Raw genomic sequence first — 57,671 nt, 5'->3', positions numbered from 1 at the left:
GCTACAATAATGAGCATCTCGCGGATACAATCGTAGTCGCTACCGGCTACTAGCATTCGTGCAAGTCTTGGATCTATAGGCATCCGCGCCATTTTTTCACCGATACGCGTTAGGCGCAGATGATCTAGGGTTTGTTTGCGTTTAGGGATATTAGCTTTGTCGTTTTTTGGAACGATAGCTCCTAATTCATCAAGCAGCTTATGACCATCAGTGACTAGGCGGCTATCAGGCGGCTCAATAAAATCAAAATCATCGACGCTACCTAGACGCAGATTTGCCATCTGCAAAATAACGGAGGCCAGGTTAGTCCGTAGAATCTCAGGTTCTGTAAATTCCGGACGGCCGCTAAAATCCTCTTCACTATAAAGACGAATACAAACGCCCGGCGCGACACGCCCACAACGACCTTTACGCTGATTGGCTGCCGCTTGAGAGATGGCCTCAATAGGCAGGCGCTGGACACGCGAACGATAAGAGTAGCGAGATATCCGTGCAAAACCTAAATCAATAACATAACGAATACCAGGAACGGTCAAAGCAGTTTCGGCAACGTTAGTAGCAATGACGATACGGCGACCGCGACCTGATGGCTGAAAGATACGCTGCTGCTCTTCATAAGTTTGCCGTGCAAAGAGGGGTAACACTTCAGTGTGCTTAGGCCCATGCTGGATAAGCACTTCTTGAAGATCTCGAATCTCAGCCTCAGTAGCGGCAAAGATTAAGATATCCGCCTGGTCAGCATGACCTTTACTTTGCGCGTCATTGAAGCACTCCTCTACCGCAGCGACAACCGCGCGCGGCAAGTTCTCTTCAAAATCATCATAACTATCATCATCTGAGCTACTTACCGGCTCATCAGTGAGCGGACGATAACGAACCTCGACCGGAAAGCTGCGCCCTTCTACATTGAAGATAGGCGCTGGTACTTGACGTTTTAGCTTGGCATCATAATGACTAAAATACTCACTAAAGCGCTTAGTATCTAATGTAGCCGAGGTGATAATTACCTTTAAATCAGGACGTTTAGGCAGCAGCTTTTTGAGATAACCCATAATAAAGTCAATATTTAAGCTACGCTCATGCGCTTCATCGATGATGATGGTGTCATACTTACTTAAAAACCTATCGTGACCTAATTCTGCGAGCAAAATACCATCGGTCATCAATTTCACTACCGACTGCGCCGTGCCCTCTTCATTAAACCGAATCTTAAAGCTGACGGTATTACCTAGTTTTTCGCCCAACTCTTCAGCGATACGATTAGAGACACTGCGCGCAGCTAGCCTACGCGGCTGGGTATGCCCTATTTGTCCGGTGATACCGCGTCCTGCTAGCATTGCTAATTTGGGTAATTGCGTGGTTTTACCTGAACCGGTCTCGCCTGCAACGATAATCACTTGATTATCAATAATGGCTTGGACGATATCCTCAGCTCGTTGACTCACTGGCAAATCAAGATTTAGTTTAGCGGGCAAATCCTCTGGAATACTGTCAATACGCGCTTGCACCACTTGCTGGGAACGTGCTTTTATTTTGTCGTATTGGGCGCGTTTTTTTGCTAATTCTTTCTCTGCTTTTTGCTGTTTGTCATTGTCAGTATTATCATGTTGCTTATTATTTTGCTTATGTTTGGACACAGCAGCACGCGCCAGCTCACGCTCTAAGCGGCTTAGATAATGGCTGTCTTTGGCAAGTACAGGTAATTCTGCAAAATGATTTAGATCTTTATTGTTTAAAGGATTATTTAAATTCTCAGAACTATTTTGGTTCGATATGTTTTGGTCGTTACTCAAGGTATTAGGCATATTTGCTTAGGCTATTTATTATTAGGAAGTGCTTAGATTATGGGGATATTTTGGACGTGATTCAAGGTGGTTATGGTGCTTGGTAGCTGAGAGTTACTTTAGCTATTCTCAAAACGCTCTAGCATGATAACAATAGCCTAAAAATGAAATCACTCGCTACGAGTATAAATAGTTTGCTGATTTGTGAGTGCTCCTACAAAGAAGTTTTGTAGCTTTTGCAGTGGCACTCTAGGAAAAGGCAGGTGCAGGGAGAGTATTAAAGTCTCAAATGCTACCATCTCCTCGGCTAACGCTTTGGCAATATCAGGCTCAATGTTTGGCTGATCATACAGATTGTCAATCAGCCAAGTTAACTGCGGAAAACTGGCGTTATTATGAACTTGATAAAGGGTTGGAATAAGATCATCGGAGATTTGGCAGCGCGTTTTGCGAATCATGCCGTTTTTATAGTACATATTTAAAGCCATGCTAGAGTCCCTTTTTAAACTACTGGTATTTAGATAACCGATATAATGACTACTAAGCGTTGATAATTCTACATAAAGTCTTGATTACCTTAAGATATAGCTTTTTTGAGGTTTAAGCCACCTTTTTATACCGACTCACCCCCGCAATAACCGTCTCAGCAATGACTCTATCATCACCTAGCATCATTAGCACAAATAACTTTTCATCAAAAGTTTTTGTTTGACTCATACGGCGCTCAAGTAAAGGGGTTGCCGCTAAGTCAATCACTACAAAATCCGCTTCTTTACTGGGCATAAAGTTGCCGATTTGCTTATCTAGCAATAACGATTGCGCGTTGCCAAGAGTGATCTGATAAAGACATTGATGCGCAGATAATTTATTATTCTGCAATTGCTGGACTTTATAAGCTTCATTTAAGGTGGTCAACATCGACAAACTAGTGCCCGCGCCAACGTCGGTGGCGATACTGACGCCGGTATAGCTTAGAGTCTTTGGCAAATCAAACAGACCACTACCCAAAAACAAGTTGGATGTTGGACAATGAGCGATTTGTGTACCGGTCTCGCTCAGCACTTCGTACTCGCAGGTTTTAAGATAGATACCATGCGCCAATGTGCTATAGCGACCAAGCAGCCCCATATCGGTGTAGACATCCAAGTAGCCTTTATGATTGGGATAAAGCTTACGAACAAAAGCTACTTCCTCGCGGTTTTCGGCTAAATGGGTTTGCAAATAGACATCATCATAACTTTGATAGAGCTCGCTTGCCATTTGTAGCTGCTTAGGCGTTGAGGTAATAGCAAATCTAGGCGTAATGGCAAAATGCTGACGACCACGCTTATGCCACTTATCAATGAGATTTTGACTGTCACGAATGCTTTGTTCGGCAGGCACACACAAGTGCTCGGGCGCATTGGTGTCCATCAGCACATTACCAGTAATCATCCGTGTATTAAGGCGCTCGCTCTCAGTAAAAAACGCTTCAACAGACTCAGGGTGACTAGTGGCAAACACCAGCGCTGTTGTGGTGCCATTAGCAAATAGCTGATGTAAAAAGAACCTTGAAGTATCATGCGCTACTTTGGGATTAGCAAAATTGGCTTCCGTGACAAAGGTGTAATTATTGAGCCAATCGAGTAACTGCTCACCATAAGAGGCAATCATATCAACCTGCGGATAATGCACGTGGGTATCAATAAAACCCGGCATAATGAGCTTATCTTTAAGATCGTAAATCTCTACAGGCGGTTGCCCTTCTTGAGTATGACCATACCTTGCCATAATAGAGTCGCTATCGCCATAAGCGACTATCAGGCCACTCTTATTATCGACAACTAAGGCGCCATCAGCGATATACTCAGGATAGACCGCTACGCCTTTTATTACTGGAGTCAAAACGATATTTTTATCAACGTCTGCTGTTTTTTGTGATTCATTTGCAGCATTGCTACGTTTGGCTAACTCATCTTCGCTAAGATAATGTAAAAGCTGAGCCTGATAAATGTGAAGGGTCATAAAAATATCTCGCGTAAATAAGTAATGGATGTTGCCATCTAAAAGCTAGAAGATTTATCAAATAACTATAAATATCATAATGTGGACACAAAGCGACTCAACGCAGCTCGTATGAAACTGCGGCTAATCAAACTAACATTCTGCCAAAAGCGTTGTTTATAATGATCTAAAAACACAATTTAATTTGTAGATTAACAATTATGATAATGCTGTAAAATTTGTGCGGCGATAGAAACGGCAACTGCCATCGGCTCTTTACCGCCAATCTGAAAACCGATTGGCATAGTAATCTGATCAACCAATTGCTGATCATAGCCGCGCTGTAATAAACGATCTTTGAAACGCTTAGCCTTGGTCGCTGAGCTGATACAGCCGATATAGGGCATGGTAGTATTTACTTGCTCTGCATCATTACTATCAGAATCAGAATCCACATTTAGCGCTACATAGCTATCTAGCGCGGCCCTTACTAGATCAAAATCAAGACTATGATCATGAGTCATCACTAAGATAAAGCGCTGGCCTCGTTGTCTAATAAATGGCTGAATAAAATCAACAGGGTCATAATCAACATGAGGTCGAATATGCGCAGGCAAGCAATAAGACGGCTGATCATCCTGATATTTATCATTCTCTAGCAAATAGCGCTCAAACCTCTCAGACCGACTATCTACCCAGTCTACTTGGCAAGGTAGTTCTGCCAAAATAGTCATCAAGGCAGACGCTACATGACCTGCACCGAACACTAATAACGATAAAGGCGGCGTCAGATTAAAGCACTCAAACATCACCGTTACACTGCCACCGCAGCACTGAGCTAGCTTTGCGCCTAACGGATAATGTTTGGTATAGACGGCTTCTCGGCGTATTGCTTTGGCTTTTTCAGAGTTAGCTTTTTTTAATTTATCAGTAGTAGCTACTACCTCTGCGGCAAGCTCACCACTTAGCAGCTGGCGCGCCGTTGTGGTAACGTCATGCTCCAGACCACCGCCGCCAAGTGTGTCGCAAATACTATCTTGGGTCACAATCATTTTTGCTTGTAGCGCACGCGGAGCCGAGCCATTAACCGCTACCACCGTCGCTAAGACATGCGGGACTCCCTGCTGCTGATACTGTGCTAGAGATTCATACCAGCGTGTCGGCGGCAGCGATTGATTTAAAGACATTGGAGCTGACGTTGAAGCTGATGAATCAATCACTGTGCGCAGGCCCTCGAGAGACAGAGACATTAGGGTTTTTTATCTGCTCAGGTTGCTCGTCCACCAGCTTACCTACCACTTCTGGCGGCTCAATCTCTTCCCCATGCGAGACTTGCTGCGGCTCCACTTTATCATCATCGAGACCATCAACTTTAGTAGTGTCATCTTTATTATGCTTTAAGCTATCGATCGCATCAGTGTTAATAGCAGTGTCAATCTCCCAAGTCTCACCCTGCATATGCATGACTGCTTTGAGTACCGCCTCTGGCGTAGCTGGCATCGTCAGCTCTGGATTTTTTTGATAATCAGCCAAGCTTGCTACCGCATTATTAATCGCGCACCAGACTCTAGCGGCGAGCATAAAGGGCGGCTCGCCAACAGCTTTGGAATTATAAATAGTCTGCTCTTTATTTTTGCGATCGAATAATTTGACATTCCACTGTTTAGGCAAATCATGAGCGGTTGGAATCTTATAATTAGCCGGGCCATTAGAAGCCAGCTTACCTTTATCATCCCAAGTTAGCTCCTCGCTAGTCAGCCAGCCCATCCCTTGCACAAAACCGCCTTCGATTTGCCCGATATCGATAGCCGGATTAATCGATTGGCCAACATCGTGAAGAATATCGCAGCGCAGCACCTTATACTCGCCGGTTAAAGTATCAATCTCGACCTCAGCACAAGCCGCGCCTAAGGCGAAATAAAAGAACGGACGACCCCAAGCCTTTGCACGATCATAAAATATCTTTGGGGTTTTATAGTAGCCAGTAGCAGAAAGACTAATACGGTGCTGATAAGCAAGTAGCACCATCTCAGCAAAAGTCAGAACTGCTTTATCGGCAATGTGCACATGATTGCGCTCAAATTTAATATCCTTCGCTGCTACCTCAAAATGCTCAGCGGCAAATTCAACTAGGCGCTCACGTATAGTAATACAAGCATTTTGCGCCGCTTTACCATTGATATCAGTCCCTGATGACGCGGCTGTCGGCGAGGTATTAGGAACTTTATCGGTGCGCGTAGCCGTGACTTTTACGCTGTCTAAATCGACATCGAACTCATTAGCGACGATTTGAGCGATCTTAATATACAGCCCCTGCCCCATCTCGGTGCCACCATGATTAATCTGAATAGTGCCATCGGTATAGATATGTACCAGCGCGCCCCCTTGATTCAAATGCTGAACCGTAAACGAGATACCGAATTTGACTGGCGTAAGTGCTAAACCTAAACGCTTATCGCCACCTTCGGCCTCCGCTTTTTTATTAAACTCAATGGTTTGCTGACGCCGACTTTGATAATCGCAGTCCTCAGCTAATGTCTCGATAATAGTCGCTAAATCAAAATGCTCGATTGGCTGACCATAATGAGTACTTTGACCGTTCTGATAGAGATTAGCCAAGCGCACTTGTAGCGGATCGCGACCTAAAGTGTAGGCAATATCATCCATCATATACTCAGCGGTCAATAGACCTTGCGGGCCACCAAAGCCGCGATAAGCGGTGTTAGAGACCGTATGAGTTTTGCAGCGATGTCCAGCGACTTTCGCAGCAGGATAGTAGTAGGCATTATCACAATGAAACATCGCTCGATCAACGATAGCATCGGATAGATCAGGCGAGTAACCACATAGGGCAGACAGCTGCATATCAACGCCTAATATCTGACCGTCGTCATTGACACCGACCTCATAGCGATTGGCAAACTCATGACGCTTGCCTGTCACCACCATGTCATCTTGGCGATCAAGGCGCATACTAACGGGCACGTTGTGACGTTTGGCTGCGATGCCGCACAGACAGGCCCAAGCGGCAGCCTGCGTCTCTTTACCGCCAAAGCCGCCGCCCATTCTACGTACCACAGTGGTCACGGCATGAAAAGGCAGATCCACCACTTCCGCAACTAATTGCTGCACTTCGCTTGGGTGCTGCGAGGAGGTATAAACCTCTAGCCCGCCATCATCGCAGGGCACAACATAAGACACTTGGCTTTCTAAATAAAAATGCTCTTGGCCAAGCATATGAATATGGCCTGAGATACGTTTAGGCGCATTGTTAAGCTCAGTCTGCGCATCGCCGCGCGTCATAAAGTGGCTAGGACGCACAAACTGCTGTTGTGCTAACGCTTGCTCAATGGTCAAAACCGCTGCTAATGCCTCGTATTCAATTATAGCTTTGAGGGTGGCTTTTTTGGCGGCACGATGACTAGTGGCTACTACTGCAAATAGCGTTTGCCCTATGTATTCTGTAATGGTATCGACCATCAACGGATCACCGTCAAATACCGGGCCGATATCAGTTTTACCCGTTAAATCTTTAAAGGTAATAACATCAATGACTCCATCACTAGCGCGAACGGCTGCTAAATCCATACTCAATACACGGGCATGAGCATGAGCGCTTTTACCAATAGCTAGATGCAAAGTATCCTGCGGTTTTAGCATATCATCAACGTAAGTGGCGCTGCCCATAACGTGGCTAATAGCGCTGTCATGCTTGGCACCCGTGCCAATTTTGTGCTTAGGAGGACGCACGCGGCGAATACTATAATTATCAAAAAGGGAGGAATGATGGCTCATAACAAATCTCTTTTTATTCGTTTTTGAATGCAGGGCTATTCAAATATTTGGGTCAGTACGGTAAAGCTTACTTTAGAGGCTTACAAAACTTCTTTAGATAAATATAAGCTTTTACGCACTCTCAGTTTGCGTACGTTTTATCAGTTGCTTGCCGCACTTGATTAATAAGCGCTGAACCACATGCATACGATATTCGCGGCTGGCTCGCACATGAGTCATTGGTGAGACATCTCTTGGTAACGCCTTTGCTGCCTGCTCAAAGCTTGCTACCTCAAAAGGCTGACCGATAAGCGCTTGCTGAGTGTTTTTGATGAGTAAAGGCACCGCTGCCATACCCCCTAGGCCAATTTTTACATTATCGATAGTGCTGCCATCCGCTGATAAATCTAAACGTACTGCCACTAAGCAGGCTGAGATATCATCCTCATAACGCTTACTGATTTTATGAATAAACAACTGCTGATGCTCTTGCATAAGCGGAATATGAATCGCCACAACGTAACTACCTGCGCAAAGCTTAGTCTTTTTATAATCTAAAAAGAATTCAGCTAGAGGCAGGATCTCATCAATGGGCTTATCGCTATCAGTGTCACAATGACGAATATGAATACGCGCTTCTAACGCTAATAAAATTGGCGGCAAATCACCAATAGGTGAGGCATTAGCTATGTTGCCGCCGATGGTACCCATGTTGCGAATTTGCGGCGAGGCAATGCGCTCAAATAGCTGCGCGAATGCTGGAAAATACTCCTCAAGCGCTGGCAGCATGGCTTTATAGCTCATGCCCGCACCGAATACTAGCTCTTGATGAGCTGTATCTGTAGCTGAATTATTAGCAGATATGTCAGCCGTACTAGCTATTACTGACCACGACTTTAGTGATTCGATAGCAGATAGTTGAATAACGGTGTCATGATCGATTAAATTCTGCGTAACACTCAAACCTAAGTCGGTGCCCCCTGCCCAAATGGTAGCTTTGGGATAGACCGCTAATAGCTGATCAAGCTCAGCGGTAGAGGTCGGAATATACAGCTGACGCGAGCCTTCAATTAGCGCCGGAGCTATCATCTTGCTAGTGGTATTATTAACGTCCGTATCTTGAGCATCATTACTGTTAGTCTTGACCATAGCATCGATAGCTAAGTCAATAGTCAAATCTTTGCCGGCAAGCTGATCAGCCGCGCGCTGTTGACCAATTTTTTGCATAGCTAGGCCCGCTTCAATAATGGGTCGATAGCCAGTACAGCGGCACAAATTACCTGAGATGGCGGCGACAATCTCATCGTAGCTTAGCTCATTTGTATTGGCATCTTGCGCGCTTTGCAAACGATTATTTTCATAAACGCTCGCCAGCGACATGATAAATCCAGGTGTACAAAATCCGCACTGCGAGCCATGGCAATCCACCATTGCTTGCTGAGCAGGATGCAAAAGGGCGCGTTCGGGATGGTTTTCAGGGTTATCGGCCAAAAAGCCAGACGTCATAATATGATGATTATCCATCAAGGATAATAAAGTGATACAAGCATTGAGGGTATAAAAAGGAGCGCTATTAACGTTTGTAGTATTAGCAGCGTTATTTGAGTCTTTTGTAGAATGGCTAGGCAAGCGCTGCGCCATGACCGTACAAGCGCCGCAGTCGCCACTACCGCAGCCCTCTTTGGTATCCATTTGCCGCGCGTGCAGGCGCAAATACTCAAGCACAGTCGTATTAGGGTTAAGCTGACTGACTTGGTGGTATTTTCCGTTTAAATAAAAATTAATCATAGCAATACTCGGCTGTCTGAATAAAGGTGAGATAAAAAGTAAATTTTTATCTTTAATCGAATAATAATAGGTTAACAATCAATATATCAAAGCTCAGGCGCATACTGCGACACTGCCATAAGGTAGTATTCAATTATTAGAGTCATAACATTTATACGACGACGATCATCATACCTACATCAATACTGATAGTTATACAGGTATTGAATAAGCTGACTGCCTATGAGACTGCTGACTGGTTCAGACTTAATCTTTATTGAGGATGGAGCTTCGGTAGCGATAAGCGCGGCTTAAACATCTACGAAGATTGAAAAAAACGTCCCTTTAATTTGGCTGCTCGCCAATCCTTATTCTCTATTTTAACTAACGCCTCAAGCTTGTTTTTAAAGTTGACGGTTTAGTTAACATTATTATACTAGCACTATATTTAATTATTTTACAACTTAAAAAAAGTATTTATATTCTATTATTTTTAGCTATAAAAAAAGCCTGTGTCTATTTATCAAAAGAATAGATAAATAAACACAGGCTAGAGTATCAAAACTTATAAATTTTATCTTGCAAACGCTTAGCTAGTACCTAGCTCCAGTAAGCTGGCATTACCACCGATAGCAGTAGTATTTATAGTGATTACCCGCTCAGTGACAAAGCGATAAAGATAATCAATGCTTAGCATCTCAGTAAAATCCACCATATCAGTCACTGCAATCACTTGCGTCAAGATACCATCAGTATTGGCAAGCTCTTGACTTATAGACTGCACCTCACTAGGACTACCAGCGACAGCCACCTGTGCTAAGCGCTCCATATATAATAAGGTGATGGTTTGCGAATCATTAGCGACACTAAGCACGTCATCACTGATGCCCGCATTATAAAGTATCTTAGCCGCTTCCTCACACATATCCACCTGACTTGGGCAATGCAGTATCACCTCATTACCGGTCAATAAAGCGGCGATAAGCTGTCCTAATACTGCCATAGCACGAGCTGATTCAGCGCCGATGACCATGGTTTTACCGCGAGCTGTCACGTACAAATCATTAGATTCGCCAGTGGCACCCGTCATCCGCTGCACCTCATCAAGCTTTGGAGCAGCGCTTAATAAATGCTGGAACAAACGCCTTGCTTTATTGGCATCGCCTGTCAATAAAGCAAGCTTAGGGATAGCTGCTTGCAAATATGCCGAGCGCTTAACAGCGCCTAGTAATCGCCAAGCTTCACAAACCTCAGCATGATTTTTTTTGAATTCATTGGCCATGTTGCTGCTCCTTATGCCAGTTGTGTTTGTGTAGTGGATTGAGCTTGGGGCGCGCTAGTGATTTGTCCCTTAGCTAACTTGTTTATAGTTTGGTTACTAGTATCAGTGCTAAGCTTCATCAAACGAGCCACGTAATGTGGTCCCCCAGCTTTTGGACCGGTGCCAGATAGACCAGTACCACCAAAAGGCTGGACGTTAACAACCGCACCAATTTGATTACGGTTCACATAAGTATTACCGACCACTACGCGGCGCTCGATATGCTCAGCAACATTTTCGATACGGCTATGAATACCTAAAGTCAGACCAAACCCTGTGCCGTTGATAGCATCAATCAACTTGTCAAGATCGCGGGCTTTATAACGCAGCACATGTAATATCGGGCCAAAATGCTCACCGCCAATGACATCGATACTACTCACTTCAATCGCTGTCGGTAGTACAAAAGTCGCTTGCTCAGCACTGACCGCTGAGCTAGCACTCATGGGTGTTTGAACCAAAATAGTCGCGGTTGCCTCCGACTGCATGCGTTCAATATGCGCCTCTAGTCCTTTTTTGGCATCGCTGTCGATAACCGGACCGACATCAGTTGAGACCAAGGTAGGATTGCCTACATTGAGCTCTGCCATATGACCTTGGAGTAATTCGATAATACCGTCCGCCACTTCTTCTTGTACACAAAGAATACGGCACGCTGAACAGCGCTGACCGGCTGAGCCAAAAGCGGATAATACCGCATCGGTAACCACTTGCTCAGGCAATGCGGTTGAGTCAACGATCATCGCGTTTTGACCACCTGTTTCGGCAATCAAGACAGGCAGCTCGCCGCTCGCTAGTGCATGGCTATTTAAGCTTTGATTGATGCGCTGAGCGGTTTGCGTTGAGCCGGTAAAGATTACCCCAGCAATATGTTCTGATGCCGTTAACGCCGCTCCTACTTCACCAGCTCCAACGACAAATTGCAGTGCTTTAGCTGGCACGCCGGCTTGATACATAAGCTGTATAGCAAAATGCGCAATTAAGCTGGTCTGCTCAGCAGGCTTAGCCACTACGGTATTGCCAGCCGCTAGCGCTGCCACAATTTGTCCGGTATAAATAGCTAGTGGAAAGTTCCATGGGCTAATACAAACAAAAGTACCGCGTGGCTGATAAGTTTGGCGAATGCTCTTACCGGATAAGTCACTAAACTCTTGTACCTCGGCCGCTAAGCGCTCTGCTTCGTCAGCATAAAAACGACAAAAATCAACCGCTTCTTTGATCTCATCAATACCATCTTGCATGGTTTTACCCGCCTCGATCTGGCATAAAGCCATCAACTCTGCGTAGTTCTCTTCATACAAGTCTGCTATTTTGCGCAGCATTTGAGCGCGATCAGCCGCCGGAACCGCTTGCCAAGCCTCTTGAGCTGCCACAGCGCCAAGAATGGCTTGGCTGGCAATATCAGCATTGGCGTATTTGACTTCGCCTGCGATGATGTCATGATTCCATGGCGCACGAATGCTTTGGCTCTCAAGCTGCTCGCTGTTGCCATCCTTAGGGTACTCATGGATAGCTTGACCATTAATAATGGAAGTTGCTGACCAAGTTCGTTTACGCTGCGCTGCAATCGCCTTATTAAAAGGCTGCCACTGCGACTCGACAAAGATGTTAGGGCCGTAGCTTGCTTTGCGATCGCCATAAATCTCTAATGGCAACGGTATCTCCGGATTATACAGCTGCTCATTAGCCACCAGCTTGTCATACGGATGCACGGTCAGCTTATCGATAGGATAAGACTTGTCTAATAATTGATGCACAAACGAGCTATTAGCGCCATTTTCTAACAAACGGCGCACTAGATACGGTAGCAAGTCTTTGTGCGCGCCGACGGGTGCGTAGATACGCACTGGAATCTGGTAAGTTTGCAGGATATGATCATAAAGCGCATCACCCATGCCATGCAAACGCTGAAATTCAAAGTCGCGATGCTCGCTCATGGTCATAACCGTCGCTAAAGTATGGGCGTTATGAGTCGCAAACTGTGGCCAAATAAGGCCGCGCAGATGATCGGATAACAAGAAGCGCGCACAAGCGAGATAGGCGGTGTCAGTGCCTTCTTTGCGCGTCCATACCGGATAACCCGACAGCCCTGTTTGCTGGGCCATTTTGATCTCAGTATCCCAATAAGCGCCTTTTACCAAACGCAGTGGAATACGGTCTCCCACCTCTGTTGCTAGGCGAGCCAGCCAGGCAAAAATAGCGATAGCGCGTTTTGAATAACCTTGCACGACTAGGCCTAACCCATCCCAGCCAGCAGTGGTCGCATCTCGGTATAAAGACTCAAATAGTTTTAATGAGATCTCTAAGCGATCGGCTTCTTCGGCATCAATACTAAGATCAACATTGACTTCGCGCGCCGCCTCAATAAGCAGTAAGCAGCGCTGACGCAGTAGACCTAGCACCTGTGCTTCTTGCGTGGCTTCATAACGCGGGTGTAGCGCTGATAATTTGATAGAGACCGATGGTTTTGGCATGCCCTCTTTGACTTTGATACTAGCGGTCGCCTTAATTGCATGCAGATAATCATTAAAGTATTTTTCGGCATCTTTATTAGTAATGGCCGCCTCACCGAGCATATCAAATGAGTAAGTGTAGCCTTTATTACGATAAGACTGGCTATTGCGGCTAGCCTCTTCAATTGTCTCGCCAAGTACAAATTGATGACCCATAATGCGCATGGCTTTTTGCATGGCGGCGCGAATCATCGGCTCGCCCATCTTTTTGGTCATCCGATCCAAAAATCCTGACGCCGTCGTACTACTATCAATACTAACGACGCGGCCGGTCATCATCAGACCCCAAGTCGAGGCGTTAACCATCATACCATTATCATCTTTTAGATGCTTTTTCCAATCAGCGACACTCATCTTGTCACGGATAAGCGCGTCGGCGGTATAGTTATCAGGCACGCGAATTAAAGCTTCTGCCAAGCTCATTAGCAAAATACCTTCTTGGGTATCTAAGCTATACTCTAGCAGCAAAGAATCTACCATTTTTACCGCTTTGCCATCACTGCGTACATACTCAACAAGCTTTCGCGTCTGCTCACTAGCCGCCTCACGTTCTGCATCGGTAGGCTTAGCTAGCGGCAATAACTCTGATAACCAACGACTCTCATCGACACTATATAACGGCGATATGCGCGCAAATAGCTCATCGCTTGATTGAGTAAGATAGTCAGGATTAAGCAGGTCTGTAGGCTTAAATAATATTGGCTCTTGAGGGGTGAACTGATCTATTGGGTGCATACCAACTCCATAATTATTGATTATAATTATCGTCTAAAAACCATGATAAATAGAGTGTCTAAATCTTTATAAAACTGTGCTTTTTATCGCTATGGGTGTTGTCACCTAATACTTAATCGCTAGGACTCATATATCAATAATTATCTATGATTGCCGCGACTTTTGGGCACTATTTATAAACCCATAAACTAGACAATCCACATAGCTATTGGATACAGATAAAGGCTAAGTTATAAAAGATCAGACAGCGCTATTACAAAACGAGCCTATCCAGCAAAAGCTAGATAAGGTTAAGTAGATCGTCGCATATTAAACGGACTACGTTAACAATACAAAGGCAAAATAACGTTAAGCGGCATTAGTGCCTTCTTCTTGTCGGTAGTGAAAGGAGTGTTATTAGGATACTGCAAATTCACTGTAAGAAAAACCTCTACGGCGTTGCTTGAGGTGATGCGCTTAACCTGCTCATATTATCATGAAAGAAAAGCGCAAACTATCCATATCTGATATTTATTTTGACAGGTAACTGTTTTAAAAACAAATACATAGCTTATATAAAAAAACCCTCACTATACCCCACTCTCAACTTCGAAAGTGATTGAAAAAAGAAGAGCACCTCACTAATCTATTGTTTTCGACCAAGAATACAATGGAGTTGTGAGATGTCCATAGACGAATTTATCATCAATATCTATTTAATGGTAGAGCAATATTACAAAATAGTCGTCACCAAACCCTTGCGAAGTGCAGGTTACGCGCCAAAGCTAAGTGATCCTGAGGTTATTTGCATGGAGATGGTCGGTGAATTTTTACACCTAGATCAAGACAAACAAATTTGGCAATACTTTACCCAGCATTGGCAAGACTGGTTTCCAGCCATCGGCTCATACCCTAACTTCGCAAAGCACTGCGCCAATCTGTGGCAAGTCAAACAGCAGATACAAGATAACGTCAGTCAAATTGAAGGCCGTGACAACATTCATTTTATGGATGGCTTTCCGATACCCGTCTGTCATTATGGACGCGCTTATCGGCATAAGAATTATCAAGACTTAGCAGCTTTTAGCTACTGTGCCGCTAAGCAAGAGAGGTACTATGGCTTTGAAGGCCATTTGCTTGTTAACTTATCGGGCATGATTAAAGGCTTTACCTTTGCTCCTGCCAATGTTGATGAAAGAGCGGTTGCCCCAGAAATCACCACTCATATTCATGGGCTACTTGGCGCTGATAAAGGGTATATCAGCCCGAGTCTGACATCGTACTACGACGCTCAAGGAGTAGATTTACAAACGCCACTCAGAGCTAATATGAAAGAAGATAGACCCAAACCTGTGGTAAGGCGGCTAATGAAAGCCCGCCGTATCGTTGAAACAGTCATTGGTCAGTTATCAGAACGATTTAATATACAAAAGGTACGAGCAAGAGATTTATGGCATTTGTCTCATCGATTGATTCGTAAAATCCTGTCACACAATCTGTGCTTTGTACTCAACAAAAAACTTGGTAATCCGCCTCTTCAGTTTGATTTGCTTATTTCAAGTTGAGAGTGGGGTTCACTATCTATACTCAATAAAAAGTAGCGGTAGCAAGGGTTAAGATTTAATAAAGCTGATAATGAGATTTTAGACAAATATAATTTTCGCTAATAATACAATAGTCAATATCCAAACAGCGATACTAATATCAGCAAATTTACCCGTTAGCGCTTTAGCAGCGGTATAAGTGATAAATCCAAGCGCGATACCATCGGCAATAGAATAAGTCAGCGGAGTGAACAGTAACACTACTACTACTGGCGCCGCTTCTGTCAAGTCAAACCACTCTACCTCTTTTAGGGTGCCAAGCATCAATACAGCGACATAAAAGATAGCGCCAGCGGTTGCATAAGCTGGAATCATACTAGCAAGGGGCGCAAAAAAAGTACTTAATAAAAACAGCACCCCTACGGTCACCGCTACCAGTCCGGTACGGCCACCGGCGGCGATACCTGAGACGCTCTCAATATAACTAGTCGTCGATGAGGTTCCCAAAAAAGTACCCGCTACAGTCGCTGTTGAGTCCGCTAATAGCGCTTTGCCCATATTTGGAATCTTGCCATCTTTACCCACTAAACCTGCCTGACTAGTAGTCGCAATCAAAGTCCCTGCGGTATCAAATAAATCCACAAACAAAAAAGCAAAGATGACACTGATCATACTGACATTTAGTGCGCCTGCGATATCCAATTGCATAAAGGTCGGTGCTATAGGCGGCGGCGCTGACATGATGCCTGTAAATTGAGTATTACCAGTTAGCAAACTAATCAAAGCAACTAACAAGATCCCTATAGTCACCGCTCCTGGTACTTTTTTGTAGGCTAATGCAATAATGACAATAAACCCTAACGCCGCCATCGCCGGTGAGAAGGTAGTCATATCACCTAAGCCTACCAAGGTGGCGTCATTATTGACGATAACGCCAGAGCTTTGCAGCGCAATAAAAGCCAAAAACGCGCCGATACCTGCTACCACGCCTTGCTTGAGCGAGACGGGAATAGAGTTGATAATGACTTCACGTATTTTAAATAGACTTAGCAGGACAAAGATACAGCCTGATAAAAACACCGCGCCAAGAGCGATTTGCCAAGTGTAGCCCATACCTAATACAACGCCGTAGGTAAAAAAGGCATTAAGACCCATACCAGGAGCCTGAGCGACCGGCAAGCGGGCGTACAGTCCCATAATAAAACAGCCTAGGGCGGCGGCTAGACAAGTGGCGACAAAGACCGCGCCTTTATCCATACCCGCATCTGCTAAGACGTTCGGGTTGACAAAGATAATATAAGCCATGGTCAAAAAGGTGGTCAGACCGGCCAGTAGTTCTGTCTTTATGGTGGTATTTTCACCATTAATCCCAAAATATCGTTCAATTGCATTCATAAGTATTGCGCTCAATATGCTGGTGAAAGGATAGATATTTAGACTTCTCTACGCTGATATCTAAATGAGAAGACTAAAAATAAAGGACGCCAGCAAGAGTATTGCGACGCTGAACAAAATGGATAAAATATTTTTAACAAAGCGTTACATTCTAGATAAACTAGCACATAAATTCAATCCTTAGCTAGCGTTTAAAGTAGAACCTAGCGTCCTATTCTCCTTTATAACTACCAGCTAGCTATCTTTATAGAGACCAATAGGTCTAAATTTTACCCAAATAGTAACAAGTTCTCCACGGGAAACTTTTATTTATAGGTAGTTTTTAGCTCATTTATAATTATTTGACATATTAATAAATGACCTTTTTGGTATTTAACAGTACACTAACGAGTTAATATGACTTTCTTGCGCTCATACCGTAGCCCCATAAATAATTGGTAGCTTAATTTGCAAGAAGGTCGCTTAATGATTATTAAACCAATGATTTTAATACCTCGTGGCCTAGCACCCTGCTACTAGCCATTATTGTTATCGTGAGTCCATTAGATGCCTGAATCTCTAAACATTATTGACCTTATTACCCAAGCTAGTTTGCTCGTTCAGATAGTCATGGCGTTATTATTATTAGCCTCTTTACTAAGCTGGATGGTTATCTTTCGTCTCAGCTCGCGTTTGGGTAGCGCCAAAAGCTATGATCGGCAGTTTGAGACTTGGTTTTGGTCAGGAGAAGATCTTGCTAAGCTCTATCAAGGGGTACAAGGCTCTCCTGATCGCCAAGGCTTGGAGCAGATATTTTATGTAGGTTTTTCTGAATATCTAAGAATGCATAAAAAGCGCCAACCCAAAGAAGATATTATCGATGGCGTTGAGCGCAAGCTACGGGTAGGTTTGGGACGACAGCAGCAGTTGTTAGAGTCCGGACTGACTACGCTTGCCAGCATAGGCTCAGTGGCGCCTTATGTCGGTCTATTTGGTACGGTTTGGGGTATTATGAATGCCTTTTTGGGCTTATCACAAACCGAGCAGGCGACTCTTGCCTCAGTCGCGCCTGGTATCGCTGAAGCGTTGATAGCGACAGCTATGGGCTTGTTTGCTGCGATACCAGCGGTACTTGCTTATAACCATTTTACCGCCAAATCAGCGCAGTTATATGAGTCGCGAGCGTTATTTTGTGATGAGATGACCGGCATGCTTCAGCGAGAAACTAGCACGGAGAGCCAAACCAATGCCTCTCGCGGCACGCAGATAAGTCAGAGCAATCCGCTATGAAGCCAAGTCCTTTTAGCCGCAAAAAAACCACGCTCAACAGCGAGATGAACGTCGTACCTTATATCGATGTCATGCTAGTACTGCTCGTCATCTTTATGGTAACCGCGCCTATGCTCACCACTGGTGTGGAGGTCGATTTACCAAAAGAGCAAGCGGCTAGCATGAGCCAAAACCAGTTGCCCGTCATCGTCTCACTCACTGATAATGGCGAGATTTTCATTAGTTATGAGAATAATATGGACGTGCCTGTTAGCGAGCCTGAGCTGATTGATACCTTGTCTAATCTACAAATACAAAGCAATGCTGAAACGGGGCAGCCTTTACAGATTATGATCAATGCCGATCAAAACAATCAGTACGGCGCTATTGTGGCGCTAATGGCCAACTTGCAGCAAGCTGGTATTCAAAAGGTAGGGTTGCTTACAGGTCCGCCTTTACCGGTGACACCATAAGCTTATACTTTATATCGACAAGTCTAGTACTTTATAATTATCCTAGGGTTATAATTACTTTAGTCATTACTTATAGTCCACTACTCAAAAACTTGCTAATCAGATTTTATACTCTGCTAAGCTGATGAATAATACTAATGAATAATCTGCCTACCGTCTATATTCCGACTGAACCTGAGAGCAACGGGCGAAGCCTGCCTTTGTTTTTGAGCTTGCTGGCGCACGGTATAGTGATTGGACTACTGATCTATACTTATCAGCAGCCTACTATCGAAACGGTTGGTGCGCTTGAGACTACCATGGTGTCACCAGAGCAATTAGCTGAACTACAAGGGCAGATCATGGCTAATCGCGCCGCAGCGGCCGCAACAGCTAGCGCCTCTTCCGCCGAAACGTTTGCTAGTGCTACTAGTAATGACAGCCCTGCTCCCGCTGAATCAAATTCGCAAAGCGTGCCAGTATTTATGCGCTCTGATGATGCCGCTGATGACTCTATTCTTATGAGCCAAGATCAGCAGCAGCGATTGGCTGAGCAAGCGGCCGCCTATGAGCGTAATATGGCAGAATTAGCAGCGCAGCTGGACAGCTCAGCCAATGAGCGCCTCGAACAGGTCGAACAAAATAAGCGTGAAGAGATCAACGAAGAGCGCGAGCGGCTGCGAGAGTTTCGCCATAAACAAAACAGTACAACTACTCCCAAAGTTAAGCGTCCAAGCAGTACGGATCGAAGTATCGAGATAGAGACAGGCAGCTCAGGGAGCGCTAAAACCTTTGATTTGTCAGATGGGCAATCGGTAGTAACGGGCGGTAGCTCAGCTAGCAGTAGTGGCTCATCCCGCTCCACTGGCGACTATAAAAAGGGGATCGCTGACAAAATTCAACGCAATCTAAGAGCGCCCATTGAAACGCAAGGTATGAGCGCTAGAATAGCTCTCAGATTAGACAGTCGAGGCAATGTATTATCCGCTAGAGCCAGTGGCAGTAACGAGGCGGTCAATAAAGCGGCAGAAGATGCCGCGCTCGCTGCTAGTCCCTTACCTATTGATCTAAACAATCCGGCAAAATATAGTGAATTAACTATTAATGTGGTGGTTCAATAGCTCATGATATCTTAAGCGCTGTACGAATGAATACAGATAAAGCTAAAGGCGATACCTCCTTGATTATAAGAATTAAATCTTTATAGAATATAGCCATTTGCTTTAACAGCAGTGCCTTCTTGTGAATGTTGAACATACCCTAAGCTAAGGTATTTACTTATGAAATTATTATCCTCTTCTGTTTTAAGCCTAACATCAGCGTCGTTATTACTGACGCCGTTACTGCTCACTCCTATTTACTCTGCAACAGCAGCACCGATGGAGATCGACGTCACGGTAGTCGCGCCGCGACAACAAAACCAGGTCGCTTTAGTGCCTTTTGCTGGCGACAGTGTATTGTCCTCTGTTATTGCTAACGATTTGAACCGAACCGAACTTAAGGTCACAACTCAAGGTCTGCCGCAGCAGCCTCGTAGCAGTAGCGAGTTGGCAGGCACTCTACCTGTCTGGCAAAATCTAGCTATTCCCTACTTAGTGGTCGGTAGTACCCGTAGCGATCGCGGCAAAGTGGTGACAGAGTATGAAGTTATCGAGGTTAAAACCGGCCGTGTGATACAAGGTAAGCAGAGCCTAAGCGCTGATAATAATGCACAAAGTCTGCGTTATGCCGGTCACGTTATTGCTGATAAAATCTATGAGCTGATTACCGGTACTCCAGGTGATTTTTCTGGGCGCATTGCCTATATTGAAGAGACTGGTGTGGGTAAGAATAAAACCTCACGCTTAAGAGTAATGGATGCCGATGGTGAAAACGCCAAAACCATCACTGAAGTGCAAGGCTCTATCTTTTCTCCTGCTTGGTCACCAGATGGCAATCGCATCGCTTACTCAGTACAACGCGAGAAATCCTATCCAGTGATTTATATTCAAAACGTTAGCGGCGGCGGTGCTAGCGTCATCGCCAACTATAAAGGGAGCAATCTAAGTCCCGCGTTCTCGCCAGATGGTAGTAAGATACTATTCTCTAGTAGCTTTGAGGGCAGCTCTGACATCTACGAGATGAGTACAAATGGTGGTAATTTGCGTAAACTTACTAATTGGCCTAGTAGTGAGGTGCAGCCAAGCTACGCACCTGATGGTCAGTCTTTTGTCTTTGTCTCTGATAAAGCTGGGTTTAATAAGCCGCAGATTTATCGCTATGAGTTTGGTTCAGGACGCATTACTAAAGTGTCCAATAGCAGCTATGCTACTAGTCCGCAGTTCAGTAGTGATGGCAGCCAAATTGCCTTTTTAAATGGGCGCTCGGCTGCCATTATGAATAGCGGCGGCGCGGTCACTGCCAATTTAGGCAACACCGGAATTGATGAAGCACCAAGCTTCTCGCCTAATGGCAAGCGCGTGGTCTATGCTTCTACTCAAGGCGGCAAAGGGGTGTTGACGATTAAGTCATTAAGTGGCGGCGAGGCTTTTGGTAAATCCGCTCAAGGCGTGATACGCTCACCGGTTTGGTCAGCTAGTCCTAAATAAGCGGAAGTATACTAAAACTAAAAAATCGCTTGATAGTATCAGGCGATTTTTGTCATAACATAGAGGCTATTCATTAGGATCGTAGCCAGGAGGATTGTCATGTCTTATCTGTGCCACATCTTCGGCGGTAACCGTTGCCTCTAGACCATTTAAATCTCTCATAATATATTGAGTCACCGCCGCCATTTGCTCATCATTCATCATCATATGAAACGATGGCATACCGCGTAGGCCATTTATCAAAATGCCTATCGTATAAAACTTAGAAGCCATTTTACTGTTATCCGCGAGTGGCGGATAATAGCCTGCTCCGTAGGCACCTTTACCATCATGCATATGACAAGCCGCGCAAGAACGATGATAGAGCTCGCGGCCATCGGTGCTATGATAGCCATTACTCTCTCCAAACACCTGATTCCATTTTTGTACTTCAGGATCCTCAGCCATAGCAGGAATACCAGCGTAGCTGACGATATCAACCTGAGGTTTCGCTAGCTCCTCTGGGCTCATATATACAGCGCCCCATGCGCCATTATTACGCCCAGCCTCAAAATCAAAATCATCTGCCGACTCTACTGCTGTTGGCTCTGCTAGCGTTTCAGCCTGATGATTGGTAGAGCAGCCAGACAGCAAAGCAATGGTGATAGCCGCTGTCAATAGTGAACCATTAAAATATTTCATAGTTGCCTCTTAATCTATTTATCTATGACAGCTGGCTAAACAGCCTTCGCTCTTTTATGTAATCGATTGGCGGTGTCTAAGCCAGATAGTATAGCCCCTTCTTGCCAAGCTGGAATATTTGAGCAGTGCTCGCCGGCTAGTACAATTCTATTATCGATCTGACATAAAGTATCGTAGTATTTCTCACGGCTCGATTCACTCCAAATACCATAGCAGCCTAGTGTCCATGGGATACGGTGCCAAACAACAGAGGTACCTGTCCTAAACTCTTTTGGATACTGCGGATGAATATGTTTGCCGTAAGCTAGAGCAGCATCAATACGCTGCTGCGGGGTTAAAGCATTGAACTTATAAGAGGTTGGCCCATAACCGTAGCCTCCTAGCAACACCCCTGATCCTGTGGTAAACATATTCTCTGAAGGATAAGCAATCTGTACGTTAGGCATATCAGTATAAGTTACCCCGCCATAGATCCATTCATCCTCTTCCCAAAAACGGCGCTTGAACTCAAGACCAACTTTAAACGAGGTATCATAAGGTACTGCTGACATTGCCTCTTTCATTGGCTTTGAGACGTTGATGTCCATTTGCGTCAATACGGTCAGCGGTATAGTACAAATACACCAATCGGCGCGCTCAGTTTTGGTGCCGCCATTAGGATTGTTACTATCGACATAATCAACGGTCACGCCGCTCTCATCTTGGTGAATTTTGGTGACTTTGGCATTTAAAGTAATCATATCGTTACATTCACGAGTGAAAGCATCGCCAATTTTGCCCATACCGCCGACTGGCTGAAACATAGTAGGATGATGCACGTAGACATCAAAGTTGGTATACAGATCCGACCAGACCCCAGATTGCAATAGCTCACTCATCGGTAGGACATCGGAGGGTTGAGGGTTAGGCATCAGGCCACCACCAGGATAGACACTATAACCACGAACCTTACTAGTGGCATGGCTTGTGACATAGCGATAATCTTTATCTAATACGCCCCAGCCTTTTAACCCTTCTAATAACTTCTCTTTATCCTCAGTATTTACTGAGCGATCAAGGCCACCAACATTAACCGACTTAGCTAGGAGCTCTGAAACATAGCCTTGCACATCACTACGGACGTCGCCTAAGCGCTGCGGTACGCCATTGAAATGATTAGTACGATGTAAATACGCTCTATTATTGGTTTGAATGAATGGCTCAAGTTTTACGCCAAACTTTTTGCAGTAATGAAATACAGCATAATGATGACTTGGTAGACGCCAAGGCCCACCATTAAAGTAGTTGCCCTCTTCAAAATCACACGTAACCTGCTCTCCACCAAGCTCAGTATATTTATCGCCGCTATTAAGCGTCCAGCTACGACCACCACCGCGATTTTGATACTCCAAAACCTTAACTTTATAACCGGCTTTACGCAGCTCATAAGCGGCGGTCAAGCCTGCAAGCCCTGCGCCAAGGATAATAATACTGGCGCCAGGAGGTGCTCCTGTCAGGTTCAACTCTTCCTTAAAAGTGGACTCAGAGGCAAACCCTAAGGTCGTCATAGCTTGGTACATGGCAGTAGCACCAGCCGTTTTACCAATCATAGAGAGCAGTTGACGCCGCGTGGGTGATTGAAGCATATCTTTCATAATAGTGTCCTTATGGTATGACCCTCAAAAGTAGCGCCTCCGCTTTATAATAAACTCTTATCTTTGCAAGGCTTACTACTTGATCATTACTCTAAATATTGGTGAATCAGTCTTATAATCGGTTATTATTTATCATTTAAACGCTTCTACTAGCGCTGCCGCAGCGATATTTTATACAAATTTGCGGTTTAATTTATCTACTAGTTTGCGCTCTAAGGGCGACGACGCGACCGTAGCACCGCTCTGATAATAAAATAAAGTACCATAAGCGCGACCAAAATACCGATTATGGCTAACACCCCTGCATACTTAATTAAAAAAGGCTTTTGTGATCCTACGACCATAGCACTGTCGACATCCGCAGCACTGACTTCACTCGTTTGAAGTCCACCGAACTTGACGCGTACATAGTTAGTGATAGCAGCAATCTGCTCAGAGCTTAACTCCTCTGAGAATCCTGGCATATTAGGTCTAATATTAGTCGCGCCTTTTACGCCATGAGCGATGACATTGATCAACGTATCCGGATTTTTACGGCGCATACTACTTAGACCGACAATAGGCGCGTAACCAGCATCAGGCTGAGCGTAACCATTGACCCCATGACAGCTAGCACAGACGTTAAGATAAAGCCCTTCTGGCGAATTACTATCCACACCAGCTTTTGCTTGGGTCAGATAATCATCTTGCGCAAGTAAATCATGAGTAATAGACGCATTAATGGGAGCCGGAAGGCTTGCAGTGTCTACTTCTGTAATGGTATCTTGTGTCTCAATGGCGGGGACTACTTTTAGATAAGAAGCAATCGCGCCCAAATCTTCATCGGTCAAATAGCGAGTACTATGCGCCACCGCTTCGCCCATAGGCCCGCCTGCGTAAGCGCGCTGATCAAGCTCGCCGGTATGCAGATAGGTGACGATATCGTTCTCACTCCAGCTGCCAATGCCGCTTGACTTATCGGGGGTGATGTTAGGCGCGTACCAATTACCGAGCTGCGCCCCTGATAAGTACTTACTGTTATCAGCGCCCATAGTACTATCGCGCGGGGTATGACAAGTGCCGCAGTGCTCAAGATTATTGACTAGATATTCGCCGCGTTGTTGGACTGGATTTAAATCGTCACGGGTTTCATAAGCAGGCAAGTTTATGATGTTCCAAAAAAATATCAAACTACGAATATTAAAAGGAAACGGTAAATCTGTCTTATTCTCAGGCTCTTCATCGATGGCTGGTACTGTTTGCAAATAAGCAAAAAGCGCGCTGATATCTTCATCTTTCATCCCATGATAAGATGGATACGGCATGGCAGGATAAATCATATGATCTGGAGCACGGCCTTTACGCAGCGCTTTTTTTAGATCGTTTTCGGTATAATTACCGATACCATAGCGCTTAGAGGGGGTGATATTGGTCGCATAGATATCACCCATTGGAGTCTCAATAGCGACGCCGCCAGAATAATCCTCTCTATGACAGGCCATACAATCAGCAGCACGAGCGACATAAGCGCCGCGATTGACCAGCTCACTGTTAGCTGGGCTTACATTAGGTAGAGCTGCCGCCTCAGATAGACTCGCGGTTTCAGCTAAGGCGGCGGTAGAAGTAAGACCGATAGCGAACATCGATAACATCAGATAAAGTGGCTTCATAGTATCCTCTTAAAGCTAGCAGCTTAATTTTTAGCTAATTGTTTTGCATAATCTTTATTAACTATTTTTTATAAAAGTATTAAAAATTGAGTAGATTCAGGTCTGTTTAACACTTAAACGCTTTTATGGTTCAACGATTACTATTTAGTCTTATTGATTTGTTAAGCATTTTCATCGCTTAGCGACTTATTTGTGGATTGGCCTATAAGAACAACTTATATTATTTCTAAATTATTGCTAGTTTATTAACTTATTCGTCTAAATACTTTACAAAAACGCCACTACATTTATATTGTTGAAGTCTATACAAATAAATTGATTTATTAGCAACCTAAATAATATCAATAGCAACCCTTAGCATCAGTTATAATTAGACTTATCTTGTCGCTATTTCCTGTCATTGCTATTATCATAAAAAGCTTAACTGTTTTGAGAGCACTACATTGAAAACCACTCCTTTGCTAAAGGCTATAAGCTCTATAAGAAAACCAGCTTTACAAGCTCTTACTATTAGTGGGCTGTTTTTATTGACGATACTACAAAGTGGTTGTCAATCTCTGCAATTTGGTGCCAGTCCTATTCCGGTAATTGCTTATAACGTGCAAAAATAATTGGCCTGCTCTAATTGACTAGTTTTACTTAAACACAAAAACCCAAACACTTAGCTTGATTTAACTTCAGAATAAAAAAGCAAAAGGGCAGATATTTATTAGATATCTGCCCTTTTGCTTATCGCCAAGGCTTTATGACTTGCTGTTAATTACTTAGCTATTCATGACTTGCTTAAGAATAATTTGAGTGTAATAGTTGGGCTATTTTTCGCTAATGGGTTGATGCTTGATGATGGTTTTTGCTAAATGATTGCCGAACCAAACCGCGGTATCCATATCGCCTTTACCAGGCGTCTCCTCCGGAGGGCCGTCAATTGACTGCGTCATCAAACCCAAGAAGCTCGATAAACGGTTTAGGTCATCATCGCCATGACCGGTAGGCATCAAAGGCAAGCCGATCCAATTCATGCCGTGCTGCATGCAGTAGAGATTAATTTGTTGCAGCACTGCTAGCTTATCACCGCTTAGTCCACCAGAATTGGCAAAAGCGGCTGCCCATTTGCCTTCCCATACGCGGTTATACCAACGCTTTGAGGTCTCATCCATAAAGGTTTTAAAACCAGCGGTGACACTGCCCATATAAACGGCGCTACCAAATACCAATAAATCAGCCTGATCCAAAAAATCCCAATCCACCTTGTGAACATCAACGGCTTTAACTTGCGAGTCAGCAAGCTGTTGACGCGCGCCAGTTACTATGGCTTGGGCGACGCGTTTGGTGTGACCATAATTACTATGATAAATCACCGCTATGGAGAGATTAGAGGTTTTATCAGTAGTACTGGCATCAGCAGCTTTAGATACAGAAGATATAGGTGTAGTCATATATGCTCTAATAATAGGTTTGTAATAGGTAATAGAGTTATCTAGCGACTGCGGACGATAACCAAAGCCATGCGGCCGGTAGCAGGTTGCTGCAAATGGGTCTGGCGGCGATAAGAATAATAGCTAGAATTCTCATAGCTACAATCAATAGCAGCATCATTTGCCACCCTAATAGCTAAGCTATTCAACTGAGCCGCAGCAAGCTTTGGTAAGTTAAGCTTAACTTTGTCTGCATATACTTTATCTGTGCTTAGAGTAGCGCAATTTGATAATTTATCAATACTCTTATATAAATCATCACTATTGATTTTATTCTCATTATTGCGGCCATCATCCAGCTTAATCTCAACAGATGATGGTCTGCTAAACAATAGCTCAAAATCTTTGAGCGTTGATACGTCTAATAACTTATTGTCAGTGCAGCCTGCTCGCAGTTTATCTAGCAGCTGACGATCTACTTCATAGTTGGCTTGACTGATACAAGCTCCTATCCAAGCCATGATAGGCTTACTGCTATCAAAACGCTCGAAAGTCGCTTTGATAACTCCGCAGGCTAGTCCTTGCCAACCTGCATGAATCGCTGCTATTTGACCGGTCGCTGGCTGATAAAGAGCGATTGGCACACAATCTGCGGTCATAATCGCCAGACCGACATTGCCGTGCTGACTGACCATAGCATCAGCATTCAAAGGCTGCATATTTAGGCAAGCGCTCTTAGTATCTATAATGTGAATGTGGTTACCATGGACTTGATTGACCCAGTGCAAACTAGCAATCGTCGATTGATGTTTTAAGCTTAACTGACTATTAATGGCGCTAAGAAGACGCATACGGTTGCTCAATACCTGCTTGCTATCGTCATTAACATGTAAACCTAGATTAAGCTCGCCATAGCTTGCCAGAGCTTTTTGTGATTGCTGATTTTTGACCAAAGGCTTAGCCTCATTAGTAGCAAAAGCTTTGGTTTGAAAAACAGCGACCTTATCAAGCTGAGCGATTAATTGCATTGGCAGATTATCTAGCGTGCTGGACTTGTCCGTCATATTTCGCGCTTCACATAGGTTTGAGTTGGCTAAAAAAGTGGTGATCACTATTGATAATTATTTAAGTGATAACTAATTATCAGTTGATGCTAATCATCCTTTAAGACAGCTATGAGCTGCTGCATATCATCGGGTAATGGCGTGGTAACCTCGATATCCTCGCCAGTCGTTGGATGCACAAAACCCAAAGTATAAGCATGTAAAGCTTGACGCGGAAAATTACTAATGGCTTGGCGCTGCTGCTCGCTAAGGCCTGCACGCAGTTGCCGGCGTCCCCCATAGACACGGTCGCCTACTATCGGATAGCTGATATGACTCAAATGCACGCGTATTTGATGGGTGCGACCAGTCTCAAGACCGACATCTAACAGGCAGTAATTATCATTTAAAGGCGTTATCTCTAATAAATGAGTAACCGCTTCACGTCCGGCCGTCATCACTGTCATCTTAGTACGCTGATTGCGGTGGCGACCGATTGGCGCATCGATACGGCGGTGACGCATAAGACTAGCTTTGTCCCCTGCCACCACGCATTGATAGTGACGATAGACGCTCTTATCTTTGAGCTGCTCCATTAATGCCATTTGTGCCGGCTTAGTCTTGCCAATCAGTAACAGCCCTGAGGTCTCTTTATCAATTCGGTGCACAAGACCTGCGCGCGGTAGATGATGCTGCTGCGGATAATGATAAAGTAGCGCATTGACTAGCGTACCTGTTTGATTGCCAGCTCCAGGATGCACCACCATGCCAACAGGCTTATTAATGACTAATACCGCGTCATCCTCGTATACCACTTCGATCGCGATGTTTTCTGGCTGATCTTCACTATGCTGCTCTAGCGTCGTTGATAGCTGTAGCACATCGCCTGTTTTGCAGCGATATTTAGGCTTCTCTACTTTATCATTACATAACAAGCTACCATCGCCGATCCAACCTTGTAGCTGTCCACGCGAAAAATCAGTAAACACTTGTGAGGCAAGCTTATCAATGCGTAACCCTGACTCATCTTCGCTCACGGTGTGTGTCACATCGATGACTTCTGGTATCGGTTGGCCTTTTTGCTGCTGCTCATAATCGCCATCTATTTGCTCATCATCAACATCATCGTCATCATTATAGTTAGCGTCAATGTCATCATAATCTTGATCATTAAAGTGAACTGATTCAGCATCAAAGTCTGTCAACGATACTTGATTATCAAGCGTTTTTTGATTTGAAGTCTGAGCAATACTTAAAGGTTTATCTGTGCTTGTAGCATTATTAGTCATAGCGGTTTCAGTAGTTGTAAAGTCACCATAGTGAGCTTTTTAAAATGTAGGCAGTGATCTGACAGCTAAGTTTATAGACTATCAAGCCAAAATGCCCGTTAAATAATTGCCATATTGTAGCATGGCAACTGCTCGAGCCGTAACGCCTCGCTAAGTTATCTAGCCGTTATTGTGTTATTTAGTGCCCTTTGGCTAACTCTCAGAACTATAACATGGCGGTAATTTACTGTATATTTGGCGATTGCCGCCGTATTCATTATCGCCCATTAGCGCCGCTCATGCTAAACTGTCGCAGTAGCTGTGCCAAGCTGATACCCAATGCTAAAATAAGGTTGCAATTTGGCCGCACTATCTTAACTAAAGCCGCTTCGCTTGCGAAAATAAACCCTGAAAAAATAGACGAAGCTTGTATTATTCTATAAAGTAGGCAGAACTTTGCTGGTAGCCTATGAGTTGAGCTACTACTGTCTTTTATCATTAACCTATTATTTAGCATGATAGCGCCGCTGCTATTATGTATTTTGTGCGGAGAGAAGTATGCGCCCTGTAGGCAACACGTTTATCAAATTATCTTCAATAACCTTGCTTTCTCTAAGTGTAAGCTTAGTCGGCTGCCAGACTTTTAAGAACCTCACAGGTAAAGATGTAGACGCCGTCGAAAAGGCTGAAAAATCTGAACAAGCTTATTATAGTGATGCCATTACTCAAATCGATAAAGGCCGCTATAACCAAGCTATCGAAGATTTGAATAATTTGCGCACCTTTTATCCTACTGGCCAATATGCTGAGCAAGCGCTCCTTGATCTCATGTACGCGCAGTATCAAAGCGGCAGCTATGAGCTAGCCGCGGCCAGCGCCGAACAGTTTATTCGCCTTTATCCTTCAAACCCGCAAGTTAGCTATGCTTATTATGTGCGCGGCGTGGCAAATATGGAAGGCTCCTCTGAAGGCCTAAAGCTATTTAAGATGAACCAAGCTGAGCGCGATACCTCTTATTTACGTATTGCTTTTGCTAATTTTCAAGAGCTTATTAATAAGTACCCTAGTAGCCCATACTCGCCTGATGCCGCTCAGCGTATGACTTTTATTTATAATCAGTTTGCCCAAAGTGAGCTGACAGCGGCCAATTGGTACATTGAGCGCGCCGCCTATGTCGCGGCCGTCAACCGTGCTAAATGGGTGGTACAGTACTATCCCCTAAGTGAGTCAGTGCCTGAAGCGCTAGCTATTTTGGCGTATGCTCATCAGCAATTGGGTATTACTGATTTGGCGCAAGAATATCAAACCTTACTACAGATTAATTATCCAAATTGGCTCACTAAAGAGGGACAAGTCAAGCTCAATACTAAGCGTGATCGCAACTGGCTCAATAAAGTCACTTTTGGTAAGCTGGGCCGCTCTGGTATTAGCGATACCTCTGTAGCCAGCGGTCAATATACAGGTGCGACCAAAGAGCAAATCATCCGCAGTGCTACGCAGCTGAGATTACCAAGTAATAATCAAGCCGCATTAAGCAATCAAAACGCTCCTTTGACTAACCTATCTACTGAGCGTAGTCGCGGTGTCAATATCGGTTTAGGGTTGCCTGAAAGCTCGACCGAACAAGTCTCAGGTCAAGGTAGTGCCAGCGCCGCTGCTAGAGAAGCCTCTGTCGATCCGCAGAACGTCAATCCTACCCGCCGCACCACTTTGCCTAATGATGATGGTCGCGACCGTATCCGCTTAGCGCCTGCTAATACAGATGTGGTTGAAGAAGAAGCTCAATAGCTAATACCATTAGTATTCACTTAGTTTTTAGCCTCACAACTTCACTATTATTAACACAGATGAATAGTAATAAGGTCAACGCTATCGTTGGCCTTATTTGCGTTTGCTGTTTTTAATAAAAGTCAGTATTTTTTGATGTCTATGGTAAAATATTTGTCCTTATGAGTATTCCAAACCATATCCTCGAGCAACTAAATAGCCAAGCTGACTTGATTAGCCTTATTGGCCGTCATACTACGCTTAAACGTGCCGGAAACGAGTACAAGGGCTGCTGCCCTTTTCATGGTGAAAAATCGCCCTCTTTTTATGTTAATCCACAAAAAAACATCTATCACTGTTTTGGCTGTAGTGTCGGCGGCAACGCTATTAGTTTTTTGCGTGATTATGAAAATCTGACGTTTATGGAGGCAGTCGATGAGCTGTCCAAACAAACGGGTATCGAAGTTCCCAAAGACGAGCAAAAAAACGTCAGCTATCAGCGCAGCAAACCCAAAGCCCGGGCGCCTGTCGCTCGAATAACGACAATAGCTCCTTCAAAACAACCGCCTTCAACAGCAGCGCAATCGACATCTTTATCAGACTCAGCGCCGCCTGATTATTACAGTGATTATAATAGTCAGGCTAACTATACTGACTATGACCCCTACCATAGCCCTGAAGCTTATGATCAACATTATGGCCAGTTACCAGCAGCTATACCTTATAGCGCCGATTATCATGCTAGCGACTATCACAATCAGCCGCCTGAGTGGCATAGCGCTGATGAGCATTCGCTGACGCTAGACCATGCTGGTATTGGCGCTAATACCAATGACAGTGTCAATGACAGTGTCAATGAGCAAGAAGGCAATTTGTATGAGCTATTAGAGCAGATTCAGCAGTTTTATCAGCGCAATTTGGCCACTCATCCGCATGCCAAGCATTATTTTAGTGCTCGCGGCGTCAGTGAACAAAGTATCGAAACCTTTGGCTTAGGCTACGCGCCTTTTGGTTGGCAGCACCTTGAGCATGAATTTCCGCAAGATATTGAAGGGTTAAAGGCGCTAGGGTTAGTACGTCAATCAGACTCAGGCCGCGATTACGATCTACTGCGCGATCGGATTATCTTCCCTATTCGTGACAATCAAGGACGCACGATAGGTTTTGGCGGGCGCGCGCTCGATGATGAGGTAAAACCTAAATATATCAACTCATCAGACTCGCCCGTCTTTCATAAGCAGCATGTGCTCTACGGCTATTATGAGTCGCGGCAACAGCGCGCCGATAGCTGGCTTGTGGTCGAAGGCTACATGGATGTCATCGCCCTTTATCAAGCAGGGATTTATGGCGCGGTGGCCTCGATGGGCACGGCTATCAATGAGAGTCAAATCTCGCGGCTACTCACCTTAAATCCTACTCTGACCTTAAGCTTTGATGGAGATAGCGCTGGACAAAAGGCCGCTTGGCGCACGCTAGAGATAGCACTGCCTGTGCTCGCTGATGACAAAGAGCTTAGGTTTTTGACGCTACCTAATAATCATGATCCCGATACTTTTATAAAAAGTAACGGTGCCGATGCTATGCGCGAGCAGATCAAAAATGCTGTGCCCTTATCGCAATACATCTTTGCTTATCTAAGCGAGCGCTATGATATGAGCCTGGCTGAAGGCAAAGCTAAGCTGATGTCACAAGTGCGAACGCTAACGACTTTATTGCCTAAAGGCAGTAGCTTTCGTTACCTGCTTAACAATGATATTTATCAAAAGCTAGGCGGCAGGCGCAGTCAGAACGCGGCTGCCAAAGATGCCTTATTAGATTTTGATGGCGAGATGACCATTAGCCAGCAGTTGCAGCTATGCTTTTTGTTTCAGCCGCAAGCGTTAATAGACGATCCTATCGAGGCTATTTGGCAACAAGCGGGACTCAATAACTTAAAACTGCCTGCCCATATTGAACAAAAAGCCTCAAGTGATGCTACGCGCGCTGTGGTTTGGGAGGACTTACAAGATAGCGGCTTACTGGAGCTGGTTAGCACCATTAAACGCTGTGCAAAGCACCTACCAAAAGATGCTAACGCGGCAGCGCATTTTGTACTCTCAAACCTTGATGCGACAAATCAAGCGACTTTAGGTCGTCACTGGAGCAGCTTTTATAAAACGTTAATGTCCAGAAACATCTTAAGCGTCGATGAGCTAATCGAGAACTTAGTCAGTCAACTATTAGAGCGTCATATGAGAAAGCTGATTAAAAATCCTGATTATGTCAAAGCGACTATTGTGCGCATGCAAAGTCAGCGCTTAAGCGACTGGCTACGAGCGCAGCAGGCTGAGCAATCAGCACAAATGATCAGTAGTTGATTTTGCAGTAAAAATTTTGAGCAAATGACATTTATAATAGCTAAGCCCTTTAAAATCATAGCTACTGGCCCCATCATCTATGATTATGCCCAATAGGCATTTAAAATCAGCGCTAAGCGCGTGATAGTTAATAAAAGTTATCCTTATACTGCTTTTAATGCCGATAGTCTCCTTTAGAGCGTCTGTGTTAAACTACGCCGTTAATAGCGACTATGTAGTATTTTTATATCATACTTTGTGTGCCTTTTTGCAGTTTGAATTATTTTGCATAGTAAATTTGGAGTAGCTAAATAAGATTAGCCCTACTACTTTATTTAGCCGTTTTATTGATGTTTTTGAGCCCTTATTCATATCAACTCATTGTTGCAATGATTGTTCAGCAAACCTTTAGAGGAATAAAAGTGACTGAGATATTCAGTGCTTTTAGAGGTTGCTCTATTTTATTGTAACAATGCCCGATGCAAGCGAGTATTTATGAACGATAATTCCTTATCTAAGTCCACCTCCCAGCTAGCTACCCTAATTCAGATGGGTAAAGAGCAAGGGTATCTAACCTATGCTGAGGTGAATGACCAGCTCCCTGACTCCATTACCGAAAGCGATCAGATCGAAGATATCGTCCAAATGCTGACAGACGTTGGGATTAAGATTTTTGAGTCTGCGCCTGACGCTGATGATATCTTGATGAATGATGACTCAAGTGACGATGATATGGCAGCCGATGAAGCGGCAGCGGTACTCGCCTCTGTTGAGACTGAGCCTGGTCGCACCACTGATCCTGTGCGTATGTATATGCGCGAGATGGGTACGGTCGATCTATTGACGCGTGAAGGCGAGATTGCTATTGCTAAGCGTATCGAGGAAGGTATTCGTGACGTCCAGCATGCGATGGCTTACTGGCCAGGCACGGTACAATTCGTGCTTGATGAGTATCAAAAAGTAGTCGAGGGTGAGAAAAAACTCTCTGATGTCATCACAGGCTTTTTGGATCCAGAAACCGAAGAGGATCGCATCGCAGCCAAAGAAGAAAAAGAGCGAGTCAAAGAAGAAAGAGAAAAAGCAAAAGAGGAGAGAGACAATCCTCCTATTATCAAGGTTAAAGCCAAAGATATCGATGACGAGGATGAAGACGAAGACGACACCGTTGAAGATGAGGTCGAAGAAGAAACTGGCGGTATCGATCCAGAAGAGGTGCGTATTCGCATAGAAGAGATTGAAGCACTATTTATCACTGCCAAAAAAGCGCTACTTGACTATGGCCGTGGTAGCGAGCAAGCCAAAGCCGCTTATGCTCTATTGGCTGAGCGCTTTATGATGCTAAAGCTCAATAACCGCATGTCCGATCAAGTAATGGCAATCATGCATGATGTCTATGATGATGTGCGTAAACAAGAGCGTCAAATCATGCGCCTAGTGATTCGCCGTGGTCGTATGCCGCGCTCTGAGTTTCGTAAGACTTTCCCAAGCAATGAGACTAATGTTGATTGGCTTACTGAGCGTCTCAAAGGCAAGCCTGCCTTTAGCGAGACGTTAGAAAAAGTCGTTGATGATGTGATCTTATTGCAGCGCAAAATCCGTGATTATGAGCAAAAGCTCGACATGGAGATTCACGATATGAAAGACGTCGCCCGCCGTATGGCAGTGGGTGAAGCCAAAGCGCGCCGTGCTAAAAAAGAGATGGTCGAAGCTAACCTTCGTCTGGTTATCTCTATCGCCAAAAAGTACACCAACCGTGGTCTACAGTTCTTGGATCTGATTCAAGAAGGTAACATTGGCTTGATGAAAGCGGTTGATAAGTTTGAATATCGCCGTGGTTATAAGTTCTCAACCTACGCTACTTGGTGGATTCGTCAGGCCATTACCCGCTCTATCGCCGATCAGGCGCGTACTATCCGTATTCCGGTGCACATGATTGAGACGATTAACAAGATTAACCGTGTCTCACGTCAACTCTTGCAAGAGATGGGCCGCGAGCCAACTCCTGAGGAATTGGGCGAACGTCTAGAGATGGATGAGGTTAAGGTGCGTAAAGTGCTAAAAATCGCTAAAGAGCCCATCTCTATGGAGACGCCAATCGGTGATGATGAAGATTCGCACTTAGGTGATTTCATCGAGGATTCAACGATTTCAAGTCCCGTCGATGATGCCACCTCAGCAGGTCTGCGTGAAGCTACTCGCGATGTGTTAGGTAACTTGACCGAACGTGAAGCGCGCGTGCTAAAAATGCGTTTTGGAATCGATATGCCAACCGATCATACCCTAGAGGAAGTCGGCAAGCAGTTCGACGTCACCCGTGAGCGTATTCGTCAGATCGAAGCCAAAGCCCTACGTAAACTACGTCATCCCTCACGCTCTGAGCATCTACGCTCGTTCCTTGAGAATGACTAATCTTGAAATCAAAAGCTTCAGTCCTTATAAAGACTTTAGCTTTTGAGTATAAAATAAGCAATAACCTTAAAAGCTGAGCTTGAGTCTCAGCTTTTTTGTGGCTTAGCATATAAATATAGCAACGAGCTTTGCTGCTTTTTAAATCAAAAATATAAACTATAATTCAATGATAAGGATTACCCATGAGTGATAACCAACCCCCTAAGAAAGAAGTCAATGTCTCTGATGTGTCATTAGGCAATAATGAGATCAAAGGCAAAAAAACTGATGTCCAAAATCCTGAGCTTTGGCAATTTCCTATGAATTATCCTATGAGCATCATCGGTAATGAGGGCGAGCATGACAGCTTACTCAATGAGGTGAAACTTATTTTAGGAAGTCAATTTCCAGATTTTGACTTAGCTTCTGTGCAAGTAAAACCGTCAAAAACAGGCCGCTTCCATTCGGTGCGAGTCAACTTATATCTAACCTCGGTTGAGCAAGTGAACAACCTCTACGCCGCGCTTGATAATGCCAAAACAGTACGCACAGTCATTTAATGAGTTAAATCTGCTTATCCGCTAATTATGATATCGTTAGATAAGTGGCTCTGTTGATTACTTTGATTATCGTCACTCTCTGGGTGACGATTTTTTATGGTATTAACAGGCAGTATCGGGTACAATCCTTGCCGCTATTTTACTATTGCGCTGCTATTTAATAGCGATAAAAAACTTAGAGTGACAAAAGCAAAAGACAAGCGATTTTTTACAATTTATTTTATGATTGTCGATATTTCTTCTAAGCCTTATGCCATCACTCTTTGCTCAAATTTGAACTACCCTCCTACCTGCAACAACATAAATTCAATCTAAAATCAATATAGCATTTTCAAATTATTCCCGCTATATTGTGCCTACTTACTAACAAACACGCTATATGTAGTGCTCAGTGGTTTTTATCATCACTAGGGCTATCGGTATTGTTTTGTCTAAAAAAACTTAGCCATAGTACTAATACCGTTATAAAAACGTATAGCGTGATAATAATATAGCTCAGTTTTTTGACTGGCTAATATCCATATCACCAAAACATTTGTGAGGGCAGCATGACACATATTGACAAAATCCAAGTAACCAAACGTGACGGACGTCTTGAGCCTATTAATTTGGACAAAATCCATAAGGTTATAGAATGGGCCGCCCACGATTTGGATAATGTGTCAGTCTCACAAGTCGAGCTAAAATCACACATTCAGTTCTATGAAGGTATCAAAACTCGCGACATCCATGAGACTATTATCAAATCGGCTGCTGATTTGATCTCAGAAGAGACGCCTGACTATCAGTATTTAGCGGCGCGCTTGGCTATCTTTCATCTGCGTAAAATCGCTTATAATCGTTTTACCCCGCCGCATCTATTTGATCATGTCACTACTCTTACCAAATCGGGCAAGTATGATGAGCACATCCTAGCCGATTATAGCCGCGAGGAATTTGACGAGCTAGAAGCCTATCTAGATCACTGGCGCGATATGAATCTTGCTTATGCGGCGGTTGAGCAAATGGCGGGTAAATACTTAGTACAAGATCGCGTCACTAAGACCGTTTATGAGAGTCCGCAGTTTTTGTACATGCTGGTCGGTATGTGTCTATTTGCCAATTATGACAAAGGCGAGCGTTTAAACTACGTCAAACGCTTTTATGATGCCACCTCACAGTTTAAGATTTCCTTGCCCACACCTATCATGTCAGGCGTGCGTACACCATCGCGTCAGTTTAGCTCATGCGTGCTCATTGAGTGCGGTGATAGCCTCGACTCTATCAACGCCACCACCAGCGCTATCGTGCGTTATGTGTCGCAGCGCGCCGGTATCGGGATTAACGCTGGTCGCATCCGCGCGCTAGGTAGCCCAATTCGCGGCGGTGAAGCTCAGCATACCGGCTGTATTCCGTTCTACAAGTTATTCCAAACCGCAGTCAAATGCTGCTCACAAGGCGGCGTGCGCGGCGGGGCGGCAACGCTGTTTTATCCATTATGGCATTTAGAAGTCGAGTCGCTGTTAGTGTTGAAAAATAACCGCGGTGTCGAAGACAACCGTGTGCGTCATATGGATTATGGCGTACAGATTAACAAAACCTTGTATACGCGTTTGATCAAAGGCCAAGACATCACCCTATTCTCGCCTGATGATACTCCAGGTCTTTATGATGCTTTCTTTGAAGATCAAGACAAATTTGAAGAGCTGTACACCAAATATGAAGGTGATGAATCTATTCGTCAGCGCCAAGTCCCCGCAGCGGATCTATTTAGCTTGATGATGCAAGAGCGCGCCAGCACGGGCCGTATCTATATTCAAAACGTCGACCATTGCAACACCCATAGTCCGTTTGACGCCACCGTTGCGCCGATTCGCCAGTCTAATCTATGTATGGAGATTGCCCTACCGACCAAGCCGCTTGATAACATCAATGATGAAGAGGGTGAGATCGCCCTATGTACGCTATCAGCCGTTAATCTAGGCAAAGTCGATAACGTCAGCGATATCGAAGAGCCGGCCGAACTGATCGTGCGTGCGCTCGATGCCCTACTCGACTATCAAGACTATCCCGTCAAAGCCGCTCATAATGGTAGCATGCGTCGCCGTACCCTCGGTGTTGGCGTCATTAACTATGCCTATTACCTTGCGAAGAATGGCGTACGCTATTCAGACGACTCAGCATTGGGTCTCACCCATCAAACCTTTGAAGCCTTGCAGTACTATCTACTAAAAGCCTCAAATAAACTCGCAAAAGAGCAAGGCGCGTGCCCTGCCTTTAACGAGACGACCTATTCGCAAGGTATCTTGCCGATTGATACCTATAAAAAGGATTTGGATAAGATTTGTCAAGAGCCATTGCATCTGGACTGGGAAACCTTGCGCGGCGAGATTACCGAACACGGTCTACGCAACTCGACCCTCACTGCACTGATGCCGTCTGAAACCTCTAGCCAGATTGCTAATGCTACTAATGGTATCGAGCCACCACGCGGTCTGGTCTCTATCAAAGCGTCCAAAGATGGCATCCTCAAGCAAGTCGTGCCTGAAATTGAAAAGCTACGTGGTCAATACGAGCTACTATGGCAAATGCCCAACAACGATGGCTATATCAAGCTGGTCGCTATCATGCAGAAGTTCGTTGACCAAAGTATCTCAGCCAATACCAACTACGATCCGGTTCGTTATGAAGGTGGCCGTGTACCGATGAAGATATTGCTTAAGGATCTACTTAACGCGTATAAGCTTGGCGTAAAGACTTTGTATTATCACAACACGCGTGATGGTGCGAACGATGCCCAAGCGGATATGGAAGATGATTGTGCTGGTGGGGCTTGTAAGATTTAAGCAAGTGATGAATGGCGGGTTTGGCTTTTGGGTGGAATCCGCTATTGAGTACTATAAATTCAAATTTATCAAGGATTAGATAATGGCAAAGACAGTTAGTTCAGCCTTTACCGAGTTTATGAGAAACACTGTAAATCTAGAAAGCCAAAAAGTTGAGCAAGCACGTCGTAGCAGAGACTTCTTAAAGAGTAAGATAAGTAATTTTGACGATTTTTTCCCACTATATAGTGACAGAAATATTGATTACGGCTCATTTGCACGGAAGACAAAAATACGTGAGCTTGATGATATTGATATGATATTTACTCTAAAAGCCAATGGCTGTACTTGGTTTGAAGACTATAATGGAACGGTTTACCTAAATCCTCCAGAGTATTCGCAAGACTACAATAACTTCTGCCATCCAAATTCCTTGAATCTTAATTCTAGAAAAATAATAAATAAGTTCATAATATCTCTAAAATCCATACCTCATTACACTAAGGCTAATATACATCGCAATATGCAGTCAGTAAGTTTTACGTTGGACAGTTATGACTGGAATTTTGATATTGTTCCAGCATTTATGACTACAGAAGATATATTTGGGAAAAGCTATTATCTCATTCCAGACGGGTATGGTAACTGGATGAAAACTGATCCTAGAATTGACAGAGCAAGAGTTACTAGAATTAATCAAAAAAATAATGGCAGAATATTAGACATTATTAGAATTATCAAATATTGGCAACGTCGAGCTACGATGCCATCTATATCCTCTTATTTATTGGAAAATATCGTATTAGAATATTACGAGAACAATAATTCAACTGGTTACATAGATTTCGATATTAGGGATATATTTCGATATTTAGTTGATAGAATTTATCAGGATTTACAAGATCCAAAAGGAATACAGGGTAATATTAATACTTTAACATTTGAAGACAAGATTAAGATTTCTTATAAAGCGAATAATGATTTTACGATAGCTAACAATGCAATTCGTTTTGAAACTCAAGAGAAAAACCATATAAGTTCAATTATTGAATGGCGTAAAATATTTGGTAGCAATTTTCCAGATTATGGATAAGCGTAATGAAAAGCATAGTAGAGAATCAGAAAAAAGAGAAAGCCATTGAGGCAGGCTTAGCTTTTCGTCAGGCTTATAATTACTCTAAAGGCTATAAGACTGCTCTATGGGGACTAACTTTTTTGTTAGCTATAGTTCAATTTTTAGCTGTTTTAGTTGATAAAAATCAAATATATGGCGCTTATTTAGAAGTTTTCGTGGTCTCAATATTAGCTCTATATATTTTGCTTAGCAGTTTTGGTAAAGCAAGAATGAGATATTGGAAAGATATAGGATGTAAAATTCAAGAGCTTCACGACTTTTACACACTTGATGTAGGAAATAAGCCAAGTAAATTTGCATTACTTCCTTCACTGATACAATCATTATATAAAAAACGTCTCAAAAAAAATAATGAAGATATACTTAGTTTTTCTACTTGGTGGAGTTCAAATTTAGAAGAGATCGACTTTCCGAGAGCTAGACTAATATGTGTATATAGTACTTTTTCATGGGAGTTAGAACTTAGGAAGAAATACCAGTTTTTTCTAATTATAATAATCTCAATTGGTATTCTAATACCAATTGCAATCTCCATTGTTATGAATTTCACTGCTAGAGACATTATTATATTTGGGCTAGTACCTATTGTGCCATTTATTTCTTTAGTCTTAGAAGAGTTATTAGAAAATATAGAATGTATAAAAACAGCTAACTCTATTCGAACAGATAGCTGCCATGTATGGGACAACGTGTTAGACAACAGGCTTAATGTTGAAGATATAAATTCGAAAACCATTGAGTTAATGAGTAGATGGCAGATCTATAGATTAATGACTTTACCTATTTTTGAATGGCTATATAAGTTAACTCAGCAAAAAATGAATAATGAAATGCTAGTTAATACTGACTCATTGATTGAAGAAGTTAAAGAATTAGACAACTCGATTTAATATATTACTTACTTTAAACCAGAATTGATGACGCCTTAGAAACACTAGATAAAGTTGTAGTATGCGCCCAGCGCACCGATGATATGGAAACTGTATTTAAATGTGCGCGAGGCGCACCCTATACCTACTCTACGATTTTTAGGAGCTACTCATGACACAAAACGAATTCAAAAATTTGCTTTACAGTATAGGCTTCAATCCCGTAGAGAGTTTTTCTGGTATAGGTATTATTATTTGTGAATCTACTTCTGACCTACCTATAGTTAGTTTGCGAGATGATTACCCAAATATTAAGGGTTCGTCTACTCATGTGCTATCAGAAATTTCTAGCCTCAAAAGTAATTATCATGACGGTTTTCATATAGTAAATGAAAAAGGAGAGCTTACACATGTTGCTCAATATTTTTCTCCACCTATTGTTGATGAAAAACTTATTGATAAATCCCGACTTGTAGGAGGACGTTTTATAGCCGCCTTGTTTGGTTCAGTTCTTCAAGACGTAATAATGACTGGAATTGTAAGTAAAGATCGTAAGGCTTCTATTTTTGTAGATGGTAAAGAAGTTTATTTTGAGGATTATTCATGATCAATTTACTTCCAATTGGGAAGTTAATTTCTCTTATTGCTGTCATGTATGCTGTAGTTACTGGCCTCATTCTTTGGGCTATATTTGATAAAAATACATCTTTTATGACTGCAATATCAACTGCTATTGGTGGTTCAACTTTACTAAACGTTTTACTAATAGCGATTTTTTATTTTGGATGGCAAATTATATGGAAAATCTGTCCAGCCCTCAATAAAATCTTGTTTCCAAACTTAAATGGAACTTGGGATATGGTTATTCATTATGAGTGGGAAGGTAAAAAAGGCACTTCTAATGCTAAAGCAGTAATAACTCAGAACTTTCTCAAGATTGGCATGGATGTAGAAGCTGAAGATTCAGATTCTCAAACATTGATGGCTAAGCCTAAGAAGGATGCCGAGACAGGACGAGCTGAATTATATTACATCTTTTTAACAACACCTAAAGATAAAGGTGATATTAGATCTAAAGCGCCATATAAAGGTGCTGCTATTCTGAAACTTAACCTCCATTGCGATCAAAAAATGGAAGGAAACTATTTCACTGACCGTAAAACATGCGGTTATTACGAGCTTGAACGTACTAGCACACCCATAAGACGAAAAAATTTAAAAAGTACATAAGATGCGCCTTGCAATCAAATAATAGTTTTACTTAGAAAGACAAGTCATAACTAGGCTTTTTAGCCCCGACTATAGCGGTATCCTGCTGACGACGATGGCGATGTAGAAAATCATAGATTTTCTCTTGCGTCGGGGTAAGTGTCCCCCAGACACTTACTACTTCCCTCCTCATGTGGTGGGCGTGGTATCGAGACAACAGGAATGCGGTCAGACACGATAGACTGCACCCCAGCGGCTAGGCAGATACAAGCGGTAGGCGGGATCGGCTACCCAAGATATTTAAAATTAATGCAATAACAAATAAGACCTAATTTTCGTGCTAAAATTAGCCCTATATTTAGAGCTTAATATTAGTGGAGATTAAATCATGCAACCGATATTTGCGACACAGACAGCCAGTATCTCAGAGCTTAAGACCAACCCTTCTGCATTGATTAAACAGTCAGACGGTGAATCCATTGCTATCTTAAACCACAATAAACCCGTGGCTTACTTAGTATCAACAGACATGTTTGAGCGTATGATGGAAGCAATGGACGATATGGCATTGAGCCAAACCGTGAGCGCACGAATGAATGACGGGCAAATACCTGTAAAGGTCACGTTGGATGACTTATAATCTTGAGTTTCATCCTTTGGCATTAAAAGAGTGGAAAAAGCTTGCGCCAAGTATTCAACAGCAATTTAAGAAAAAATTACAGCAGCGCCTGTTCAACCCTCATGTGCCAGCGTCAAAGCTCTCAGGACATACAGACGCCTATAAAATCAAGTTACGCACCATAGGCTATCGGCTGGTGTATACCGTAAAAGATGATGTAGTGGTGGTTTATGTGCTAGCCGTAGGCAAAAGAGAAAACAACAAAGTGTATGATAGCCTGACAACGCGTAAGCGTTAACGAAACGTGATGTTAAATCATAGCATTTTAAGCTCAAGCTTTATGACTATAATAAAGATGGCACAAAAACGACGGAGGTCACAGACGTGAGCTATACCGCAATCATCAAAGACGGTGGTTTGTTTATCCCTAACGTATTTTCAGAGCTAAACGATGGTAGCTCGCACATCGTGCAAGTAGCCGTCGATATCGAAGCGGTACGAGAGCAATTAGACCCAAACGCTACCCTAAATCAAGAATCCGCAAAAAAAGAGGCTGTGAAAGCCACGAAAAAACCAGTAAAACGAGCAACTAAGAAAGCCGCTATAAAACAGCCTCAAGAAGAAGGATTGAGCGTACAGCGTAAAAGCGCTATTGATGAATTAGAGGCTTTAGATGATGGAGAGCTCAGCGAGATATTTAAAGCTTATGTCAACGAGGGTCAGATATCTTTGGAGAATTTGTAGTTTATTTTGCAACGCACCCTGTAGAATGTATATAAAGTTTAAATTAATCAACCAGATAATTAAAAAGGCAGTCCCATGACTTATTCAATCTTTAATCAAACCCCGAATGACGCAATGAAAGAGCCGATGTTTTTTGGTCAGCCAGTCAATGTTGCCCGCTATGATCAACAAAAGCACCCCATCTTTGAGCAATTGATTGAAAAGCAGCTATCTTTTTTCTGGCGTCCAGAAGAGGTCGATGTCTCAAAAGATCGTATCGACTTTAGTAATTTGTCTTCGCATGAGCAGCATATCTTCTTGAGTAACCTTAAGTACCAGACCCTACTCGACTCTATTCAAGGTCGTAGCCCAAACGTCGTGTTGCTGCCGTTAGTGTCTATTCCAGAGCTGGAGACTTGGATTGAGACTTGGACGTTTAGTGAGACCATTCACTCGCGCAGCTATACTCATATCATCCGTAATATTGTCAATGACCCAGGGCTGATATTTGATGACATTATGCAAAACGAGCATATCTTAGAGCGCGCCTCTGACATTGCCAAATACTATGATGATTTGTATTACAACGCCCAGCTATACAACCTCTATGGCGCTGGCACTCATAGCGTCAATGGCGAGCAAATCACTGTTGATCTACGGATATTAAAGAAGCAATTATACCTATGCATCATGGCGGTCAACGTCTTAGAAGCCATTCGTTTTTATGTCTCCTTCGCTTGCTCATTTGCCTTTGCTGAGCGCAAATTGATGGAAGGTAATGCCAAAATCATTAAGCTAATCGCGCGTGATGAAGCGCTACATCTAACTGGCACTCAGCATATGCTCAATCTGATGCGTAATGGTCGCGATGATCCTGAAATGGTGGAGATCGCCGCGGAGTGTTATGAAGAAGGTATTGAGATCTTCCGAAAAGCGGCTGAACAAGAAAAAGAATGGGCCGGATATCTGTTTAAAGATGGCTCAATGATTGGGCTGAATAAAGACATTCTTTGCCAATATATTGAGTACATTACTAACTTGCGTATGGAGGCGGTAGGCTTGCCGTCAGCCTTTCCAAACTCTAAGTCTAACCCTATTCCTTGGATCAATACTTGGTTGTCATCCGACAATGTACAAGTGGCGCCGCAAGAGACTGAGATTAGCTCATACTTAGTTGGCCAGATTAATTCTGACTTGTCCGATAGCGACTTTGATGACTTTGAATTATAAAAAACGGTAAATAAAGTTGTAAGTGACCGATAGCTAATATAATTATTTTTCAGCAGTAAAGCATGGCAGGATTGATTATGACATGGGTTATGACCAGCAAGCAGCAGTTCTATTTACATGATGACGAGAGTCTCTTGGATGGACTTTTGCGTACCGGCCATGAGGTCAATTTTCAATGTAAAGAAGGTTATTGTGGCAGTTGCCGAGTACGCCGTATCGCCAGCTCGCATATCGTAGAATACCCATTTGAGCCGCTAGCGATGATTGAAGACGATGAGATTTTGCCTTGCTGTTGCCGCGTAAAAGGGGTGATTTATATCGATCATGAAGCGATAAAAAGCTAGTGTTTGTTTATTCAAGCAAACTTTAGGATTAGTCTAAAAGCATTTGGCAAATCTTTGCAATTACAACACTACTCTCAAGCTAAAAAAACGCGCTATCTTATAAAGATAGCGCGTTTTTATTTATTACTATTAAGGTTAATCTACAGCCTCTTATAAAGCTGTCGTCATAAATTTTATCATACTATTGAGGCACCCCTTGGTCCTCAAAGAGCTTCATAAGCTCCTCGCGCATACGGTCGCGCTCCTCCTCTGTCATCATAGGCCGCTCTTGCGACTGACCTTGATAATTAGGCTGCCCTCCAGGAATACCCTCTACGACCACGGGACGCTGTATCACTTCTTGAGCAGGACGCTCTTGCAAAGTAATCTCAACTTGAGCGTTTTTGCCATTACGTAATATTTGCGCGTTGAGTACGGTATTAGGCGGTTTACGAGCGACATACTGAATAAGAGTATTGGCATCGGTCATCTCGACATCATCAATAGTTAGGATGATATCGCCTACTTGCAAGCCGCTTTTGGCTGCTGGGCCTTGTGGTACTACATTTAATACTTCCACACCAGTAGAGGTCTCAAGCTGCGTCGGATCACGTAGCTGCGACTGTATCTCAATCCCTAACCAACCACGGCTGACGCGACCATCTTTGATCAAGGCATTCATCACTTGTTCAACGAGCGCCGTTGGAATTGCGAAGCCAATACCCATTGAGCCGCCTGAGCGTGAAAAAATCACGGTATTGATCCCAACCAGCTCACCGTGAGCATCGACCAGCGCGCCGCCTGAATTACCAGGGTTGATAGCGGCGTCAGTTTGTATAAAGTCCTCAAACTTATTGACACCAAGTCCTGTACGACCTGTAGCTGAGATGATACCTTGAGTCACGGTTTGTCCCACGCCAAATGGGTTACCAATAGCTAGCGCTAAATCACCGACTCGAATAGGCTCTTCACGAAACCCTAACGGCGTAAGGCCCGTCATATCCACTCGAATCACCGCCAAATCACTATCGGGATCAGTACCGATAACCTTGGCGCGGCTTTTACGGCCATCACTGAAGGCCACGGTAATCTCATCCGCCTTCTCGACCACATGCGCATTGGTGACGATATAGCCATCTTCTGAGACGATAACCCCTGAGCCTAAGTTAGTCGGCCCTGCACCTTGCTGCTCGCCATGATTTTCAAAAAAGCGGCGTAATACCGGATCATCGATATAAGGATGCTCTGCCATCGCTTGCGTGGTATAGATATTGACCACCGATTGCGAAGCACGCGCCACCGCATTATGATAAGAGGAGATAGGCGCTGGCGTGTCTGCTACTGGCGCTGAAGCTTGCTGCTCGGCAGGTGTGGTTCTAGGCGGCTCCCATGTATTAGATGGCGTTTTCATACTCATAAATAGCCAAACAAACCCTGCCATGAATATCAGTAACAAAACCCAAGGTAACCACTGCCAAAAGGTTGCTTTGCTTTTAGGCTTTGGGGATGATGACATATATGACCTCTATGAATTTAAGTGTAAAAATAAATAATAAGGTGCTAGGGTATATCCTGACACTCTTACAAAACAAATACTGGTGAATACGAATTATAACTGTGCTTATTATACAATAGTAAGCCATCGTGTAGCCTTTCAGTTATTACGTTTAGCAGTAGTCTTACGCACTATAAGTTAATGACTATAGTCGTTTCACCTTAAAACAATATCTAAAAATAGCATTCAAATACAACAAACAAAACAAGCCGCTAAAAAGAACAAGCCAATAATAGGATAAAGCATGTCAAACACCCCTCAAGCCCCAATATCGCCGGCTACTAGTAAGAGCCAACCTTTAGCTATAAGCCCGCAACAGCTAGCAGAATTTTGTAATAATTATCTACAAGTCGATAGTTTTAAAGATTATTGCCCAAATGGTTTACAAGTCGATGCTGGCCGGCCTATTCAGCGTATTATAACTGGCGTAACAGCTTGTGAAGCTTTGATTGATGCCGCTATTGCTGCCAAGGCGGATGCCATTATGGTCCATCATGGTTATTTTTGGAAAGGAGAGCCTGAGCCGATAGTAGGTATGAAAGGCAAGCGCATTCGTAAATTGATGCAACATGGTATCTCGCTGATTGCCTACCACTTACCGCTTGATGCCCATCCGGTGATTGGCAATAACGCTGTGCTTGCACAAAGCTTGGGGCTAACTATTACTGGTGCTCTTTATCCTCATGAGTCGCATCCGGTAGGCAATATAGCAACTAGTAAGCCGCAAACGGCAGCAGATCTGATAAAAACCATTACTAAGGTATTAGATCGTAAGCCTTTGCATATTTCAAGTAATGATAAGCCAAGTGGAATTGAAAATAGTGATATTAATACTGAGCAGTCAGACTTATCTACGGTAACAAATGATAGCTCTCTCACTGACATCTCGGCATCAGCCAATCCTAAGCTAATTGAGCGTATAGCTATATGTACTGGGGGCGCACAGGATATGATTGAACAAGCTGCTGCGATGAACTGTGATGCTTATATTTCAGGCGAAATCTCAGAAAGAACCACCCATAGCGCTCGCGAGCTGGGAGTGGATTATTTTGCTTGCGGTCATCATGCCACTGAACGCGGTGGTATCAAAGCGTTTGGAGAATTAGTAAGTAAACAATTTAACTTAGAAGTCGATTTTATTGATATTGTCAACCCTGCATGACTGTTAAGTTTTATTACTGCTTTGTTAACATAGCTTGAATAATTGCTATTTTTGCCGCAAATAGTATCCTTGTAAAAAGAATGTTTTGTCATGAAACTTTCCATTAACTACAGCCTCCGGTTATAGCACTAAGCGCTTTACCATTATTAAGGTAAAGCAGTTGATCTAAAGGCTTAAATTATTTAAGTCTTTAAGTTAGCTTAGCGTTGCAATCACTGCGAAACTTACTCTCAAAGAGCATCAATAATGATGCTTTTTAAGTAATTCGAGAGTTTGCAGTGGCGCTGGATGACAGCTTATCGATAGCCTGCTTTTTGGCAATATCTCAAAAAGCGTTTTATTGATAGTGATCCTACTAAGCTTGACTACATACTAAGCTTGCCTAAGCGCTGATTTTATAAGTGATTTTTAAAATCAGCGCTTTTTGAGCTTTTAAAGTTTAGCTAAGTATTATTTTTGCTGTCATCGCAATAACTTACTCATGACCTTACCTATGTACCATATAGTCAGTTTGCAAGAGGGAGCTTTTTGCGTTATAGCCTTCATTGCTATTGATGTTTTTTGTTTTATTAACAGACATGAAAGACTGATTACTATGTTTCGTCTTTGATTTTTGCAGATCTTGGTAATGCAAGATCTGCCATTATCCATGCTGCTATATTTAGCAGGCTTGAGACAAAACTAGTAAAGGTTATATGGAGACAAAGCAATACCGAACTTACAACTAGGTGCTAACGCATTGATGAGCGAAGTATTGTACAACTATAGAACTCGGTGCGGTCAATATGACGGCGGCTGAGAGCAATAGCGGTTGGTAAGTAGGATGGCTACAATTAGGAGAAATCCATGCAGCGTATTACTTATCGTGTAAAAGTGTCTGCACAAGGGGCCAAGCGTCGTATCTCATACTTACTACGTCCAGCTAAGCGCTCACTTAACACCAAAAGTAACCTCGTTCCATCGGTTAAAGTAGCTCGTTTTAATAAATCAAAAAAAATGGTGCAAGTATCGAGTATTGCCCTACTCTCTCTACCGGCTAGAAGTCTTACGCCGATGGATGTACCCATTCCTGCCTATGACCAAGTCATGCTAGATAAAACCTTGACTATCGCTGCCGTTCCTGGTGATAGCACTTATTTTGCTACCGACGGTTTTCAGCATGGTTTTGGTTATGACTTAGTTCGCAGTTATGCTGATGAGCTTGGCGTCTCTATCGACCTAAAAGCTTATGCTAGCGAAGAGGCAGCATTAAATGCTCTAAAATCCGGCGATGCTGATATGGCTTTGACTACTGCTAGTACTGAGCTGAAAAACCAGCTGGCTCTGCCCTCAGTCATTGTCAGCTGTGGCTACGATAGCAGCCTAACCAAAAACGGTTTGAATCCAAAAGTGAGTTGGACGTTCAATAATGCCAATGATCCTCTAGCTAAGGGCGCTAGTAGCTTTTTGTGTGATAATATCAAAATCAATAATACTCAAAAATTAGCCGCTTTTTATAATCAAAAATTGCTAAAAGATGCTTATAGTCAACAGCACTTTCAGCAAACTTTGACTGAAAAACTACCGGACTATCAAACTCAGTTTCAGCAGCAAGCGCAGAACTACAATCATGACTGGGAATTATTAGTCGCTATGGGCTATCAAGAGTCGCATTTAGATGCCAATGCGGTCTCTCCCACTGGCGTACGCGGTATCATGATGTTGACCAATAGTACCGCAAAAGCTATGGGCGTCTCAGACCGCGTTGATCCCTATCAAAGTATTGGTGGCGGCGCGCGTTATTTAGAGCAAGTAAAAGCGGACTTCGCTGACGTGCCAGAATCAGAGCGGATATGGTTTGCGCTTGCCGGCTATAACATGGGGCCTAATGCAGTCAAGCGTATCCAGCGCAAGCTACGCGAGCAAGGGATAGATGATAAGAGCTGGGCTAATGTCTATGCTTATTTATCCGATAATAGAGCCTCGAATAGTCGTTATGGACAGTGCATGCATTATGTTAGTAATATCAGAAGCTACCTTGAGACTATCAAAACTTATAGCGTTTAACGGTTGACTTTATAGCTTAACAATAAAAGAGCGGCTCTTATCATTAAGAGCCGCTTTTTTAATTTAATGTTAAGTTAACTTTCATAAATAGCGCTATTAACGATTAGGAACCGTTAAGCGTTGACCACGCTGCAGCATAGTGTCCGCTGGTATATTATTCATATCAGCTAGCTCTTGAGTAGAAACGCCGTATTTGCGAGCCAGCCCAATTAAACTATCGCCTGCGCCCACCGTATAACTTACCGTAACCTTAGGAACTTTAATGGTCTGGCCACGCTGTAGTTGGGCGTTAGCTGCTATACCATTAGTCGCTGCTAAGTCCTCAACCGCTACCCCAAAGCGTCCTGCTAACGCGATCAAGCCATCGCCCGCTTGTACTTTGTAATTCTCAGTATTACTCAGCTTTTTACCCGTACTGGCTGTACTGCTATTGGCTTTACTGCTGCTAGTATTACTGTTAGAGCTTGAGGCATTAGCTGAGCTACTACCTGCTGCAGGAATAGTAAGCGTGCGTCCTAATATTAGATTTGAGGTAGTACTTAGATTATTAGCCGCTGCTAAATCACTGACGCCAATTTTATAGCGATTTGCTACTCCAGTGAGAGTGTCACCGGACTGTATTTTATAGCTAACTGGTTTGTCGTTGAGCTTATTATCTACCTGAGATTTTGAAACCGGTACTTTAATGGTCTGACCACGTTGCAAGCGCGCTCTAGCATCAAAGCTGCTATTAACCGCTGCAATGTCACTAGCACTTACCCCTAAGCTATTGGCAATACCAATAAGAGTGTCGCCTGATTTGACCGTATAATTGCTAGTGGCTACCGAGCTGCTAGCGCTAGTACTGCTGGAGCTAACAGTAGCTGTGACATCGGCATTGGCAGGAATTTTTAGCGTTTGACCGACAAATAATGAGTCCGTAGTCCCTATACCGTTGAGGCTAGCTAATGTCTCGGTGGTGATATTAAACTGCCGAGCTAAAGCAATCAGGCCATCACCGGGTTTGACTTTGTAGTTTTTAGTCGCTGTAGTCGATGTGCTACTGCGTGAGGGAGTTGCAGGAGTCACCGCTGGGGCTTTTACCTTACCGGGTACTAACCAAAGCTTTTGGCCTCGAAGCAGATCTGCCCGGCTACTTAGATTATTATAAGTAGCAAGCTGCGTCACCGATAAGCCAAAACGATTGGCAGTACCAATTAGCGTATCGCCGCTTTGAACTACGTAACTTTCAGGCTGGCTTGCTGCACTGCTAGTAGTAGTGGCTAACGGCTCGATAGTTTTGGCGTTATACAGATATAAGGTGCTACCTGATAGGAGCTTAGCATTAGGATCCATCTGGTTCCATTCAGCGATATCACGCCATTCAACCCCTGCTCTGCTAGCGATGTTTGATAAAGTGTCGCCGCGTACTACGGTATAAGTACTACGCTTGCCTTGTGGTTTTGCCTTAGTATTAGCGCTAGTAGCAAAGCTTAGCTTTTTCTCTTTACCTGTCGCTTCTAGTACCGACTGCTGCGTCTGTATCGCTGAGAGCTTGATATTACCATCAACCGTACTAACTATATCGCGCTGTTCAGGAGTCTGTCGCTGGATTTGTTGAGCGATAAAATCACGCTCTTCTTTACTCAGTGGCGGCTCTTGTACGATAGTATTATTACGGGTGATTTGCGCTGAGGTAGTCGGTAGACTGTTGCTCTTTTTAAGCTCAGCATTAATCTTATTGGTCTCACTAGTGGTAATTGGTGGCTCAGTCCTGATAGCCGCACTACTGCTATAGACAGAGCTTGCAGAAGGGGTAACCGTCGGTAAGATATAACTGGTGGTTTGCTGCGGTACGCTAGCACTAGCGGCGTATTCAGCCAAAGCGCTTCCTGTTGATGGTAGAGATCCGCTGCTGTAGGGCTTGCTATTATAACTAGGGCTTGAGCCTGAGTAGCTAGGAGCGGCAGTAGTGGTAGAGGCGATGACATTACTACTACCATTGCCTCTAAGCGCGCTCAATCGAGCATCAATATTGACATCGACATCGTTAGGGATAATGACTCGCTGTGGGCCTGATGAATCGACGCGAGCAGACGTTAAGGCGGTATTTAATCTCTCAAGCTCGTCATAACTGACACCGGTTAATTGTGAGACTTCTGCCAAACTTACGCCGTAGTTCGCCGGTACACTGCGAAAATGCTGACGGTTAGCGATAGCTGGCAAGTAGACTCCAAACTGTGAAGGGTTCGCTACAATCTCAGCAACCGCTAAGAAGCGAGGCACATAGTTCATGGTTTCAGTAGGCAATCTAAGCGACCAGTAATCTGTTGGCAAGCCTTGTGCAGCGTTAGCATCGATAGCTTTTTGGACACGGCCAGGACCAGCATTGTAAGCAGCTAACGCCAGCTCCCAACTGCCAAACTGATTGTGCAGCGCGGTCAAAAAGTCATAGGCGGCGCGCGTTGATTCAATAACGTCGCGGCGACCATCATAAGTGCTGCTTTGGTTCAGACCATAAATTCGGCCCGTACTAGGGATAAACTGCCAAAGCCCAGCGGCCGCAGCGCTACTAGTACCGCTTGGATCGTAGGAGCTCTCAATGACCGGTAATAATGCTAATTCAGTAGGAATATTACGACGCTCAGCCTCTCGTACCGTGTGATACAAATAACGACTGGCGCGCGCGGTTAGACGATTAAGATAGTCCTGTCTACTCGTAAACCAGCCTTTTTGCGCTTCGATACGCTGATTATAAATAGGACGGCCTGCATTCATCCGGTAACCGGCGCGCAAGCGATTCCATAGGTCACCATACTGCTGAATGGCTAGTTTATTACCCTCCACCATAGTCATATCGCTAGCTTCTAACAAATCGGCCAACTCATCTAAGCTCTCTGCATCCAAAAATGCGGTCGAATAATCATCGTTAGCCGTTGTTTTTGAAGTTGCTGTCGTTGGCTGCTTAACGATAAGAGGCCCGCGATTGCTCTTGCCAGTATTTTTTACCGCTGTAGTATTACTACAACCACTAATTAGTAAAACAGACACGGCAAGCGTCAGCGGCAAAGCGATAAATGAGCGAGTATTTGAAGGCACAGTAGACATAATGAGGGGGGCTTCCTAGCAACGATAATAGATAATGAACAAGTGACTGGGTCAAGTAATTGAATCATGTCAAAGCGCTAAGTACCTTGTCATCATAGACGGCTAGTACTTAACAGCGGGTTAGTCTAAGTATAATAGGCAATATAAAACAAAAATCATAGCCATATCAAAAATAATTGACTATAAATAATACTTTAGAGGTTAAATCATTGATCTGCTCTGATGAATCGCTAATGAACAACCACTAGTTACGAGCCATTAATTAACAGTTACTGATTAATAGTTACTAGTCGTTAATTAATAGTTACTTGTGATACCGCTCGCAGTAGTACTGCATTACCGGTTGATAAAGTCAAAGTAACGCGTGAGGTGGTAATAAAAGAGACGTTTTGCCCATCTTTCACCCAGCTCTCAGTAGTATTGACATTGGCTTTGGCTTGATCGCCGGTGATAACGATATTATCAATACTAATATCATAGCGATAGTTTGAGGTCTGATTCCAGCTGCTTTGCAATAATTTTAGATAAGCATCTTTATCCAAACTGGTTGATTTACCTTTTCTAGATAAAGAGATAAGCGCGTCATCAGACACCAAAGCGGCTACTTGAGAGATGTTTTTATTATTAGCGGCCGCTTTCATGGAGCTGGCATAGTTTTGTACTAAACTTTGACTCATAGTGGCGGCCTGCGCATTGACAGCCACCGTGCTAGCTATAGCAGCAACGGCTGTTAGACTAGCGCCTTTGATAAATAAAGCTATCAGACCCTTGTTCCATAATCGTTTCATTATAATCCTTAGCGGTTATTTTACTAGTTTTAGCCTATCACTAATTTCTCACAGTCTTGTAACACGCTGTGTGATAATTGCATTTAAAGCAATAGCTTAATTTTTATGTTTGTCGTGGTGATTAGTATCACCAGCTGCATTATCAACGGTGTATTCATCATCGTTAAGCTTCATACCCAAGCGCTCAACCCGGCGATCCATCATCTGCCGAGCTAGCGCTTGCATATCCTCAACGCGATCAATCTCATCGACAATCTCAAGACCTAAAAGCGTTTCGAACACATCCTCTAAAGTGACCAGTCCTTTTACTTCACCGTACTCGCCTACAGTAATAGCGATATGAATTCTATTTTTTAGCATCAGCTCTAATAAGTCAAATAACTTCATTTTAGAAAAAACAAAGGTAATCTCACGCTGAAACTGGGTCAAAGGTTTATGCATAGCGTGATTGACTTTTGCCAGCAATATATCGGTCTTTAATACAAAGCCGGTAATATTATCAAGATCACCATCATAAATAGGCAGGCGTGAAAAGGTCAATTTGGGTCGATCAGCTAGCAGTTCAGTAACGGTTTTATTTTGCTCAAAAGCTAGCATCACTGAGCGCGGGGTCATAATATCTTCGACTTTTATCGCGCCAAAAGCTAGTAAGTTACGAATAATACGCGACTCTAATGGATCAATCTGTCCCGCCTCTTCGCCTATGCTCGCTAGAGCAGCAAACTCACGACGACTAAAGACATCGGTTTCTTTACCACTAACCAGCAGTTTGGTAATACGCTCTGAGATCCAAATGAGCGGGTATAGCAAGATAATGATACCGCGTACAAAATAGGCAACTATGCCGCTAAGCTGACGCCAATAAACCGTACCTAACGTTTTTGGGATAATCTCTGATAGAAAAAGAATAGCTAGGGTCATAAAAGCAGAAAACACCCCAAACCAGGCGCTACCAAATACGATAGTCGCTTGCGCGCCAGCACCGATAGAGCCCACGGTATGGGCTACGGTATTCAAAGTTAGGATAGCAGCTAAGGATTGATCGATATTATCAACCTTTAGGCGCTTGAGCATAATCGCTTTGGCAGGGTTGCTTTCTTGTACATCAGCGATATATGAGGGAGTCATCGTCAATAATGCCGACTCAGCGAGCGAGCAGATAAAAGATAATCCAATAGCCATTACTACAAATAGCACTAATAATAATACATTACTAGTGGTGGCTTGGGCAGCAACCTCAGTTGCTGTAGTTGAGCTTGCCGCTAGAGCGGAATAAGGTAGCAACAGTAATAAAGAGCTGAGCGTTGTAGCTTTCAAAGTAGATACTGTAAAAGGTGTCATTAATTTATAAAATACCAAATCCGTTATAGGGGGAGGCTCCGCTGACGCTTGTTTACGACAAGCGCGCAAGCGGTATGAGCGAGTAGTAGCTGAAAAATTGGGCAACAATTCGAGTAACCTAGACTAGTTAAAACCAAAAATAAAGCGCTGCTATAAGGCAAACACTTTTATAGGCATCTGATATTATCATTGATACTAAGGTTTCACAATATTTTGTCTCAGCACTTTTGTCTCAGCTGCTTGGTCTTAGTAAAAACAATAGCGTTACTAAGCTTTTAATAGCTAGAGCTCACAAAAAGCTGCCAATAGCTTTATACTGCTGTAAAATCGCTATTGGCCTGAGAAAAATACGCTGATGCTATGATTAACTAATGCTAAGCTTAAGATTTTTTGTTACTATGCGTCTAATTTTATTGTTGTACATCACATATTGAGAGAGATTATGAGCCTTTTTATCCAGTCAGCTTATGCTGCTGAAGCAGCTGGCGATGCCGCTGGCGGCGCTTCACTTTTTGGTCAACTACTGCTACCAGTAGCTTTTTTTGCCATCTTTTACTTTTTGGTTATCCGTCCGCAGTCTAAACGCACCAAAGAGCATCGTGCTATGGTCAGCTCACTAACGGTGGGTAGCGAAGTTATCTTTGCCGGTGGCTTGATGGGCCGTATCAAACAAATCGAGGGCGACTACGCTGTCGTTAGCTTAAATAATAACACGGATGTCAAAGTACAGCGCGCCTCCGTCATCTCAGTACTACCCGCTGGTACTATTGAGAGCGTATAAGCTTTGCGCTAGTGCTGTTTTGTAATGAGGCAATAAAGGGCAAAAGCGTAACCGCCTATGTAATGACCGTTAACTATTGACGGTCATTTTCTGCTGTTAGCTCCCCTCCACTTTGCTCATCTATGGCCTGCATCACCAGTATTTTATCAACATAAAGAAGTGATTATGCAATATCCTGCATGGAAATACGTAGTTATTATAGTCGTGCTCATCTTAGCCGGTCTTTACGCAGCTCCTAATCTCTATCCTGATGAGCCTGCCGTACAGGTCACTAGTGCCGCCGCTGGCACTCAGCTATCAGAAGGGGTTTTGACTGAAGCTGAGAGTCTACTAAAAGACGCTAATATCAACTATCACGATGGTAGCTTTGAGGGTAATAGTGCTTTAGTGCGCCTAAATACTCCCGATGAGCAGCTAAAGGCTCAAGAAGTGCTGCGTCAAAACTTAGGCGATGATTATGTCGTAGCTCTAAACTTAGCGCAGACAACGCCGCAGTGGTTACGTGATATCGGCGCTAAGCCTATGAAGTTAGGCTTGGATCTGCGCGGCGGGGTACGCTTCGTACTCGAAGTCGATATGGACAAAGCGCTAGAGCAACGTTTAAGTAGCGCTAGTCGCGATGTGCGTCGCGACTTACGTGCTGAGCGCGTCGCGGTCACCGGTATCAAAACGGAAGGGCAAAGCATCGTCCTACACTTCTCTGATACTGAAGCTCGTAGCCGCGCGCAAAATATCTTGCAAGCGTCGATGGGTCGTGACTTTACTTTGCAGTCCACTATTGATGATCAAGGTCCGGCGCTAGTGATGGCTTATAATGAGGCTGTGGTCGATGAGATCAATAGCTATGCGGTCAACCAAAACTTAACCACTTTGCGTAATCGGATTGCAGAGCTTGGGGTAGCTGAAGCGTTGGTACAGTCGCAAGGGGCTAGCCGTATCGTCGTTGAGCTACCGGGCGTACAAGATACTGCCGAAGCCAAACGGGTACTGGGCCGTACTGCCAATCTTGAGTTTCGCATGGTTGCTAAAGACGCTGAGAACTACATGGGCGGTATTCCACCTGCGGGCACTGAGGCCTTCCCTTTTCAATCTTTAGATGGCCCGCCGGTATTATTAGAGCGTCAAGCTATCGTTACCGGTGATAAGGTTACTAACGCGCAAACGGGCGTTGATGAAAACGGTTCTCCTGAGGTGAATATTACCTTGGATAGTGCTGGCGGTAGATTGATGCAAAATGCCACGCGCACCGCTGTTGGTGAGCAAATGGCTGTACTATTTATTGAAAATAAACAGCGTATTACTTATGAAGAAGATCCAGCTACTGGTGAAACTACAGAAGTTCGTACGCCTTATGCCGAAACCAAAGTCATTAACCGCGCCAATATTCAAGCGGTCTTAGGCTCGTCATTTCGTATTACTGGTTTAGACAGTAGCGCTGAGGCCGCTGAGCTTGCGCTATTATTACGCTCAGGTGCTTTGGCGGCGCCGATGTACTTCGTTGAAGAGCGCACTATTGGTCCATCACTGGGTCAAGAGAATATCGATAAAGGGCTGTTCTCAACGCAAGTAGGCTATTTATTAGTATTTGCCTTTATGATTATTTTTTATCGCTTATTTGGGGTGATTGCTAACGTAGCTTTGGCTATTAACGTTATTATCATTATCTCTATTATGTCGATATTAGGCTCGTCGCTGACATTACCTGGTATCGCAGGTATCGTCTTGACTATCGGTATGGCAGTTGATGCAAACGTGTTGATATTTGAGCGCATACGTGAGGAGTTGGCAAATGGGGTGCGGCCAAAAACCGCTATTGTCGCCGGCTTCGATCGCGCTTTTAGTAGTATTTTTGATGCCAACATTACTACTTTATTGGTGGCATTTATCTTATTCGCTATCGGTACCGGTCCGATCAAAGGCTTCGCTATTACTCTAGCTATTGGTATTGTCAGCTCGCTATTTACCGCTATTTTGGTGACGCGTGCGCTAGTACAAATCGCTTATGGTAAGCGTAAATCTATCAAACGTTTGAGCATCGGTTAGGAGACTGCAATGGCGATCGAACAGAACAATCGAAACAACAAAGATAATCTGCCAACCTCGAACAGCTCAGGTGGTAATTCAGGTAACGATGACTCAAACAATAATCCTAGTGGCAATAGTCCAAATGATACT

At 43.7% G+C, this 57,671-nt stretch carries 44 protein-coding genes (2 of these 44 cut by a window edge); 25 read left to right on the top strand and 19 right to left on the bottom strand.

From position 1 onward, the window contains the following. The 8 genes from hrpA to putA form a co-directional block, all read right to left on the bottom strand. Positions 1-1,805 carry the 5' end (the start) of an ATP-dependent RNA helicase HrpA gene (hrpA, locus tag M0N77_RS04860; RefSeq protein ID WP_353104031.1) on the bottom strand. It extends 2,434 nt beyond the left edge of the window, so 1,805 of the gene's 4,239 nt are visible here — the first part of the coding sequence; the start codon lies at positions 1,803-1,805; its stop codon lies off the left edge, out of view. A 149-nt stretch (positions 1,806-1,954) separates the two neighbouring features. Continuing rightward, complete coding sequence (locus M0N77_RS04855; RefSeq protein ID WP_353104029.1) at positions 1,955-2,272, bottom strand: hypothetical protein; 318 nt, start codon at positions 2,270-2,272, stop codon at positions 1,955-1,957. Between the two features lie 112 nt (positions 2,273-2,384). Further along, entirely contained in the window at positions 2,385-3,788 is a 1,404-nt protein-coding gene (gene guaD / locus M0N77_RS04850) for a guanine deaminase (RefSeq protein WP_353104028.1), read from the bottom strand. A 191-nt stretch (positions 3,789-3,979) separates the two neighbouring features. Further along, positions 3,980-4,954 (bottom strand): xanthine dehydrogenase accessory protein XdhC, encoded by a 975-nt coding sequence (gene xdhC, locus M0N77_RS04845; protein WP_353104026.1) that lies wholly within the window; start codon positions 4,952-4,954, stop codon positions 3,980-3,982. Positions 4,955-4,979: 25 nt separating this feature from the next. Further along, positions 4,980-7,562: a xanthine dehydrogenase molybdopterin binding subunit gene (xdhB, locus tag M0N77_RS04840; RefSeq protein WP_353104024.1), complete on the bottom strand. Its 2,583-nt coding sequence runs from the start codon at positions 7,560-7,562 to the stop codon at positions 4,980-4,982. Positions 7,563-7,673: 111 nt separating this feature from the next. Then, positions 7,674-9,329 carry an FAD binding domain-containing protein gene (locus M0N77_RS04835; protein WP_353104022.1) on the bottom strand — a complete coding sequence of 552 codons (1,656 nt, stop codon included), beginning with the start codon at positions 9,327-9,329 and terminating at the stop codon, positions 7,674-7,676. A gap of 568 nt (positions 9,330-9,897) precedes the next feature. Further along, positions 9,898-10,590, bottom strand: a complete 693-nt coding sequence (locus tag M0N77_RS04830; RefSeq protein WP_353104020.1) for an aldehyde dehydrogenase family protein — start codon at positions 10,588-10,590, stop codon at positions 9,898-9,900. Between the two features lie 11 nt (positions 10,591-10,601). Then, complete coding sequence (gene putA, locus M0N77_RS04825) at positions 10,602-13,877, bottom strand: bifunctional proline dehydrogenase/L-glutamate gamma-semialdehyde dehydrogenase PutA (RefSeq protein WP_353104018.1); 3,276 nt, start codon at positions 13,875-13,877, stop codon at positions 10,602-10,604. Between the two features lie 662 nt (positions 13,878-14,539). Between putA and M0N77_RS04820 the strand changes: the two genes are divergently transcribed. After that, a complete protein-coding gene (locus tag M0N77_RS04820; protein ID WP_353103404.1) occupies positions 14,540-15,421 on the top strand; it encodes an IS982 family transposase in 882 nt (293 codons plus the stop codon). Positions 15,422-15,499: 78 nt separating this feature from the next. Here M0N77_RS04820 and M0N77_RS04815 read toward each other — a convergent pair whose 3' ends face one another. Further along, complete coding sequence (locus M0N77_RS04815; protein ID WP_353104017.1) at positions 15,500-16,795, bottom strand: NCS2 family permease; 1,296 nt, start codon at positions 16,793-16,795, stop codon at positions 15,500-15,502. 546 nt (positions 16,796-17,341) lie between these two features. Here M0N77_RS04815 and tolQ point away from each other — a divergent pair. From tolQ to M0N77_RS04795, 4 genes are all read left to right on the top strand, one after another. Further along, a complete protein-coding gene (gene tolQ, locus M0N77_RS04810; RefSeq protein WP_353104015.1) occupies positions 17,342-18,064 on the top strand; it encodes a protein TolQ in 723 nt (240 codons plus the stop codon). After that, a complete protein-coding gene (gene tolR / locus M0N77_RS04805) occupies positions 18,061-18,516 on the top strand; it encodes a protein TolR (RefSeq protein WP_353104013.1) in 456 nt (151 codons plus the stop codon). The genes tolQ and tolR overlap by 4 nt, the downstream gene beginning before the upstream one ends. Positions 18,517-18,653: 137 nt before the next feature. Next, complete coding sequence (locus tag M0N77_RS04800; RefSeq protein ID WP_353104011.1) at positions 18,654-19,616, top strand: energy transducer TonB; 963 nt, start codon at positions 18,654-18,656, stop codon at positions 19,614-19,616. A gap of 159 nt (positions 19,617-19,775) precedes the next feature. Beyond that, positions 19,776-21,083: a translocation protein TolB gene (locus tag M0N77_RS04795; protein ID WP_353104009.1), complete on the top strand. Its 1,308-nt coding sequence runs from the start codon at positions 19,776-19,778 to the stop codon at positions 21,081-21,083. Between the two features lie 66 nt (positions 21,084-21,149). Here the strand turns inward: M0N77_RS04795 and M0N77_RS04790 are convergent, their stop codons facing one another. The 6 genes from M0N77_RS04790 to M0N77_RS04765 form a co-directional block, all read right to left on the bottom strand. Continuing rightward, positions 21,150-21,764, bottom strand: coding sequence for a cytochrome c (locus M0N77_RS04790; protein ID WP_353104008.1), 615 nt, complete (start codon positions 21,762-21,764; stop codon positions 21,150-21,152). A 35-nt stretch (positions 21,765-21,799) separates the two neighbouring features. Beyond that, the gene (locus M0N77_RS04785; protein ID WP_353104006.1) at positions 21,800-23,398 is read right to left on the bottom strand and encodes an NAD(P)/FAD-dependent oxidoreductase; all 1,599 of its coding nucleotides are present in this window, start codon (positions 23,396-23,398) and stop codon (positions 21,800-21,802) included. A gap of 212 nt (positions 23,399-23,610) precedes the next feature. Then, complete coding sequence (locus M0N77_RS04780) at positions 23,611-25,047, bottom strand: cytochrome c (RefSeq protein ID WP_353104004.1); 1,437 nt, start codon at positions 25,045-25,047, stop codon at positions 23,611-23,613. Positions 25,048-25,859: 812 nt separating this feature from the next. After that, positions 25,860-26,483, bottom strand: coding sequence for a flavodoxin family protein (locus tag M0N77_RS04775; protein WP_353104002.1), 624 nt, complete (start codon positions 26,481-26,483; stop codon positions 25,860-25,862). Positions 26,484-26,524: 41 nt separating this feature from the next. Next, positions 26,525-27,526, bottom strand: a complete 1,002-nt coding sequence (locus M0N77_RS04770) for a polyphenol oxidase family protein (RefSeq protein ID WP_353104000.1) — start codon at positions 27,524-27,526, stop codon at positions 26,525-26,527. Positions 27,527-27,615: 89 nt separating this feature from the next. Next, the gene (locus tag M0N77_RS04765; RefSeq protein WP_353103998.1) at positions 27,616-28,794 is read right to left on the bottom strand and encodes an RluA family pseudouridine synthase; all 1,179 of its coding nucleotides are present in this window, start codon (positions 28,792-28,794) and stop codon (positions 27,616-27,618) included. A gap of 212 nt (positions 28,795-29,006) precedes the next feature. Here M0N77_RS04765 and M0N77_RS04760 point away from each other — a divergent pair, with 212 nt between their 5' ends. The 15 genes from M0N77_RS04760 to yfaE all read left to right on the top strand — a co-directional run bounded on the left by M0N77_RS04760 (position 29,007) and on the right by yfaE (position 44,757). Beyond that, positions 29,007-29,216, top strand: coding sequence for a hypothetical protein (locus M0N77_RS04760; protein WP_353103996.1), 210 nt, complete (start codon positions 29,007-29,009; stop codon positions 29,214-29,216). Between the two features lie 115 nt (positions 29,217-29,331). Then, a complete protein-coding gene (locus M0N77_RS04755) occupies positions 29,332-30,561 on the top strand; it encodes an outer membrane protein assembly factor BamD (RefSeq protein ID WP_353103995.1) in 1,230 nt (409 codons plus the stop codon). 161 nt (positions 30,562-30,722) lie between these two features. Then, entirely contained in the window at positions 30,723-32,897 is a 2,175-nt protein-coding gene (gene dnaG, locus M0N77_RS04750; protein WP_353103993.1) for a DNA primase, read from the top strand. Between the two features lie 474 nt (positions 32,898-33,371). Beyond that, a complete protein-coding gene (rpoD, locus tag M0N77_RS04745; protein ID WP_353103991.1) occupies positions 33,372-35,285 on the top strand; it encodes an RNA polymerase sigma factor RpoD in 1,914 nt (637 codons plus the stop codon). 182 nt (positions 35,286-35,467) lie between these two features. Further along, the gene (locus M0N77_RS04740; RefSeq protein WP_353103989.1) at positions 35,468-35,824 is read left to right on the top strand and encodes a DUF493 domain-containing protein; all 357 of its coding nucleotides are present in this window, start codon (positions 35,468-35,470) and stop codon (positions 35,822-35,824) included. A 548-nt stretch (positions 35,825-36,372) separates the two neighbouring features. Then, complete coding sequence (nrdA, locus tag M0N77_RS04735; RefSeq protein ID WP_353103988.1) at positions 36,373-38,649, top strand: class 1a ribonucleoside-diphosphate reductase subunit alpha; 2,277 nt, start codon at positions 36,373-36,375, stop codon at positions 38,647-38,649. A gap of 82 nt (positions 38,650-38,731) precedes the next feature. Then, positions 38,732-39,721 (top strand): nucleotidyltransferase, encoded by a 990-nt coding sequence (locus M0N77_RS04730; RefSeq protein ID WP_353103986.1) that lies wholly within the window; start codon positions 38,732-38,734, stop codon positions 39,719-39,721. A gap of 5 nt (positions 39,722-39,726) precedes the next feature. After that, positions 39,727-40,653 (top strand): S-4TM family putative pore-forming effector, encoded by a 927-nt coding sequence (locus M0N77_RS04725; RefSeq protein ID WP_353103984.1) that lies wholly within the window; start codon positions 39,727-39,729, stop codon positions 40,651-40,653. Between the two features lie 151 nt (positions 40,654-40,804). Beyond that, positions 40,805-41,239: a hypothetical protein gene (locus M0N77_RS04720; RefSeq protein ID WP_353103982.1), complete on the top strand. Its 435-nt coding sequence runs from the start codon at positions 40,805-40,807 to the stop codon at positions 41,237-41,239. Next, positions 41,236-41,862: a hypothetical protein gene (locus tag M0N77_RS04715; protein ID WP_353103980.1), complete on the top strand. Its 627-nt coding sequence runs from the start codon at positions 41,236-41,238 to the stop codon at positions 41,860-41,862. The genes M0N77_RS04720 and M0N77_RS04715 overlap by 4 nt, the downstream gene beginning before the upstream one ends. A 367-nt stretch (positions 41,863-42,229) precedes the next feature. Continuing rightward, the gene (locus M0N77_RS04710; protein WP_353103978.1) at positions 42,230-42,481 is read left to right on the top strand and encodes a type II toxin-antitoxin system Phd/YefM family antitoxin; all 252 of its coding nucleotides are present in this window, start codon (positions 42,230-42,232) and stop codon (positions 42,479-42,481) included. Continuing rightward, positions 42,471-42,758, top strand: a complete 288-nt coding sequence (locus tag M0N77_RS04705) for a type II toxin-antitoxin system mRNA interferase toxin, RelE/StbE family (RefSeq protein WP_353103977.1) — start codon at positions 42,471-42,473, stop codon at positions 42,756-42,758. Before M0N77_RS04710 ends, M0N77_RS04705 begins: the two co-directional genes overlap by 11 nt. Before the next feature lie 86 nt (positions 42,759-42,844). Continuing rightward, the gene (locus tag M0N77_RS04700) at positions 42,845-43,204 is read left to right on the top strand and encodes a hypothetical protein (protein ID WP_353103975.1); all 360 of its coding nucleotides are present in this window, start codon (positions 42,845-42,847) and stop codon (positions 43,202-43,204) included. Positions 43,205-43,279: 75 nt separating this feature from the next. After that, complete coding sequence (nrdB, locus tag M0N77_RS04695) at positions 43,280-44,413, top strand: class Ia ribonucleoside-diphosphate reductase subunit beta (RefSeq protein ID WP_353103973.1); 1,134 nt, start codon at positions 43,280-43,282, stop codon at positions 44,411-44,413. Between the two features lie 77 nt (positions 44,414-44,490). Beyond that, on the top strand, positions 44,491-44,757 hold the full coding sequence (gene yfaE / locus M0N77_RS04690; protein ID WP_353105571.1) for a class I ribonucleotide reductase maintenance protein YfaE: 267 nt from the start codon (positions 44,491-44,493) through the stop codon (positions 44,755-44,757). A 181-nt stretch (positions 44,758-44,938) separates the two neighbouring features. On the opposite strand, the gene M0N77_RS04685 is transcribed toward yfaE, so the two are convergent. Further along, the gene (locus M0N77_RS04685) at positions 44,939-46,252 is read right to left on the bottom strand and encodes a trypsin-like peptidase domain-containing protein (RefSeq protein WP_353103971.1); all 1,314 of its coding nucleotides are present in this window, start codon (positions 46,250-46,252) and stop codon (positions 44,939-44,941) included. 283 nt (positions 46,253-46,535) lie between these two features. On the opposite strand from M0N77_RS04685, the gene M0N77_RS04680 reads away from it, so the two are divergent. Both M0N77_RS04680 and M0N77_RS04675 read left to right on the top strand, forming a co-directional pair. Continuing rightward, positions 46,536-47,453, top strand: a complete 918-nt coding sequence (locus tag M0N77_RS04680; protein WP_353103969.1) for a Nif3-like dinuclear metal center hexameric protein — start codon at positions 46,536-46,538, stop codon at positions 47,451-47,453. 846 nt (positions 47,454-48,299) lie between these two features. Continuing rightward, positions 48,300-49,499: a transglycosylase SLT domain-containing protein gene (locus M0N77_RS04675; RefSeq protein ID WP_353103968.1), complete on the top strand. Its 1,200-nt coding sequence runs from the start codon at positions 48,300-48,302 to the stop codon at positions 49,497-49,499. 96 nt (positions 49,500-49,595) lie between these two features. Here M0N77_RS04675 and M0N77_RS04670 read toward each other — a convergent pair whose 3' ends face one another. The 3 genes from M0N77_RS04670 to M0N77_RS04660 form a co-directional block, all read right to left on the bottom strand. After that, positions 49,596-52,586 (bottom strand): LysM peptidoglycan-binding domain-containing protein, encoded by a 2,991-nt coding sequence (locus M0N77_RS04670; RefSeq protein WP_353103966.1) that lies wholly within the window; start codon positions 52,584-52,586, stop codon positions 49,596-49,598. A gap of 293 nt (positions 52,587-52,879) precedes the next feature. Next, on the bottom strand, positions 52,880-53,374 hold the full coding sequence (locus M0N77_RS04665; RefSeq protein ID WP_353103964.1) for a hypothetical protein: 495 nt from the start codon (positions 53,372-53,374) through the stop codon (positions 52,880-52,882). A gap of 96 nt (positions 53,375-53,470) precedes the next feature. Beyond that, positions 53,471-54,715 carry a hemolysin family protein gene (locus M0N77_RS04660; protein WP_353105570.1) on the bottom strand — a complete coding sequence of 415 codons (1,245 nt, stop codon included), beginning with the start codon at positions 54,713-54,715 and terminating at the stop codon, positions 53,471-53,473. A 442-nt stretch (positions 54,716-55,157) separates the two neighbouring features. On the opposite strand from M0N77_RS04660, the gene yajC reads away from it, so the two are divergent. The 3 genes from yajC to secF all read left to right on the top strand — a co-directional run. Beyond that, positions 55,158-55,496: a preprotein translocase subunit YajC gene (gene yajC / locus M0N77_RS04655; protein ID WP_353103962.1), complete on the top strand. Its 339-nt coding sequence runs from the start codon at positions 55,158-55,160 to the stop codon at positions 55,494-55,496. A gap of 165 nt (positions 55,497-55,661) precedes the next feature. Next, complete coding sequence (gene secD, locus M0N77_RS04650) at positions 55,662-57,539, top strand: protein translocase subunit SecD (RefSeq protein ID WP_353103961.1); 1,878 nt, start codon at positions 55,662-55,664, stop codon at positions 57,537-57,539. A gap of 9 nt (positions 57,540-57,548) precedes the next feature. Beyond that, positions 57,549-57,671 carry the 5' portion of a protein translocase subunit SecF gene (gene secF, locus M0N77_RS04645; RefSeq protein WP_353103959.1) on the top strand. The gene runs 1,167 nt beyond the window's last position, so the window shows 123 of its 1,290 coding nt (coding positions 1-123); its start codon is at positions 57,549-57,551; the stop codon falls past the right edge of the window.

It is taken from the genome of Psychrobacter sp. AH5, assembly GCF_040371085.1.
Classification (GTDB): Bacteria; Pseudomonadota; Gammaproteobacteria; order Pseudomonadales; family Moraxellaceae; genus Psychrobacter.
Note: the sequence above shows the minus strand (reverse complement) of the source record. Positions and strands in the feature narration are given on the sequence as shown.

What these genes read in the sequence shown, in the direction of transcription:
- M0N77_RS04815 (WP_353104017.1), bottom strand. Translation starts at nt 16,795, where the DNA reads ATGAATGCAATTGAACGATATTTTGGGATTAATGGTGAAAATACCACC.
- xdhB (WP_353104024.1), bottom strand. Translation starts at nt 7,562, where the DNA reads ATGAGCCATCATTCCTCCCTTTTTGATAATTATAGTATTCGCCGCGTG.
- M0N77_RS04830 (WP_353104020.1), bottom strand. Translation starts at nt 10,590, where the DNA reads ATGGCCAATGAATTCAAAAAAAATCATGCTGAGGTTTGTGAAGCTTGG.
- M0N77_RS04835 (WP_353104022.1), bottom strand. Translation starts at nt 9,329, where the DNA reads ATGATTAATTTTTATTTAAACGGAAAATACCACCAAGTCAGTCAGCTT.
- M0N77_RS04800 (WP_353104011.1), top strand. Translation starts at nt 18,654, where the DNA reads ATGAATAATCTGCCTACCGTCTATATTCCGACTGAACCTGAGAGCAAC.
- M0N77_RS04770 (WP_353104000.1), bottom strand. Translation starts at nt 27,526, where the DNA reads ATGACGGACAAGTCCAGCACGCTAGATAATCTGCCAATGCAATTAATC.
- xdhC (WP_353104026.1), bottom strand. Translation starts at nt 4,954, where the DNA reads ATGTCTTTAAATCAATCGCTGCCGCCGACACGCTGGTATGAATCTCTA.
- M0N77_RS04725 (WP_353103984.1), top strand. Translation starts at nt 39,727, where the DNA reads ATGAAAAGCATAGTAGAGAATCAGAAAAAAGAGAAAGCCATTGAGGCA.
- rpoD (WP_353103991.1), top strand. Translation starts at nt 33,372, where the DNA reads ATGAACGATAATTCCTTATCTAAGTCCACCTCCCAGCTAGCTACCCTA.
- M0N77_RS04740 (WP_353103989.1), top strand. Translation starts at nt 35,468, where the DNA reads ATGAGTGATAACCAACCCCCTAAGAAAGAAGTCAATGTCTCTGATGTG.
- M0N77_RS04790 (WP_353104008.1), bottom strand. Translation starts at nt 21,764, where the DNA reads ATGAAATATTTTAATGGTTCACTATTGACAGCGGCTATCACCATTGCT.
- M0N77_RS04760 (WP_353103996.1), top strand. Translation starts at nt 29,007, where the DNA reads ATGGCGGTAATTTACTGTATATTTGGCGATTGCCGCCGTATTCATTAT.
- tolR (WP_353104013.1), top strand. Translation starts at nt 18,061, where the DNA reads ATGAAGCCAAGTCCTTTTAGCCGCAAAAAAACCACGCTCAACAGCGAG.
- yajC (WP_353103962.1), top strand. Translation starts at nt 55,158, where the DNA reads ATGAGCCTTTTTATCCAGTCAGCTTATGCTGCTGAAGCAGCTGGCGAT.
- tolQ (WP_353104015.1), top strand. Translation starts at nt 17,342, where the DNA reads ATGCCTGAATCTCTAAACATTATTGACCTTATTACCCAAGCTAGTTTG.
- nrdB (WP_353103973.1), top strand. Translation starts at nt 43,280, where the DNA reads ATGACTTATTCAATCTTTAATCAAACCCCGAATGACGCAATGAAAGAG.
- M0N77_RS04685 (WP_353103971.1), bottom strand. Translation starts at nt 46,252, where the DNA reads ATGTCATCATCCCCAAAGCCTAAAAGCAAAGCAACCTTTTGGCAGTGG.
- yfaE (WP_353105571.1), top strand. Translation starts at nt 44,491, where the DNA reads ATGACATGGGTTATGACCAGCAAGCAGCAGTTCTATTTACATGATGAC.
- M0N77_RS04780 (WP_353104004.1), bottom strand. Translation starts at nt 25,047, where the DNA reads ATGAAGCCACTTTATCTGATGTTATCGATGTTCGCTATCGGTCTTACT.
- secD (WP_353103961.1), top strand. Translation starts at nt 55,662, where the DNA reads ATGCAATATCCTGCATGGAAATACGTAGTTATTATAGTCGTGCTCATC.
- M0N77_RS04670 (WP_353103966.1), bottom strand. Translation starts at nt 52,586, where the DNA reads ATGTCTACTGTGCCTTCAAATACTCGCTCATTTATCGCTTTGCCGCTG.
- guaD (WP_353104028.1), bottom strand. Translation starts at nt 3,788, where the DNA reads ATGACCCTTCACATTTATCAGGCTCAGCTTTTACATTATCTTAGCGAA.
- M0N77_RS04680 (WP_353103969.1), top strand. Translation starts at nt 46,536, where the DNA reads ATGTCAAACACCCCTCAAGCCCCAATATCGCCGGCTACTAGTAAGAGC.
- M0N77_RS04675 (WP_353103968.1), top strand. Translation starts at nt 48,300, where the DNA reads ATGCAGCGTATTACTTATCGTGTAAAAGTGTCTGCACAAGGGGCCAAG.
- M0N77_RS04755 (WP_353103995.1), top strand. Translation starts at nt 29,332, where the DNA reads ATGCGCCCTGTAGGCAACACGTTTATCAAATTATCTTCAATAACCTTG.
- M0N77_RS04855 (WP_353104029.1), bottom strand. Translation starts at nt 2,272, where the DNA reads ATGGCTTTAAATATGTACTATAAAAACGGCATGATTCGCAAAACGCGC.
- M0N77_RS04820 (WP_353103404.1), top strand. Translation starts at nt 14,540, where the DNA reads ATGTCCATAGACGAATTTATCATCAATATCTATTTAATGGTAGAGCAA.
- M0N77_RS04765 (WP_353103998.1), bottom strand. Translation starts at nt 28,794, where the DNA reads ATGACTAATAATGCTACAAGCACAGATAAACCTTTAAGTATTGCTCAG.
- M0N77_RS04785 (WP_353104006.1), bottom strand. Translation starts at nt 23,398, where the DNA reads ATGAAAGATATGCTTCAATCACCCACGCGGCGTCAACTGCTCTCTATG.
- M0N77_RS04705 (WP_353103977.1), top strand. Translation starts at nt 42,471, where the DNA reads ATGACTTATAATCTTGAGTTTCATCCTTTGGCATTAAAAGAGTGGAAA.
- M0N77_RS04710 (WP_353103978.1), top strand. Translation starts at nt 42,230, where the DNA reads ATGCAACCGATATTTGCGACACAGACAGCCAGTATCTCAGAGCTTAAG.
- nrdA (WP_353103988.1), top strand. Translation starts at nt 36,373, where the DNA reads ATGACACATATTGACAAAATCCAAGTAACCAAACGTGACGGACGTCTT.
- M0N77_RS04715 (WP_353103980.1), top strand. Translation starts at nt 41,236, where the DNA reads ATGATCAATTTACTTCCAATTGGGAAGTTAATTTCTCTTATTGCTGTC.
- M0N77_RS04720 (WP_353103982.1), top strand. Translation starts at nt 40,805, where the DNA reads ATGACACAAAACGAATTCAAAAATTTGCTTTACAGTATAGGCTTCAAT.
- M0N77_RS04775 (WP_353104002.1), bottom strand. Translation starts at nt 26,483, where the DNA reads ATGACTACACCTATATCTTCTGTATCTAAAGCTGCTGATGCCAGTACT.
- M0N77_RS04665 (WP_353103964.1), bottom strand. Translation starts at nt 53,374, where the DNA reads ATGAAACGATTATGGAACAAGGGTCTGATAGCTTTATTTATCAAAGGC.
- dnaG (WP_353103993.1), top strand. Translation starts at nt 30,723, where the DNA reads ATGAGTATTCCAAACCATATCCTCGAGCAACTAAATAGCCAAGCTGAC.
- M0N77_RS04660 (WP_353105570.1), bottom strand. Translation starts at nt 54,715, where the DNA reads ATGACACCTTTTACAGTATCTACTTTGAAAGCTACAACGCTCAGCTCT.
- putA (WP_353104018.1), bottom strand. Translation starts at nt 13,877, where the DNA reads ATGCACCCAATAGATCAGTTCACCCCTCAAGAGCCAATATTATTTAAG.
- M0N77_RS04795 (WP_353104009.1), top strand. Translation starts at nt 19,776, where the DNA reads ATGAAATTATTATCCTCTTCTGTTTTAAGCCTAACATCAGCGTCGTTA.
- M0N77_RS04730 (WP_353103986.1), top strand. Translation starts at nt 38,732, where the DNA reads ATGGCAAAGACAGTTAGTTCAGCCTTTACCGAGTTTATGAGAAACACT.